The following is a 45563-nucleotide window of genomic DNA, read 5'->3' as shown; positions in this document are numbered from 1 at the left end:
GCCGAGGACATCCAGTGGGCCCGGGAGCACCTGGCGCCGTGGATCGTGCGCCGGCTGCGCGGGCGCTCCAGCGGGGACGGTCGCGGGCCGAAGCGGCCGTCGCTGGAGCTCGTGTGCACCGCGGGCGCCCAGTCCGGCAAGTCCGCCTCGGCGACCGAGGAGCGCGGCGCGTGCTGACCCGGGGCTGATCAGGGGTGGGAAGACGAAGTGCGGACCTCCGAGTGCCCCCCGCTCAAAGGCCCGCACCCACCCCCACGCCCTCCCGGATCGCTCCGAGCACCCCGTTCCGGAGTGTCCGCCCCGACCCGCCCGCTCGCGCGGGCTCGGCCGGGACGGCCGGGCGGCAATCCCCCCTCGGATTTCCCCCAGTGCCGCCCGGTGCGGGTCTCGTCTGGTGCCGACCCGCACGCAAGACACTCTCGCAGCGGGGACTAGACATCCGCTAAACGCCGGCTAAACGTCCCGGCGGGACGCCTGCGACCTGGGTCAATCCTCGTCGAGGGCGGCCAGCCGGGTCCGCGCCTGGGCGGCGCGCGGCGAACCACCGGTCTCGAAGATCGACAGCGCGGTCTCCCACCGGGTGCGGGCCACCGACCGGTCACCGCGGGCCACCGCGACATCGCCGAGCCCCTGGTAGGCCGAGGCCTGGTGCATCGCGGAACCGCAGCGCTGCGCCACGTCGAGCGCCTCGTGGTGGTAGCCCTCACCGTCGTCGAGCCTGCCCAGCTCGATGCTGACCTCGCCGCAGTTGTTCAGCACCATGGCGAGCGTCTCGAGGTCGTCCGCCTCGCGGTACATCACCTCGGCTTCGAGCAGGTGCTCCAGCGCCTCGGCCAGCCGCCCGTTGGCCTGCTCGACCTGGGCGAGGTTGTTCAGCGCACCCGCCTCGCGGTACCGGTCGCCGAGCGTGCGGTAGGCGCGCAGCGCGTCCCGGCAGTGCACTTGCGCTTCCGCGTAGCGCTTCATCCGGAACAGCACCGCACCCATGTTGACCTGGGCCATCGCCAGCCAACCCGGGCTCCCGGTGGCGACGGCGCAGCGGTAGGAGTCGGCGTAGTGCGCGAGCGCCTCGTCGTGCTCGCCGGTGCGCGCGTACGCCACGCCGAGGCCCGCGGGCATCAGCACCTGCCCCACCGGGTCCGCGGCGAGCCGCGCCGATTCCAGGCCCACCGTGTAGATCTGGATCCAGTCCTCCCACGGGCAGCGCACCACCAGGTAGTTGAACTGGCAGCGCACCAGCCGCCACGCGTACTCGTGCAGGCCGTGGGCGTGCGCGGCGCGCACCGCGGCGACCAGGTTGGGCCATTCCGAGTCGAACCAGGCCAGCGCCTCGGTCCGGTTCCGGATCTCGGGCTGTTCGATGGTGGAGTCGCCGGACAGGTCGAGGTCGTCGCGGGCGGGGCGCAGGAAGCGCCGGGCGTGGTCGGCGACCACCAGGTAGTAGTGCAGCAGCCGGGTGAAGGCCTTCTCGTCGCGGTCGGCGTAGCCCTGCTCGGCCCGCGCGGAGGTCCCGTCGGCGGCGGTGAGCAGTTCCCGCGCGTAGAGCCGCAGCAGGTCGTGCATCCCGAACCGGTCCGGTTCCGGCTCGGTGACCAGGTGCGCGAGCGCGAGCGCCCGCAACCGCCGGTAGGCGGCGGGCGGATCGGTCTCGCAGACGGCGGCCACCGCGTGCGCCGTGAAGGTGTGCCCCGGCACCAGGCCGAGCTGCCGGAAGGTGGCGGCGTGCACCGGGTGCAGGTTCCGGTAGGAGATGTCGAAGGCGCGGCGCACGCTGGTGTCGGCGTCGTCGATGTCCAGCGCGTGCAGCCGGTTGCCTTCGTCGGTGAGCTCGCGGACCAGGCTCGCGACGCCGCGCGCGGGGTTGGCGGCGAGCCGGGCGGCGGCGATGCGCAGCGCCAGCGGCAGCCCGCCGCAGAGTTCGGCGAGCTCGCGGGTGGCTTCGGGTTCCGCTGCGGAACCGTCGATGCCGCCCGCCCGGTCGAGCAGCGCGACGGCGGATTCGGTGGGCAGCGTCTCCAGCGGCAGCACCCGCGCACCGCTGCGCACGACGAGCCCGTCGAGCCTGCGCCTGCTGGTGACCAGCACCAGCGAGCGGGAGCTGGAGGGCACCAGCGGCCGCACCTGCTCGGAGTCGCGGGCGTTGTCCAGCAGCACCAGCACCCGCCGGTCGGCGAGCAGCGACCGGTACAGCGCGGCCCGGTCGTCGAGGTCGACGGGGATCGCGTCGGCGGCGACGCCGAGCGTCTTCAACATGCTGGTGAGCGCCTCACCGGGGGACAGCGGCGCGCGTTCGGAGTCGAAGCCGCGCAGCGAGGCGTAGAGCTGCCCGTCCGGGAAGGCGCCCGCGACGCGGTGCGCCCAGGTGATGGCGACGGCGCTCTTGCCGACGCCCGCGGTGCCGGTGAGCACGGCGAGCAGCGTGGTGTCCCCGCGATCGCGTTCGATCATGCGGTCCAGCACGCCCATCTCGCGTTCCCGGCCGACGAATCCGGCGACGGCGGGCGGGAGTTCGGCGGGCACCGGGCCGACGGGCGCGACTTCCCGGTCGGCCTGCCGCTGGGTGCCGCTGAGCAGGGCTTCGTCGTCGCGCAGCAGCCGTTCGTAGAGGGTGCGCACTTCGGGCCCCGGGTCGATGCCCAGTTCGTGCGAGAGCCGTCCGCGCAGCGCGTGGTAGCGGGCCTGGGCTTCGGCGCGGTTGCCGGACCGGTAGCCGGCGAGCATCAGCAGGTAGGTGAGGCGTTCGCGCAGCGGGTACTGGTCGACGAGCGCGGACAGCTCGATGACGAGCCGGTGGTGCCTGCCGAGTTCGAGTTCGGAGGCGATGCGCTCTTCGAGGGCGAGCAGCCGCAGCTCGTCCAGGTTGGTCCCGACGCTCTGGTGCAGCCGTTCGGCGGCGATGCCGGAGAGCACCGGTCCGCGCCACAGCTGCAGCGCTTCGGTGAGCAGCGCGGCGCGGGCCGCGGCGTCCTTGCCGTGCGCCTCGTTGATCAGGGTGCGGGCGCGGTGCGCGTCGATGCGCTCGGGGTCGATGCGCAGCAGGTAGCCGGGCGAGCGGGTGAGCACTTCGGGCCGCCCCGGCGCGTCCGGGCGGCCGTGGCCGTGCAGCAGCCTGCGGATGCGCGAGATGTAGCCGTGCACGATGGTCCGGGCGGTGGCGGGTGGCTCGTCACCCCACAGGGTGTCGATCATCCGGTCGATCGAGACCAGCTGGTTCGGTTCCAGCAGCAGGCAGGCGAACGCGCCGCGCACGGAGGCGGAGCCGAGCCGCAGCGGCTCGTCGTCCAGCCGCACCTCCAGCGGGCCGAGCACCCGGAAGGTGAACCCGGGCGGGCCGGCGCCGACGACCTGGTCGGCGCCCGTTCCGCCGGGCACGGCGTCCCTGCCCTGCATGCCCCTCGACACCTGCCGTTCGCTGCGTGTTCGATCCTCGCCAGTTTCGGTCACCCGGGCTCGCGGAGTCCACTCTCGGCGAAGCGGACACACGGTAGCGATCTTCGGGTCGGCACCCGGTGACACCGGGCCGGGCGTCACCCGATCGGCCCAAGGCCGTGTTCCTCGCCGGTTCGGCGGGCGACCGCGCCGAAAGTTGATCATTCATCGAACCCGAGGTCAGCCGCGGGGTGCCGCACCGCACGCGGCGCAGATGCTCGCGGTGGACGGATCGGCGCCGGGCCCGCGGTATCGCCCAGTAGAGTCGGCCCCGATCGATCATCGTTCGACAGCGCCGCCCGAGAAGGAGCCCGCCGCGTGCCCACCCCGTCCACAGTGGTCGATCGCGCCGTGGGCTGCCTGCTCGGCGGGGCTCTCGGCGACGCGCTCGGCGCGCCGGTCGAGTTCCAGCAGCTCGACGGGATACGAGCCGAGCACGGCGAGCAGGGCATCACCGAACCGCCCGCGCAGGCCCTGCTCGGCGACGCCACCCAGATGACGCTGTTCACCGGCGAGGGCTACCTCAGCGCGTGGACCCAGGGCAACAACGGCGGCCAGTGGCGCCCGGTGGAGACCGTCACCGCGGCGTACCGCCGGTGGCTGATCACCCAGCAGGAGTCGAAGCCGCCACCCGGTGCGACCGGTCTGCTCGCCGAGGGCGAGCTGTACGCCAGCCGCGCCCCCGGGCTCACCAGCCTGCGCGCCCTCGGCGAACCGGAGCTCGGCAGCCCGGATCGGCCGCGGAACAGTTCCAAGGGCTGCGGCGGCGTGGACCGCAGCACCCCGATCGGCTTCGCGCCGAGCGCGACCATCGCCTACGGACTCGGCTGCCGGCTCGCCGCGCTCACCCACGGCGGCGCGGGCGGCTGGGCGTCCGCGGGCACCCTGGCGCTGATCGTGCACCTGGTCGCCGTGCAGGGCAGGCGGCTGCCGGACGCGGTGGACCAGGCGACCGGGCGGGTGCTGCGCGACGACGGCGAGACCGCCGGGTTGCTCGCGGAGGCGGCGAGCCTGTCCCGGATGGGCGCCTCCGTCGCGCACGTGGAACGGCTCGGCCAGGGCTGGATCGGCCCGGAGGCGCTGGCGATCGGCGTGTACTGCGCGCTGGCGCTGCCCCGGCCGGAGCAGTTCCCGGCGGCGCTGCGGCTCGCGGCGAACCACTCCGGGCACAGCGACAGCACCGCGGCGATCACCGGCGCCCTGCTCGGGGCGCGGCACGGCACGGCGGCGCTGCCGCGGCCGTGGCTGTCCCGGCTGGAGCTGGCGGACGTGGTGGAGCGGATCGGCCACGACATCGGCGCGTCCTGCGCGGGCGAGAAGTTCAACGAACGCCGTTACCTGGGCCTGGACCCGCAGCTGTCCACGCCCTGATCAGGCCTTGCGGGCGACCCCGGCGAGCATCCGGGAGCGCTCCGGGTCCCCGGTGAACTCCTCGTGGCCGTCGGGCCGCCAGCTCGGCGCGTACACCAGGCCCGGCTCCAGCATCTCGAAGTCGCCGAAGAACGCCTGGACCTCCGCCTTGGAGCGCAGCTGCCCGGGGTGGGTGGACTGCTCGTAGGCCTCCACCAGCCGCTCGTTCGCCACCTGCTCCTCCGCGGTCGCGTCCGAGGTGGTCCAGTGCGACACGGCCAGCAGCGATCCGGCGGGCAGCCGTTCCCGCAGCGCGGCGACCGACTCGTGCGGGTGCTCGGAGTCCTTGGAGAAGTGCAGCATCGAGACCATCAGCAGGCAGGTCGGCTCGTCGAGGTCGAACACCCCGGTGCGGTCCAGCAGCGGCCACAACCCGTCCGGGTCGGCGATCGGGTCGGCGCGCAACGCGTGGTGCCGCCGCGGATCGCCCTCACGGGCGAGGATGAGCCCGCCCAGCGACTGCACGACCGGGTCGTTGTCCACGTAGACGACCCGCGCCCGGTCCTCGTCGGCGCCGGGAGCGGAGCTCCAGTGCAGTTCGGCGACCTCGTGCACGTTGCCCACGGTGGGCAGCCCGGAGCCGATGTCGAGGAACTGGCGGAATCCGGCGTCCAGCGCGTGGCGCACCACCCGGTTCAGGAAGCGGCGGTTCTCGCGGGTGTAGGACTTGATGTCCGGGATGATGTCCACGACCCGCTGGCCGAAGTCGCGGTCGATCTCCCAGTTGTGCGCCCCGCCGAGGAACCAGTCGTAGACCCGCGCGGCGCTCGGCGTGGTGACGCTGTCCCGCATCTCCACGGGCACCGCTGCGATCGGGTGATGCAGTGTACTCATCCGCTCTCCTGGACCGCCCCGTTCACGGGTGTCGTCGTGAACCGGCTCCACCTTCGCCCATTGGGATCAAGATTCCAACCCTTCTGGGGCCTCAAGTGTGACGCCTGCAACGAGCGTGCCACTCGTGCGGGTGGCGCGCGCCTCGGCCCGGCGCGCACGCGGCGCACCGGGCCGAGCAGTGGTGATCAGCGGGTGATCGGCGCGGCGTCCCGCGCCGCGACGAACTCCGGCCGCGGCCGCCGCGCGGCGAACGGCGCCACCGGGGCGTTCTGCACGCTGTTGAACACGATGAAGATGTTCGACCGCGGGAACGGCGTGATGTTGTTGCCGGACCCGTGCATCGTGTTCGAGTCGAACCACAGCGCCGAGCCCGCCGGACCGGTGAACTGCTCGATGCCGTGCTCGTAGCCGAGCCGGGTGATGTCGTCCTCGCCGGGCACCCCCACCTTCTGCTCCTTCAGCGAGGACTTGTAGTTGTCCCCCGGCGTGCGCCCGGCGCAGGACACGTAGGTGCGGTGCGCGCCCGGCATGACCATCAGGCCCCCGTTGAACGGGTAGTTGTCGGTGAGCGCCACCGACATGCTCACCGCCCGCGGCGCCGGGAGGCCGTCCTCGGCGTGCCAGGTCTCGAAATCGGAGTGCCAGTAGAACCCGCTGCCCTTGAACCCCGGCATGTAGTTGATCCGGCTCTGGTGCACGTACACGTCGGAGCCCAGGATCTGCCGCGCGCGGTCGAGCACCCGCGGGTCGCGCACCAGCGCCGCGACCAGCTCGCTGGTGCGGTGCACTTCGAACAGCGAGCGCACCTGCCCGGAGTCCTTCTCCACGACGGTGCGCTCGTCGGCGCGCACCTCGGGATCGTCGGTGAGCCGGTCCAGCTCCTGCCAGTACTCCTGCACCTCCGCCGGGGACAGCAGGTCCGGCACGGTGTGGAACCCCTTCGCGTCGTGCGCGGCGAGGTCCTCGGCCGAGGCCGGGCCGGTGCGGACCCCGCGCCACACGACGGGATCGGTGCGATCGATGAATGCGGACTCGGCTCCGCGCCGAGTCGGATAACGGTCCTGAGTCGTCACGTCCGCGACGGTCATCAGTTGCGCCTCCTTCGCGAATTACCGCCGGAGCGGCCGACTCCAGAATCGGCCGCCATTTCTCGGTTCCTCGTTCGGTGGCAATTCCCGGATATCCGGGATGCGTCGCGCACCGCGGCAGGCAACCAGACGCTCCTCGGCTACCCGACCCCTGCGGTCATTACGCATCCGGAATCCGGCGCGAAAAAACCGCCCACGGCCGCGGGGGCGGCACGTGGGCGGTTCGAGGCGGACCGCTACCGGATCAGTCCTCCACGATCAGCGGGTACACGCCGTTCTCGTCGTGCACCTCGCGACCGGTCACCGGCGGGTTGAAGACGCAGACCGTGCGGATGTCGGTCTTGGGGCGGACCTGGTGCTTGTCGTGCTCGTTGAGCATGTACAGCGTGCCCGGCTTGAGCTGGAAGACCTCACCGGTCGACTTGTTCTCCAGCTCGCCCTCGCCCTCGTACACGAAGACGGCTTCGATGTGGTTGGCGTACCAGAAGTCGTTCACGGTACCGGCGTAGAGGGTGGTCTCGTGCACCGAGAAACCGACCTTCTCCCGCGCCAGCACGATGCGCTTGCTGCGCCAGTTCTCGGTCTGGATGTCGTCGTCGGTGTTCTCGACCTCGTCGAGCCTGCGAACGAACACAATGCCCTCCTTCGGGGTGCCGGGGATACCGGGGATGCCGAACGCGACGGCCGGCCCGGACTGCGGGCCGGCCGTTCGCGTACGTCTTTGTCAGGCAAGCACAGCTTGCACGGAATCGACGATGATCTGAAGACCCTGTTCGAGTTCCTCGTCGGTCACGGTCAGCGGCGGCATGATCTTGATCACTTCGCTCTGCGGACCGGAGGTCTCCAGGATCAGCTTCCGGTCGAAGGCCGCCTTGGAGATCTTGCCCGCGACCTCCGGGTCCTCGAAGCCGAGGCCGCGCGCGAGGCCGCGGCCCTTCGCGAGCGCGCCCTCGTACTTGTCGGCGATCTCGCCGATGACCTGGCCGACGCGCTCGCCCTTGGCGATGGTGCTGCGCTGCAGCTGGTCGTCGCTCCAGTACAGCTTCAGCGCCTCGGAGGCGGTGACGAACGCCGGGTTGTTGCCGCGGAAGGTCCCGTTGTGCTCGCCGGGCTCCCACACGTCGTGCTCGGACTTGATCAGCGTCAGCGCCATCGGGAGGCCGTAGCCGCCGATGGACTTCGACAGGCAGACGATGTCCGGGGTGATGCCCGCTTCCTCGAAGCTGAAGAACGGTCCGGTGCGCCCGCAGCCCATCTGCACGTCGTCGACGATGAGCAGCATGCCGTGCTTGTCGCACAGCTCGCGCAGGCCGCGCAGCCACTCCGGACGGGACGAGTTGATGCCGCCCTCGCCCTGCAGCGTCTCCACGATCACCGCGGCGGGCTCGTTCAGGCCGGAACCGCTGTCCTCCAGCAGCCGCTCGAAGTACAGGAAGTCCGGGTACTGCCCGTCGAAGTAGTTGTCGTAGGGCATCGGCGTGGAGTGCACCAGCGGGATGCCCGCGCCGCCGCGCTTCATCGAGTTGCCGGTGACCGACAGCGAGCCCAGCGTCATGCCGTGGAACGCGTTGGTGAAGCTGATGATCGACTCGCGGCCGGTGATCTTCCGGACCAGCTTCAGCGCGGACTCCACCGAGTTCGTGCCCGTCGGCCCGGGGAACTGGACCTTGTAGTCCAGCCCGCGCGGTTTCAGCAGCTTCTCGTCGATGGTCTCGAGGAACTCGCGCTTGGCCACGGTGGCCTGGTCCAGGCCGTGCGTGACGCCGTCGCGCTCGATGTACTCGATCAGCTTGCGCTTCAGCAGGGGGTTGTTGTGCCCGTAGTTCAGCGCGCCGGCGCCGGCGAAGAAGTCCAGGTAGGGCGTGCCGTCCTCGCCGTAGAGCCAGCTGCCACCCGCCTTGTCGAACGTCGTCGGCCAGGTGCGGCTGTAACTGCGGACCTCGGATTCGAGGCTTGCGAAGATGTCGTTCACGATCCTCCGTTCGCGGCGGCCGGAGCGGCCACCGGCTGCAAGTCGGTCATGGTCCCCACCCGGAGACCTGCCGTCGGAACTCGTTCGTCTCTGCGGCGCGGCGCGGTCCGCGCCCGCACGTCCCGCATCCCCGGCTCCCACCGGGTCGGCGCGGCGCGCTCGCGGTCAGTCCGCCGGACGCGGTGCCGCGACGGCTTCACCCGTCGCGACGCCGGGGGCCGCGAACGGGCCGATCCGGTAGAGGTCCTCGCCCAAGTGCGCGTCCGGGAACAGCTCGGCGCCGAACAGCTCGCTGCGAGCGAGCTCGGTGCCGCGGTCCCTGGCCAGCGCGGAGAACAGCTTGATCGAGGCGGTGTTGTCCGCGGTGATCGTCGTTTCCAGGTAGCGCACGCCTTCCGGCTCCAGCCGGTCGACCAGGTGGCCGAGCAGCTGCCCCGCCACCCCGCGACCGCGCTGCGACGCGTCCACCGCCACCTGCCACACCATCAGCACGTCCGGGGCGTCCGGACGCCGGTAGCCGGTGACGAAGCCGACCACTTCGCCGCCCTCGCGCGCCACCGCCGTGGTGTGCGCGAAGTCCCGGCACCACAACAGGTACGCGTAGGACGAGTTCACATCGAGCACTCGCGAATCACGGGTGATCCGATAGAGTGCGGGACCGTCCGCGACGACCGGAATGCCGATCTCGACCGGAGCGGAAGAGCCGCTCCCCGCATTCCGTCCGCCATTCGGTCCGTCGCCGTTATGGCTGGGTTTGTCGCCGGTCATGCTTTGCCAACTTAACAGAACATCCGTAACGCGTCAGGTACTCAGCCGTTTCCTGACGCCGCTACCAGGCGATACTCGATTTTCCACGTGATGAGCACTACAGGATCGTTGCATCTCGCGTGAGCGCGGTGATAACGATCTATCACGCATACTGATCGAATATGCGAACAGCGGACGTGACCTGCGGAAACGTCCGCCGCAGGGCCGTGCCCAGGGACGCCTCGATTGCGTCGGAGAATTTTCGCCACGTTCACCGGAATTGCGATCTTCGGCCGCGATCCGGGACCGCGGGTGAGCCGAGCCTCACTTTCGGCCACCGGAAACCTCCGGAAACGCGGACGTCCGGGGCCGCCGTGGCGACCCCGGACGTCGTGCTGCCGGGTCTTGCTGGGTGTCGCGGCGATCAGACGCCGGCGACCTCCTTGATCCAGTCCCGGTACTCGGTGATGTTGTTGTACGCGGTCGAGGTCGCGCGGTCGCTGGTGGAGGCCACGCCGACCTGCTTGCCGTTGGAGAACATCGGGCCGCCCGAGTCGCCACCGGCGGTGATGCCGTTGATGCGGTCCGCGCAGACCGCGGTGCCGCCGCGGTAGTCGGTGCAGGCGATGTCGGTGACCTTGACGTCCGCCACCTTCAGGTTGTCCGCCTGACACTGGGCCTCGGGCTGGTCGGTGCAGGTGGCACCCCAGCCGTAGACCTGCACGGTGTCGCCGTTGTTCACGTCGCCGGTGGTGCCCAGCGGCGAGAACTCGACGTTCATCGGGCGGTCCACGTTGACCAGGGCGAGGTCCACGCTGTCGTGGATGTGCACGCCGCCGGACTTGGCCTTGAACTCCTCACCGTCGTGCTGGTTGAGGCTGCCCACGTGGAAGCTGATCGCGTCGCCCGCGCCCTCGACGCAGTGCTGCGCGGTGAGCACCCACTCCGGCGCGATGGCGGTGGCGGAGCAGGCTTCCTGACCGTTGTTGAACTGCCGCACGGCCCAGGGAGCGTCGGTGGCGTTCTCGCCATCGATGATCATCGGCTGCATGTCGGTGGGGGCGGCCGCGGGGGCGGCCTGGGCGGGAACGGCGAAGGCGGCGGCGGCGAAGGCCACGCCGGCGACGCCGGTCAGCACTCGTGCGAGGGACACGCTGATCTCCTCTGGGTAGCAGCGGCAACGCTGTGGGGACGGACAAGTCCCCCTATGACCTCACCCATACGTGTAATGGGTCAACCAATTGGTCACTATTCGCCACCACACTGGCCGATCGGGACCTGATCGAGATGCGCCGTTCGAAGGACCCTCCCAGCATTTCGAGTGCCCACTATGGGCCTCGGCCGCACCAGGACGTCAAGGGTCGTGCGACCGCAGCGCGCGGAACGGGGACCACCGATGGAGATCACGTCGTACGCGCCGGGCACGCCGTGCTGGGTCGACCTCAACACCGCCGACCCCGGCACCACCGCGGAGTTCTACGCCGAGCTGTTCGGCTGGACCGTGCGCGACACCGGCCCTGCGAGCGGCGGCTACCTGATGCTCCTGCTCGGGGGCGAACCCGTCGCGGGCATCGGCCCGCAGTTCGAACCGGCACCGGGCCCCACGTTCTGGACCACTTACCTGTCCACCGACGACGTGGACGCCAGCGCCGCCGCCTTCCAGCGCGCGGGCGGCCAGGTGCACGTGGCCCCGATGGACGTGCTCGACGCCGGCCGGATCGCGGTCGGTTCCGACCCCACCGGCGCCGCCGTCGCGCTCTGGCAACCCCGCCGCACGGTCGGCTCCGCGCGCGTCGACGAGCCCGGGGCGCCGTGCTGGCACGAGCTCGCGACCCGCGAACCGGAACGCGCCACCGCGTTCTACCGGGAGCTGTTCGGCTGGGAGGTGGTCCCGCAGCAGGTCGCGGGTGCCGACTACCGGCTGCTGCGGCTCGGCGGCCGCGAGATCGGCGGCATGATCCGGATCGGGGCCGACTGGCCCGCCGAGGTACCGCCGCACTGGCAGGTGTACTTCGCGGTACCCGACGCGGACCGGGCCCTCCAGCGGCTGACCGCGCTCGGCGGCACCGTCCGCACCGGACCCGTCGAGATCGAACCCGGCCGGTTCGCCGTCGTCCAGGACCCGGCGGGCGGCGTCTTCGGCATCATCGCCCTGCGCGCCTGACCGCCGCGCCCGACCCGCGGGCCCGCCGGATTCCCCGCCGCACGGCCGGAATCGACGAGGCTAGGCCGGCAGCGGGTGGTCATCGCCCGGTCGGGTAGTACAGATTCGACCGCGGATCACGGATCATCAGAGGGCGAATCCAGCGGGTCGTGCCCCGGTCGCACCGGTCGGCCCCGCCGCACCCGATGCCCGCCGGGCTCCCCCACCCGGAATCGCCGGCGGCGGCGAACTCCGCGATGCCCGTCCCTGCCGGACGTCCCCGCTCGCGGATCCCCCGACCGCCGCGGGACGGAGCCGCTGAGGGGACTCGAACCCCTGACCGTCCGCTTACAAGGCGGGTGCTCTACCAACTGAGCTACAGCGGCGCGCACGGCCACGCCGTGCGCGCACATCGTAATCGGCGGTGGTCGCCCGCGGTGAAGCGGCCGGGCCGGTGGCCCCCTCGCCCGCGGGCGCGCGGGCCGGGTGTCAGGCTCGTGACGGAGGACACGAAGCGGACGTGCAACGGCCACGGCGTGCGGGCCGATGGCCGAGGGGACGAGCAACGCGGTCACCTCGAGGTGACGAGCAGGAAGGTAGGTCTGCGGTGGGAATCACGCAGCGCGCCCGTGGTGTGCTGCGGCGGCGCGACCCGGCCGAGCCGGTGGGGACACGCAACGCCGTTTACGGGCCGGCACTGCCCGAGGAATCAACGGTCCACCTGGTGATGGACCTGGGGCTGCGCATCGGCGAGGTCCAGATGGCCAGCGGTGCGGGCGCATCCGACGTCACCGCGACGATCATCGGTGTGGTCAGCGCCTACGGCCTGCCGCACTGCGAGGTCGACGTCATCTACACGTCGATCACCGTCTCCTGCTACCGGGGCACCGAGGAGGTGCCCATCACCTCGCTGCGCGTGGTGCGGAACCGGTCCATCGACTACACGCGGCTCGCCGACGTGGAGGACCTGGTCCGGAAGATCACCGCCGGTGAGATGTCCGCGTCGGACGCCTACTCCGAGCTGGACAAGATCACGTCGGCGCCGCACCCCTTCCCGCGCTGGGTCGCGACCCTCGCGTGGGCGGGCATGGCGGCCTCGCTGTCGGTGCTGCTCGGCGGCGGGGATCCGATGCTGCCCCTCGTCGCCGCGGTGGTGACGGCGCTGGTGGACCGGATCGGGCGGTACCTGAACAAACGCGCGCTGCCGTTCTTCTTCCAGCAGGCGGTCGGCGGCGCGGTGGCGACGAGCATCGCGCTGGCCTGCTCCCGGTTCGGAGTGCTGGACACCGCTGCGCTGGCCGTGGCGGCGAGCATCATCGTGCTGCTGTCCGGGATGACCGTCGTCGGGTCGATGCAGGACGCGATCACCGGCTACAACGTGACCGCCGCGGGGCGGATCGCCGAGCTCGCGCTGATGTCGGCCGGGCTGATCGCCGGCGTGGTCCTCTCGCTCTACGTCGGGGTGCAGATCTTCGCCGAGTTCGGCGGGAGCACCGACGACCTGCTGCGCAACGTCGGGGCCGCGCAGGTCTCGTCGGGGGTCCTGCTGATCCCGGTGCAGGCGCTCGCGGGCGCCTCGACCTCGGCCTGCTTCGCGCTGGCCAGCTACGCCCCGCCCCGGCCGCTCATCATCGCCGCGCTCGGCGGGGCGGTCGCCGCAGGGGTGTCAGGCGCGCTGACGAACGTGGGCGGGCTGAACACGGTCCTCGCCGGCGCGATCGCCACGACGATCGTCGGTTTCACCGGCGGCCTGGTGGCCAGGCGGCTCCGGATCCCCGCGCTGGTGATCGCGGTGTCCGGCGTGGCGCCGCTGCTGCCCGGGCTGGCGACCTACCGCGGGCTGTACCAGATCGCGGTGGTCAGCGACCCCGCCGGCATGTCGACGCTGATGCTGGCGGCCGCGACCGGTCTGGCGCTGGGCGCCGGGGTGGTGCTGGGCGAGTACCTGGCGCAGCCGGTGCGCACCCGGCTGGGCGGGTTGGAGCGGAAGCTCGCCGGCCCGCGCCTGTCCGGGCCGCTGCGGCCCACCCGGCGCCGCCTGGAATGAGGTCCGGGCGCGGTCCGGCGGGCTTCCCGCCGGACCGCCGTCCCCCGCACGGGGAGTGAGCAAGGACTCGGGGCGCGTTGGCCCACACGAACGACGCGGGCGATGGATAGATTGACTAGCCTCGCCTGCGGGTAGTGAGTGATCCGGGACGGACCGCGACGGCGGTCCAGCCGCTGGAGAGCACGATGCCGCCGGCGCAGCCCATCCCGCCCGAGACAGCAGCGGTCTCCCGAGGAGGCAACACCGGTGAGTAGGGGCAGCACGCCCGCCCGTGCGGATTTCGTCGTCGTCGCCAACAGGCTCCCCGTCGACCTGGAGAAGCTCCCGGACGGCACCGAGCGCTGGAAGCACAGCCCCGGTGGCCTGGTGACCGCGCTGGAGCCGTTCCTGCGCGCCCGCCGCGGCGCCTGGGTCGGCTGGCCGGGCGTGGCCGACGTCGACGTCGAACCGTTCACCGACGAGGACCTGCACCTGCACCCGGTGCGGCTGTCCTCCGACGAGTTCCAGGACTACTACGAAGGTTTCTCGAACGCGACGCTGTGGCCGCTCTACCACGACGTGGTGGTCCCGCCGGTGTTCGACCGGTCCTGGTGGGAGGCGTTCCGCCGGGTGAACCGCCGGTTCGCGGAGGCCGCCGCCGAGGTCAGCGCCGAGGGCGCGACCGTGTGGGTGCAGGACTACCAGCTGCAGCTGGTGCCCGCGATGCTGCGGGAGCTGCGGCCGGACCTGCGCATCGGCTTCTTCCTGCACATCCCGTTCCCGCCGGTGGAGCTGTTCATGCAGCTGCCGTGGCGCACCGAGATCGTGCGCGGGCTGCTCGGCGCGGACCTCGTCGGGTTCCACCGGCCGGGCGGGGCGCAGAACTTCCTGTGGCTGGCGCGGCGGCTCGCCGGGTTCGAACCGAGCCGCGGTCAGGTCGGGGTGCGGTCCCGGCCGGGCGTGGTGCAGGTCGGCGACCGCGCGGTGCGGGTCGGCGCGTTCCCCATCTCCATCGCCTCCTCCGAGCTGGACCAGATGGCGCGCAGCAAGGAGATCCAGCAGCGCGCCAAGGAGATCCGCGCCGAACTGGGCAATCCGCGCCGCATCATGCTCGGCGTCGACCGGCTGGACTACACCAAGGGCATCGACGTGCGGCTGCACGCGATGCACGAGCTGCTCGCCGACGGCCAGATCCGCGCCGAGGACGTGGCGATGATCCAGATCGCCACGCCGAGCCGGGAACGCGTCGAGCACTACAAGCAGATGCGCGAAGGGATCGAGCGCGAAGTCGGCCGGATCAACGGCGAATTCGGCCGGGTGGGTCACCCGGCAGTGCACTATTTGCACACGTCGGTGGACAAGAAGGACCTGGTGGCGTTCTACTGCGCGGCCGACGTCATGGTCGTCACGCCGGTCCGCGACGGCATGAACCTGGTGTGCAAGGAGTACGTCGCCTGCAGGCACGACCTGGGCGGCACGCTCGTGCTCAGCGAGTTCGCCGGAGCGGCCGCGGAACTCACCAGCGCCTTCCTGGTCAACCCGCACAACTTGGACGGCGTGAAGGAGGCCTTGCTCTCCGCCCTCGACATCGAGCAGGCCGACGGCCGCCGTAGGATGCGAGCATTGCGTAGGCAGGTGCTCACGCACGACGTCGACCGCTGGGCCCGTTCGTTCCTCGAAGCGCTCGGGACTCCCTGACGGGGCTCGACGTCGAAGAGCCCGCCGCGCGAGGTAACTGGTCGATCACCGGACGGGACGTGCGGCGGGAACCGGCAGCGGACCCGACCTGCACACCCGGCACCGAATCGATCATGCAGACCCATCCGACCGCCCAGAGGAGTATGGCGTTGACCGCCGAAGCTCTCCCCGCCGAGCTGCGCCGCACGATCGTCCAGCTCGCGCGCACCCCTCGACTGCTGGTCGCCTGCGACTATGACGGCACTCTCGCCCCGATCGTGGCCGACCCGAACGCGGCCAAGCCGCTCCCCGAATCGGTGCACGCGCTGCGTTCGCTGGCGTCCCTGCCTGCGACGACCACCGCGGTGATCTCCGGCCGCGCGCTGCGCGACCTGGCCACCCTGTCCCGCCTCCCCTCCGAGGTCCACCTCGTCGGCAGCCACGGCTCCGAGTTCGACGTGGGCTTCGTGCACGAACTCGAACCGCAGGCCACCGAGCTGCGCACCCGGCTGCAGCGCGGCCTGCAGGACATCGTCGCCGGCAAGGAGGGCGTCACCCTCGAGGCGAAGCCGGCCAGCGTCGCGGTGCACGTGCGCCGCGCCGCGGACGACGTCGCCGAGAGCGTGCTCGACGAAGTCCGCTCCGGACCCGCCACCTGGGACGGCGTGCAGGTCACCGACGGCAAGGCCGTGATCGAGCTGGCCGTGGTGCAGACCGACAAGGGCAACGCCCTCGACGCGCTGCGCCACCAGGTCGCCGCCACCGCCGCGATCTTCCTCGGCGACGACGTCACCGACGAGAAGGCGTTCGCCCGGCTGCACGGCCCCGACCTGGGGCTGAAGGTCGGCGACGGCGACACGCTCGCCGAGTTCCGCGTCGCCGACACCACGCAGGTCGCGACCGCGCTCGCCTTCCTGATGGAAGAACGGCGCACCTGGCTCTACGGCGAGCAGGCCCCGCCGATCGAGCGGCTCACCATGCTGTCCAACGAGCGCACCGTCGCCCTGCTCACCCCGGACGCGCGGCTGACCTGGATGTGCCACCCGGGCCCGGACTCGGCGGCCGTGTTCGCCGACCTGCTCGGCGGCCCCGGCGCAGGCCACTTCTCCATCCGCCCGCACGGCGGGGACGGCGCGCCGCGCAGCCCGCTGCCGCTGGGCCAGCGCTACGTGCCGGGCACCATGACGGTCGAGACCCGCTGGTCGAGGCTGCTGGTCACCGACTACCTGGAGCACGGGGTCGACGGGCACCGCACCGACCTCATCCGGGTGATCAGCGGCGAGACGAAGGCCGCCATCGAGTTCGCGCCGCGCCCCGAGTTCGGCCAGGTCCCGGTGCGGCTCGTCGCCGAACGGGACGGGCTGCGGGTGATGGGCACCGCGGAGCCGATGGTGCTGCACGCCCCCGGCATCACCTGGGAGATCTCCTCCGACGGGATGCACGAATCGGCGCGGGCCGTGGTGTCCGCCCCCGACGAGGCACCGGTCGTGCTGGAGCTGCGCTGCGGCACCGAGGACCTGGCCCCGTCCGAGCGCACCGAGCAGCAGCGCCGCGCCGCCGCCGACGTGTACTGGTCGGACTGGCTGGAGACGCTGACGCTGCCCGCCGTGGAGACCGACCTGGTCGGCCGGTCCGCGCTGACGCTGCGCGGCCTGTGCAACACCGACACCGGCGGGATCATGGCGGCCGCGACGACCTCGCTGCCGGAGGAGATCGGCGGCGTCCGCAACTGGGACTACCGCTACTGCTGGCTGCGGGACGGCTCGATGACCGCGCAGGCGCTGGTCACGCTGGGTTCCACCGCCGAGGCGGAAGGTTTCCTGGACTGGCTGCACCGCGTGCTGGAGACGCTGCCCGGACCGGAGCGCCTGCACCCGCTGTACAGCCTGCAGGGCACCAGCCTCGGGCCGGAGGCCGTGATCGACAGCCTGCCCGGTTACGCCGGTTCGCGGCCGGTGCGCGTCGGCAACCTCGCCGACCAGCAGGTCCAGCTGGACGTGTTCGGGCCGGTCGTGGAGCTCGTCTGGCACCTCGCCGAGGTGACCGGCGGCGTGCGGGACCGCGACTGGCAGCTGGTGAAGGCGATGGCCGAGGCCGTCTCGCACCGCTGGTTCGAACCGGACCACGGCATCTGGGAGGAGCGCGACCAGCCGCGCCACCACGTGTACTCGAAGGTGATGTGCTGGGTCACGCTGGACCGCGCCGTCAAGATCGCCGAGCGGTACGACCGGGAGGCCGAGCCCGCCTGGGGCCCGCTGCGCGACGAGATCGCGCAGGACGTCATCAAGAACGGCTGGCAGCCGGACGTGCAGGCGTTCACCACCGCCTACGAGGGTTCCGACCTGGACGCGGCCTCGCTGCACGTGGGCCTGTCCGGCCTGATCGACCCGTCCGACGAGCGGTTCCGCGCCACGGTGAACGCGATCGAGTCGGAGCTGCGCAGCGGCTCCACCGTGTACCGCTACCGCCGGGACGACGGGCTGCCGGGCGACGAGGGCGGCTTCCACCTGTGCGCGGCCTGGCTGATCGAGGCGTACCTGCTGATCGGCCGCCGCACCGAGGCCGAGGAGTTGTTCCAGCAGATCGTGGACACCGCGGGACCGACCGGGCTGCTCGCCGAGGAGTACGACCCGATCGCGGAGCGCTCGCTGGGCAACCACCCGCAGGCGTACTCCCACCTGGGCCTGATCCGCTGCGCGCAGCTGCTCTCCCGGTGACCGCGCGCTGACCGCACGCTCCACGGCACGGGCCGTTCACCCACCGGGTGGACGGCCCGTGCCGCGTTCGGCTCCGGATTTCAGATCACGTTTCGCGGCGAAACCGCCGTTCGGGTCGACCACGGCCGTTACGCTCCGCCGCGGGATGACGCACTCGCGCGGTGACGCGCGGACTTCTGGGGGGACCACGTGACGGGATTGACGATCGCGATCGTGCTCATCGGCATCGCCGTCGCGGTGTCGAGCCTGGTGCTGCTGTACCGCCGCACCCGGGCCGCGCCGCAGGCGGCGAGCGGGCCGACCGACCCGTTCCACACCGGCGACGAGGACTCGCTGCGCGGTGATCCGCGGCGGCTCAAGGCGGGCGACATCGTGGAGGTGCGCGGGCTGAGCTACACGGTGCGCGGCTCGCTGCGGCTCGTCGAAGGCGGCTGGGGCTGGGCGGAGCACCTGCTCGACGACGCGAAGGGCACCCAGGTGTGGCTCGGCGTCGAAGAGGACCCGGACCTGGAGCTGACGCTGTGGACGCCGGCCGACGACGCCGGTGAGCCCGGCGGGAAGCACGTCGAGTTCGGCGGCCGCCGCTACGCGCGCGAGGAATCCGGCTCGGCGACGTTCCGCAGCGAGGCCACCACCGGCCTCGACGAGCAGGGCACCGTCCGCTACCAGGACTACGCCGCCGACGACGGCGCGCTGCTGGGCTTCGAGTCCTACGGCGACTCCGGCTGGGAGGCGAGCACCGGCGAACGGCTCAGCCGGTACGACGTGCGCATCTACCCGACCGCGGACTGAGGCGCACCGCCATGGGACGAGGGATCTGGATCGCGCTGGCGAGCGTCGGTGCGGTCGTGGCGCTGCTCATCGCGGTGATCGCGGTGTTCAGCGGCGGCTCCGGGCCGCGCGGCTACGTGCCCGCGCACTACCAGCGCGCCCCCGCGCTGGACATCGCGGACGCCAGGGACGAGGCCTACACCAGCCCGAAACCGGTGCCGGTGGTGGCGCGGGAGATCACCTCCCGGCGGAAGCCGCAGTCGCAGCACACCGACAGCAGCGGCGTCTACCTGCGCTATTCCGACGACGCGGTGATCGTCCAGCCGCACGGCGCGGGTTCGGTGATCCACCTGATGGACGCCGATCGGGCCTACCGCCACTACCACTCGCACCTCGGCGGGGTGTGGGGCTGGGGCGGTCACCGCGGCGAGACGTTCCGCGGTGGCGGGCCGGGCTCCGGCAAGTGAGCGCTCCTCGGGCCGCGGTGCGCGGCCCCCGCAGACGAAGAAGGGCACGACCTTGTACCAGAACCTGCTCTCCGGCCTGATCGCCGCGGTCGCCTACGGGGTGATCGGCACGATGATGATGGGGCTCGGCTACCTGCTGGTGGACCTCGCCACGCCCGGCAAGCTGCGCGACCTGATCTGGGTGCGGCGCAACCCGAACGCGGCGCTGCTGCTGGTGTCCGGGCTGATCGGCGTCGGCATCGTCCTCACCACCGCCATCGCCGCCAGCTCCGACGACCTGGTCGCCGGGCTGCTCGGCACCGTCGTGTACGGGCTGGTCGGATTGGTGCTGATGAGCCTGTCCTTCCTGCTCATCGACGCGCTCACCCCCGGCAGGCTGGGCGAGGAGCTGTCCGCGGAGACCATGCACCCCGGCACCTGGGTGTCGGCGGCGGCGCACCTGGTGATCGCGGCGCTGATGGCCGCCGCCATCTGGTGACGGTGACCCCGTGACCACCGGTGCCGACCTGGACGCCCGCGCCGACGCGCCTGCGGAGCCCGCTCCGCGCGGCCGCGCCGCCCGCACCGCGGTGCTGGTGGCGGTGTTCCTGTGCGCCGCGTGCGGTCTGGTGTACGAGCTGGCGCTGGTCGCGCTCGGCAGCTACCTGATCGGCGACACCGTCGGGCAGGCGTCGATCGTGCTGTCGCTGATGGTGTTCGCGATGGGCGTGGGCGCGCTCGCCGCGAAACCGCTGCAGCGCCGGGCCGCGGCCGCGTTCGCCGCGGTGGAGGTGCTGCTCGCGCTCATCGGCGGGCTCAGCGTGCTGCTGCTGTACGCCGCGTTCGCCTGGCTGAGCCTGTACACCCCGGCGCTGGTGGTGACCTCCCTGGCGCTGGGGCTGCTGATCGGCGCCGAGATCCCGCTGCTGATGGTGCTGCTGCAGCGCATCCGGAAGCAGGACGCGGGATCGGCGGTGGCCGACCTGTTCGCCGCCGACTACGTCGGCGGGCTGCTCGGCGGGCTGGCGTTCCCGTTCGTGCTGCTCCCGGTGTTCGGGCAGCTGCAGGGCGCGCTGCTGGTGGGGATGCTCAACGCGGCGGCCGGGCTCGGCCTGGTGCTCGTCGTGTTCCGCCGGGAGCTGTCGAAGCGGGCGCTGCTGCTGCTCGTGTCCGGAACGGTGCTGGTCGCGGGCGTGCTCGGCACGGCGTGGCTGCTCTCCGACGAGTTCGAGGTGACCGCCCGGCAGGCGCTGTACCGGGACCCGGTGGTGCAGTCGCTGCGCACCCCGTACCAGGAGATCGTGCTGACCGAGTCGTTCCCGCTGGACGGCGACCCGGACACCCGGCTCTACCTGAACGGCGACCTGCAGTTCAGCTCGGTCGACGAGTACCGGTACCACGAGGCGCTGGTGCACCCGGTGCTCGACGGCCCCCGTTCGCACGTGCTGATCCTCGGCGGCGGCGACGGGCTGGCGCTGCGCGAAGTGCTGCGCTACCCGGACGTGCGGGACGTGACCCTGGTGGAGCTGGATCCGGCGGTGCCGCGGCTCGCCCGCACCGACCCGCGGGTGACGGCGCTGAACGGGGGCGCGTTCGAGGACCCGCGGGTGCACCTGGTGTCCGCGGACGCGTTCGGCTGGCTGCGCGACGACCGGGCGCGGTTCGACGCGGTGGTCGTGGACATGCCGGACCCGGACTCGACGGCGACCGCGAAGCTGTACTCCACCGAGTTCTACGGGCTGGTGCGGCGCGCGATGACCGACGACGCGCGGGTCGTCGTGCAGGCGGGCTCGCCGTACTTCGCGCCGAAGGCGTTCTGGGCGATCGAGGCGACGATGCGGGAGGCCGGGCTGGGCACCACGCCCTACCAGGCCTCGGTGCCGAGCTTCGGCGAGTGGGGCTTCCACCTGGGCGCCGCCGGACCGGCCCGCGAGCTGCGGCTGCCCGCGGACGCCCCGCCGCTGCGCTCGCTGGACCCGCGGACGCTGGCCGCCGCCGCGGCGTTCCCGCCGGACCGCGCCCGGATCAGCGGGCTGACCCCGTCGACGCTGCTGCACCCCACGATCCTGAGCTACGTCCAGGACGAGTGGCGGAACTACTGAACCGCCGGCGCCCGGGTTCGCGCTCGGATCACGGACCGAACCAGCGCTCTTCGGCGGAGCGGGGCGGGGCGGCGGTGGTGCCGGTGATCAGCCGGGTTTCGAGCAGCACGTCGCGCGGCCTGCCGGGTTCGCTGGTGTCCAGCAGCAGGCGGCCCGCGGCCCGGCCCTTCTCCAGCACCGGCTGGCGGACCGTCGTGAGGCCGGCCCGGTCGGCGTCGTCGATGCCGTCGAAGCCGGTGATGGTGAGGTCTTCGGGCACCCGCACGCCGCGGCGCCGCGCCTCTTCCAGCGCGCCGAGGGCCAGTATGTCGGAGGTGCAGATGATCGCGGTGATCTCCGGGTCGATCTCCAGCAGCTGGGCCGCGGCGGAGGCGCCGGACTCGGTGCTGTGGTCGAAGCGCTCCACCACCGGGACCTGCGCCCAGTCGACGCCGGCTTCGCTGAACGCGGCGGCGAGCGCGGTGAGCCGGGAGCGCTGCACGTGGAAGCTGGCGTTCGCCTGCCGGTGCACGGAGGCGACGCCGTCGTTGCGGCCGCGCGCCAGGCGCATGCAGGACACGCCGATGCGGCGGTGGCCGAGGCCGATCAGGTGCTCGGCGAGGACGCGCACCGCGCCTTCGTCGTCGGGCCCGACCCAGTCCAGCTGGTCGATGCGCGGCTGGTCGCAGATGACGACCGGCACCGGGCGTTCGAGCACGGCGGCCAGGTGCGGGTCGTCGTCGGGCACCGAGTACACGACGAACCCGTCGACACCGGCGCGGTGCACCGAGGCGACGTCTTCGCGCTCCGGGCTGGCCGGGATGAGCAGCAGGCCGTGCCCGGCGTCTTCGCAGGCCAGCGCGAGCCCTTCGAGGAACTGGATCGCGGCCGGGTCGCGGAAGGCGTAGGAGAGGTTCTCGGTGAGCAGCAGCCCGACCGCCCCGGCCTTCCGGGTGCGGAGCGAGCGCGCGACCGGATCGGGGCCCGGGTAGCCGAGCCTGCGCGCGGTGTCGAGCACCCGCTTCCGGAGCTCCGGCGAGAGCTGATCCGGGCGGTTGTACGCGTTCGACACCGTGGTCCTGGAGACCCCGAGCTCCGCCGCCAGCGAAGCCAGCGTCGCAGGCCGTCGGGCATTCGTTGACCGAGCCATGGAGGAACCGTAACGGTTCAGTACCCGGCGGTGAAGCCGCCGAGATGCAGATCCCATTGCCGATCGGCAACGATCACCACGAGTAGTCGGATGATCACTTTCCGAACCGGTTCGAGGAAAGGGATGACCTTAACTCGGTTAAGCGCTACGTTGTGCTTAACCCGAGTCAGCGAAAGGTGCGTCCCAGATGTCCGAGGTTGCATACGTCCAGGCATCCCGCCTCTACCCGGGTAACCCACCGGTGCGAGCCGTCAACGCACTCGATCTGCAGGTCGACGACGGAGAGTTCCTGGTCCTGGTCGGACCGTCCGGCTCGGGCAAGTCGACCGCGCTGCGCATGCTCGCCGGCCTGGAGGACGTCGACGAAGGCGCCATCACCATCGGCGGCCAGGACGTCACCAACACCCCGCCGAAGGCGCGCGACATCGCGATGGTCTTCCAGTCCTACGCGCTGTACCCGCACATGACGGTCGCCGACAACATGGGCTTCGCGCTGAAGCTGCGCAAGACCCCCAAGGACGAGATCCGGGCCAAGGTCACCGAGGCCGCCAAGATGCTCGACCTGGAGAAGTACCTGGACCGCAAGCCCAAGGCGCTCTCCGGCGGCCAGCGCCAGCGCGTCGCGATGGGCCGCGCCATCGTCCGCGAGCCCAGCGTCTTCCTGATGGACGAACCGCTGTCCAACCTGGACGCGAAGCTGCGCGTGGAGACCCGCGCCAACATCGCCGCGCTGCAGAAGCGGCTGGCCACCACCACGATCTACGTCACGCACGACCAGGTGGAGGCCATGACCATGGGCCACCGGGTCGCGGTGCTCAAGGACGGACTGCTCCAGCAGGTCGCCAGCCCGCGCGAGCTGTACGAGAACCCGCGCAACGCGTTCGTCGCCGGCTTCATCGGCTCGCCCGCGATGAACCTCAAGACGGTGCCGCTGTCCGCGGGGGGCGCCGAGCTCGACGGGCAGACCATCCCGCTGACCCGCGCCGCGCTGGCCGCGGCCGACGGGCTGCAGGAGGTGACCTTCGGCGTGCGCCCGGAGGCGCTGAGCCTGGTCTCCGGCGAGGACGAGAAGGCCATGACGATGACCGTCGAGCTCGTCGAGGAGCTCGGCGCGGACGCCCTGGTGCACGGCAGCATCCAGGTCGCCGGGCAGCCGCAGCGGTTCGTGGTCCGCACCGACGGCCGGACCCCGCCCGCGCTGGGCCAGCAGGTGAAGGTGGCGCTGCGCGACTCCGGCGAGGTGCACCTGTTCCGCCCGGACGACGGCACCCGCCTGACCAGCTGATCCACCCGCACGCCCGCGATGCCCCCGCCCGCCCGGCGGGGGCATCGTGCTGTCCGCCCCCGCGGGATGCCGGTCGGGCGGGCGGTCCGCCCGGCACCGCGAGGCCGGGTGAACGGACCGCCCGTCCGATCTACCGGGACGAACGGTCCGCTCACCAGCCACGCGGGGTCGACGTGAACGGGCCGCCTGACCGATGCCGTCGGGCGGGCGGTCCGCCACGCGCGATCGGGGTGAACGGACCGCCTGACCGGCGCCTCGGTCTGACCGCCCGTCCGGTGCGGTCGGGCCGGCCGCCCGTCCGGTGCGGCAGAGCGGGCGGGCGCACTCCGGCGCGATAATGCGAAACGTTGTCATGTTCACAACGAACGGCCCGCCCGCTGGGGCACTTCCCCGCACCTCGCGGCGTACGCTGCACATGACAACGGTTTCCGTTTGCGGTCGTCGCCGAACTCGGCTCCCGGCCGCCCACCACCACGGTGCGTTCCCCGAGGAGTGCGTTCATGACCGTCTTCACCCGACGTGCCCGCCGCAGCGGCGCGGCGCTGACCGGGCTCGCCGTAGTCGCGCTGACCGCAGGTGCCTGCGGCGGCGGTTCCGGCCAGAGCGCCGACGACGGCAAGCTCAAGGTCGTCGCCACCACCAACGTCTGGGCCTCGGTGGCCAGGGCCGTCGGCGGCCAGGACGTCGACGTCGAATCGATCATCGACGACCCCGCGGCCGACCCGCACTCCTACGAGAGCAGCCCGCAGGACGCGGCGAAGATCAGCGAGGCCGACCTGGTGCTGCTCAACGGCGGCGGCTACGACGAGTTCGCCGAGAAGATCCTCGGCACGAGCGGCGACAAGCCGACCGTGCAGGCCTTCGAAGGCGAGCACGAGCACGGCGACCACGCGGATGACCACGCGGGCGAACCCGCCGCGGACCACGACGAGCACGCGGGCGAACCCGCCGACGAGCACGGCGCCGAGCACGCGGGCGACGCGCACGAGGGGCACGACCACGACCACTCGGTGAACGAGCACGTCTGGTACGACCTGCACGTGGTGCGCGAGACCGCCGACCAGGTCGCCGACCGGCTCGGCGAGCTCCAGCCGGAGAAGTCGCAGGCGTTCCACGACGGCGCCGCCCGCTTCGGCGAGCAGATCGGCGGCCTGGAGGGCCGGGTGCAGCAGATCTCGGCCACCGAGCACGGCAAGAAGGTCATCGTCACCGAACCCGTCGCGCAGTACCTCGTCGAGGCGGCCGGGCTCACCGACATCACCCCGCAGTCCTTCGTGAACTCCGTCGAGGACGGCAACGACCCGTCCGCCGCCTCCGTCGCGGAGATCCAGAACGCGGTGAACTCCAAGCAGGCCGCCGCCGTCATCTACAACCCGCAGACCGAATCGCCGGTCACCGAATCCGTCCGCAAGGACGCGGAGCAGAATCAGACCCCGGTCGTCGAGATGACCGAGACGCTGCCGCAGCAGAACCAGGACTACGTGCGGTGGATGGACGGCCAGATCTCGGCGCTGCAGAACGCGCTGACCGGCCGGGCCTGACCCGGCGGGCGCCTTCGCCGGGGCGGTGGACCGCCCGTCCACCGGCCCGGCGCCCGAACCGACCCCACCACTGATCCGAGAGCCACGTGGAACCCAGCACCGACACCGAAGCACCGGACCGCACCGAACCGGATACCACCGGGCGGGATCCCGCGGTCCGGTTGCGCGGCGCCCGCCTCTCCTACGGCCCGCGCGTCCTGTGGGACGGGCTGGACCTGGACGTGCACCCCGGCGAGTTCCTCGCGGTGCTCGGCCCCAACGGTTCGGGGAAGACGAGCCTGCTGCGGGTGCTGCTCGGGTTGCAGCCGCTCAGCGGCGGCAAGGTGCGGATCGCGGGCGAGGCGGCGCGGCGCGGGAGCTCCCGCATCGGCTACATCCCGCAGCAGCGCTCGGTGGATCCGACGCTCACGGTCCGCGGCAGCGACCTCGTCGGCCTCGGCTTGGACGGCCACCACTGGGGGGTGGGCTTCCGCGGCCGCAAGGACCGCAGGCAGCGGGTCGAGCGGGCGCTGCGCGCCGTGGAGGCCACCGAGTACGCGCGGATGCCGCTGGGCCTGCTCTCCGGCGGTGAGCAGCAGCGGCTGCGGGTCGCGCAGGCCCTGGTCGGCGATCCGCACGTGCTGCTGTGCGACGAGCCGCTGCTGTCGCTGGACATCGCGCACCAGCGCAACGTGAGCAGGCTGATCGCCCGGCAGGCGCGGGAGACCGGCTCGGCGGTGCTGTTCGTGACGCACGAGATCAACCCTGTGCTGCCGCTGGTGGACCGGATCCTGTACCTGGTCGACGGCCGGTTCCGGATCGGCACGCCGGACGAGGTGATGACCTCGGCGACGCTGTCCGAGCTGTACCGGTCGGACGTCGAGGTGGCCCGGGTCGGCGGCAGGCTCGTCGTCACCGGCACCGACGAAGTCGATCACCACCACGTCGACGCGGAGACCACCTCATGAACACCCTGCTGGACGCCCTGAGCCGGTTCTTCGACTTCGAGCTCACCGGGAACCTGCTCGGCTACCCGTTCGTGCAGCAGGCGCTGCTGGCCGCGGCCGCGCTCGGCCTGGTGTCGGGGGCGCTGGCACCGCTGGTGGTGGCGCGGAAGATGTCGTTCGCGGTGCACGGCACCGCGGAGCTCGCGTTCACCGGCGCGGCCGCCGCCCTGCTGTTCGGCGCGAGCGTCGGGGCCGGGGCGCTCGGCGGCGCGGTGGTGGCGGCGCTGCTGCTCGGGTTCCTCGGGCAGCGCGGCGGGGAGCGGGACTCGGTGATCGGCGCGATCCTGTCGTTCGGCCTCGGCCTCGGGGTGCTGCTGCTGTGGATGAACCCGGAGCGCACCTCGAACAAGTTCAGCCTGCTCATCGGCCAGATCGTCGGCGTGGACTCGGCCGACGTGGCGCTGCTGGCCGGGAGCGCCGCGGTGGTGCTGGTCGTGCTGGCCGTGGTGTACCGGCCGCTGCTGTTCGCCAGCGTCGACCCCGACGTGGCGGCGGCGCGCGGCGTGCCGGCCCGGCTGCTCAGCCCGCTGTTCGCGGTGCTGGTGGGCGTGGCGACCGCGCTCGGCGTGTACACGGTGGGTGCGCTGCTGGTGCTGGCGCTGATGGTGACGCCGGGCGCGGCGGCGGCGCGGGTGACCGCGAGCCCGCTGCTGTCCACGGTGCTGGCCGTGGTGTTCGCCGAGGTCGCGGTGCTGGGCGGCATCGTGCTGTCGCTGGCGCCGGGGGCGCCGGTGAGCGCCTTCGTGACGATCCTGTCGTTCGCGATCTACCTGGTGTGCCGCGCGGTCGGCAACGTGCGGCTGCGCCGCGTCTCGCGCGCTCCCGCGGCCGCCTGAGCCGCGATCCGGGCCCGCTGATCGCCGTCCGATCGTCCGGCGGTGACCGCCCGGGGCACGCACGCTGAGCGGGTGTTCTCCTCGGAGCGGGGCCTGCTGCGCCGGACGGCGGTGACCGCGCTGGCCGTCGCCGCGAGCACCGCGGTGTACTTCGCGCTGCCGCTGGGCGTGTTCGACGTGCGCGGCACGTGGGCGTTCGTCGGCGCGTTCGCGGCGGGCCTGGTCGTGGTGGCCGTGGTGATCGTGCGCCAGGTCCGCCGGTTCCGTTCCGGGGGCGTGGCGCTGACCGGGGTGCTGATCTCGCTGTACCTGGCGGTGCTGTTCTTCGCGGCGGTGTACTGCGCGTTGAACGCGCACTGGCCGGGGTCGATCGCCTCGCTGCGCACCAAGGTGGATGCGCTGTACTTCGCGCTGTCGATCACCAGCACGGTCGGGTTCGGGGACGTGCACGCCTCCTCGCAGGCGGCGCGGGTGCTGGTGGGCGTGCACCTGGTGTTCAACCTGGGGTTCCTCGGCGCGGCGGTCACGGCCGTCCGCAACGCCACCCGGTGAGCACGGGGCCCGCCCTCGGACCCGCGCCCCGTCAGCGGCGGAGCCGACGAGCACCCGGGGCACCGGTGCCGCCGCGGGTTCCCGCGCGGACGGCGAGGTCGCGGGCGTACCTCAGGAATCGCGCCCGCACCGGGAGCGCGGCCGGCGACGCGCCACCCGAGCACTCCGCAGCACGGGCCGGCAGCAGGAGCCCGCGAGCCGGGGAACCGCCGGTCAGCGCGGGTCGGCGGCGAGCACGGCGCCCACCTGGTCGGCGACGGCCGGGTCGAGCAGGTCGTAGCGGCCGCCGGAGACGAACCGCTCGGACAGCTCGAAGGTCACCACGTCGCCCTCGGCGAGCAGCCCCGCCGTCTCCCGCGGCCGCTTCGCGATCTCCTCCGGGTGCACGATGCTGATGTCGGCGAACGTCGCGGCCAGGTACGGGCTGGCGAACTGGGTGAACGAGTCGCCCACCATCCGCGTCGGCTCGGCGATCATGCCGGTCCGCGGCATCGACTTCAGGTGCAGCGGCTCGTGGAAGTCGCTGGGTTCGAAGCGGGTGTGGTCGGAGCCGCCGTCCGGCGCCAGCGAGTACGCCTGGATCGGCACGGTGCGGCGCTGCCCGAGCAGGTCCGGGATGTCCGCGGAGTGCGGGTACTGCCTGCCGGGCTGCAGCTTCCAGGTGGCGGTGCTGCCCGGGGCCAGCCGCTCGGCCAGCTGGTACACCATCGTGATGCCGCCTTCGTGCGTCCAGTGCGTGTCGATGTCGTGGTAGATCGCGCGCCCGTTGCGGTCGGCGGATTCGAGCAGCGGTTCCCGCAGGTCGATCGCGCCTGTCGCGGTGGGCAGCCGCCGCCAGAACTCCGCCCTGGCCTGCGAGGAGCAGTCCTTGCCCGCGTAGTCCGGCGGCAGGTTCGCCGGGTACATCGTCGACTTGTCCGGCGCGATGACCAGCTGGAACTTCCGCCCGGAGGCCTCCACGACGCGGCGCCAGCGTTGCAGTCCGGTGATCACCTCGTCGAGGCTGCGCTTCGGCGTGCACGGGTAGGCGACGTCGTGGCCGAGGTACAGCCAGCCCGCGCGGCCCTCGATGACCTTCGGGAACACGTTCTCGTCCAGCGGCTGCCGGGGCTGCTGCTGGTCGCTGCCGGTGCCGGTGGGCGAGCTGTGCGTCCCCGATTCGAGCCGCGCCTGCTCGCCGAACACGCCCTGGCTGATCGAGTGCACGGACCGGACGGCGGTCCCGCGGAACGGCAGGTTCTCCGCGGCCCACGGCGACAGCCCGGTGAGGAAGCCCCAGCCGTCGGTGATGCTCGGGAACTCCGCCAGCGGCCGGTTCTCCAGCTGTTCGGCCCGCGCGCCGAACACCCAGGTGGTCGCGGGCGCGGTGAGGAACAGCAGCGCGCACACCAGGGCGGTCAGCTGGCGCTTGCCGTGCCGCGGCCGGTGCATCGGGTGTTCGCGCGGCAGCCACGACTCGTGGACCGCGGGTAACTCGGTGGGTTCCGTCCTCGACACGTCGCTACGTTAGCCCGACCGGGCGGTCCACGTGCCCGGTTCCCCCGCACCGGTCCCGCTATGCCGGTGCCCGGTCGTTCCGCAGGTACCGGGGTGGCGCGGGTTCGCGGTCCGCGTGCAGTTCGGCCAGCTGCGCCGCGATCGGCGGGTGCAGGTCGAGCCGGTGCAGCTCGGCGACCGGGACCAGGTCGGGCCGCAGCCCGTCCTCCCGGAACCGCGGTTGCCCGGCGGGCCGCCCCGGCGAGCGGAACACGACGTCGACCAGCCGCTCGGCGTAGGGCCGCACGGTTTCGACGATGAGCGCGCAGCTGCCCGGGTCGATCAGCATGTCGGTCTCCTCGCGCAGCTCGCGCCGCACGCAGGCGTGGAAGTCCTCCCCCGGCCGCGGGGTGCCGCCGGGCAGCACCCAGTCGTCGTGCTCCCGGCGGCGCACCAGCAGCACGCGGTCGCCGAAGAACACGGCGGCGGAGCAGCGCAGCAGGACGTGGATGTGCGACATGGCGAGCCTCCTCGCGATCCGAAGAGGCCATCAGCGGCGTGTTCCGCACTTCCGGCGAGCCTCATCGCCACCGCCCAGTCTCCGCCCACCCCACCCCCACCACAACGGCCCAACGACCCGAACCCGGCATCCGAACGAGCACAGGGCCATGCCTTCGTCCTGTCAGCGGCGAAGCCGCTGAGCGGAGACCACGCACGTAGCAGGACCACCCGCGGGTACTCAGCGCTTTCCTCGCGAGGACAGCGATTTCTCCTGTGGCGGAGCCACCTGTGAAAACGATCCCGCAGCGAGGAAAGCGCTGAGGTTCCGCCACCCCACCCCAACGCGAAAAGCGCCGGGCAAGCCCTCAGAACTGGTAGTACAAGAACGGGCTGAAGGAGCCGGTGGCTACCAGCAGCCCGGAGTACAGCAGCCCGACCGTCATCACCGCCGCCCGCAGCGCGTTCGCCTGCCGGGACCGCACCGATTCCAGGAACGCCCCGGTCCCGGTGGAGGCGGGCAGCAGCACCACGACCAGCGCCACCAGCAGGAAGAACACCCGCTGGTGGGTCACCGAGGCGGCGACGATGTCGGTGAGCCCGGACAGGTCCGGCAGCAGCATGTGACCGATCATCGTGAACGCGGTGCCCAGGTCGGGCGCCCGGAAGAACACCCAGCCCAGCACGACCAGCAGCAGCGTCAGCGCCCGCCTGCCCAGCCGCGCCCAGCGGTCCGCGGGCGCCGAGTCGTGCCCGGTGGCGCGTTCGACGACCAGCAGCGCCCCGTGGAACAGGCCCCACACCAGGTAGGTCCAGGCCGCGCCGTGCCAGAACCCGGTGAGCACGAAGATGATCGTCAGGTTCAGGTAGGTGCGCCCGGTGCCGCGCCGGTTGCCGCCGAGCGGGATGTAGACGTAGTCGCGGAACCAGCGGGACAGCGACATGTGCCAGCGCCGCCAGAACTCGGTGACGGTCACCGAGGAGTAGGGGCGGGCGAAGTTCTCCGGCAGCCGGAACCCGAGCATCCGCCCCAGCCCGATCGCCATGTCGGAGTAGCCGGAGAAGTCGAAGTACAGCTGCACGGTGTAGCCGATGGCGCCGAGCCAGGCGACGGCGAAGCTCATGTCCTCGGCGGGCGTCGCGAAGCAGGCGTCGACCATCGGGGCGAGCGTGTCGGCGACGACGACCTTCTTCGTCAGCCCCCACGCGAACCGCGGGAAGCCTGCGGCGACGTCGTCGAGCCGGTGGGTGCGCTGCTGCGGGAGCTGGTCGGCGATCTCCCGGTAGCGCACGATCGGGCCGGCGACCAGCTGCGGGAACATCGCGATGTAGGTGACGAAGCCGACCGGGTTGCGCAGCGCGGGCCGTTCGCCGCGGTACACGTCGACCACGTAGGAGATGTGGTGGAACGTGTAGAAGGAGATGCCGATCGGCAGCGCCAGCTGCAGCACCGGGAAGTCGCCGCCGAACCACCGGGTCAGCGTCGCCAGCTGCTCGGTGGCGAAGCCGGCGTACTTCCACACCACCAGCACCAGCAGGTCGAACGAGACGGCGCCGATGAGCAGGGCGCGGCGCTGCGGGTGCTCCGCTTCGGGTTCGAGGGCCTTGCCCGCGAGGAAGTTGACGACGATGCACGCCAGCAGCAGCAGGGTGGTGCCGCCCGCGCCGCTGGCGTAGAACACCAGGCTCGCGACGGCCACGATGGCGTTGCGCGCGGATCGCGGCGCGATGAGCACCGCCGCCAGCACGACCGGCAGGAAGTACCAGAGGAACAGCGGAGTGGAGAAGTACATCGGTGTGGGGCCTCGCGGTGCTGGGAGACCCTGGCCTCCCGATCGACTCGGCTTCGGAGCCTAGCCGAGCGCCCACCCGCACCGACGTCGAATGCCCGAGCTCACCACGACGCACCGCGGTGGGCGGCCCATCCGCCCGATGGGACGGGACGGACGGGCCGCTCCCCGGCGGTCAGTAGGTGACGGGCTTGATCCGGCGGCGCCGCGCCACCTCGGCCAGCACCACGCCGGCCGCGACGGAGGCGTTCAGCGACTCCACCTGCCCGGCCATCGGGATCGACACCGTCTGGTCGCAGGTGTCCCGCACCAGCCGGGACAGCCCGCGGCCTTCGGAACCGACGACGACCACCAGCGGTCCGCTGGCCAGTTCCAGCTCGTCGGAGGTGATGTCGGAGTCCGCGTCGAGCCCCACGACCATCAGGCCCTCGTTCTTGAGGTCCTTGAGCGTGCGGGTGAGGTTCACGGCCATCGCCACCGGCAGCTGCGCCGCGGTGCCCGCGCTGGTGCGCCACGCGACGGCGGTCATCCCGGCGCTGCGGCGCTGCGGGAGGATCACGCCGTGCGCGCCGAAGGCGGCGGCCGAGCGGATCACCGCCCCCAGGTTCCGCGGGTCGGTGACGCCGTCCAGCGCCACCAGCAGCGGCGGCAGGCCGGAGTCGGCGGCGTGCTCGAGCACCTCGTCCGGGTGCGCGTACTTGAACGGCGGCACCTGCAGCGCGAGGCCCTGGTGCATCGCCCCGCCGGTGATCCGGTCCAGTTCGGTGCGCGGCACGTCGATCACCGAGATGCCCTTGTCGGACGCGGTGCGCACCGCGTCCCTGACCCGGTCGTCGGTGTCGATGCCCTGCGCCACGTACAGCCCGGTGGCGGGCACGCCCGCGCGGAGGCACTCGGCGACCGGGTTGCGGCCGGCCACCATCTCGGGCAGGTCGCGCTGTTCGCGCTGCCTGCGGTTCTGCTGCTCGGTGCGGGCCTTGGCCGCGTCCGCGCGCTTCTTGGCCGGGTGCGGGACCCGGTCCTTGGCCTTGGGGGTGGGGCCCTTGCCTTCGAGGCCCTTGCGGCGCTGGCCGCCGGAGCCCTTCACCATCCCCTTCTTGGTGCCCGGCTTGCGGGTCGCCCCACGGCGCTTGTCGTTGCCTGCCAACGTTCGTTCACCCGTCCTTGAGTGTCCACAACGGACCGTCGGGTGTGTCCTCGACGGCGACGCCGGAAGCCAGCAGCCGGTCCCGCAGCAGGTCGGCGGTGGCGAAGTCGCGCTCCGCCCGAGCCTTCTGCCGCTGCTCCAGCAGGCCGTCGACCAGCTCTGCGAGTGCTCGGCGCGCGGCGTCGTCCGCGCCGGACTCCTCGGCCCACTGCGGGGCGAGGGGGTCCAGGCCGAGCACATCGGTCATGGTGCGCACCGAGGCCGCCGCGGCGCGCGCGGCCTCGTCGTCACCGGTGTCGAGCGCGGCGTTGCCCTCCCGGATCGTGGTGTGCACCGCGGCCACCGCCTGCGGCGTGGACAGGTCGTCGTCCATCGCCGCGGCGAATTCGGCGCGCACCTCCCCGTGCCCCACCCCGCCGGTGCGCTGCGCGACGCGGTGCACGAAGGATTCGATGCGCCGGTAGGTGGCGACCGCTTCCTGCAGCGCCTCCTCGGAGAACTCCAGGGTCGAGCGGTAGTGCGGGGCCACCAGGTAGTAGCGCAGCTCGCAGGCGCGAGCGCGTTCCAGCACGGCCGGGATGCTCATGGTGTTGCCGAGCGACTTCGACATCTTCTCGCCGCTCATCGTCACCCAGGCGTTGTGCAGCCAGTAGCGCGCGAACGGGTCGCCCGCCGCGTTCGACTGGGCGAGTTCGTTCTCGTGGTGCGGGAACACCAGGTCCAGGCCGCCGCCGTGGATGTCGAACTCGGCGCCGAGGTAGTAGGTGGCCATCGCCGAGCACTCCAGGTGCCAGCCGGGGCGGCCGTCGCCCCACGGCGTGGGCCAGCTCGGTTCGCCGGGCTTGGCGCCCTTCCACAGCGTGAAGTCGCGGGGGTCGCGCTTGCCGGACGCCGCGCTCTCGCCCTGCTGCACCTCGTCGAGGCGCTGGCCGGACAACCGTCCGTACTCCGCGGCGAAGGAGCCGACGGAGAAGTACACGTCGCCGCCCGACGGGTAGGCGTGGTCCTTGTCGATCAGCCGCTGGATCAGGTCGACCATCTGCCCGATGTGCCCGGTGGCGCGGGGCAGCGCGGACGGCGGGAGGCAGCCGAGCCGGTCGTAGGCGCTCTCGAAGGCGCGCTCGTGGGTGGCGGCCCACTCCCACCAGGGGCGGCCGGCCTCCCCCGCCTTCGCGATGATCTTGTCGTCGATGTCGGTGACGTTGCGGACCAGCCGCACGTCGTACCCGGTGTGCAGCAGCCAGCGGCGCAGCACGTCGAAGTCGAGCCCGCTGCGCACGTGCCCGATGTGCGGCACGCCCTGCACCGTCGCCCCACAGACGTAGATCGACGCCACTCCGTCGCAGCGCGGGTGGAATTCGCGCGTCGTGCGGGTCGCGGTGTCATGCAGGTGCAGGCTCACGCCTCGATGGTACGGGGGTCCTCCGATCGTGAACCACGACAGGGGCCTGCTCGTCAAGGCTTCGCGATGTGCGCTCCGCCGGAGATCCGGTCGGTGATCACACCCCCGCGGGCGAGGCGGGCAGCACGCCGTGCTCCGCGACCGCCGCGAGCAGGGCGTCCGGGCGCTGCGCGGTGGGCAGCGGTTCCACGATGGACACCGCGCAGCCGATCTCGGCCGCGGCCCCGTCGGCCTCCGCGCTGTCGCCGATCATGAGCGCTTCCGCCGGTTCGACGCCGAGGCGCTCGCAGGCGCGCAGGAACAGCTTCGGGTCCGGCTTGACCACGCCTTCGACGTAGGACATCAGGTACTCGTCGACCAGGTCGAACACGCCGAGCTCGTCGAACGCCGGGCGGATGTCGAAGGCGATGTTGCTGATCACGCCGATGCGCACGCCCGCGTCCCGCAGCCTGCGCAGCACTTCGGCGGTGTCCGGGTACGGCGTCCAGGACATCGGGTCGACGAGCCGGCCGTAGAGCGCTTCGCCCTGCTCGGCGGTGCTGACGCCGGACAGCCGCAGCACCTCGATGTTGGCCTTGCGGTGCATCTCCGGGTCGAGGTCGCGCCGCTCCCAGGCCTCCTGGAACTCCGGCGCGAGATCGGCGACGCGGCCGGTGGGGGCGGTGAGCCTGCGCAGCAGCTCGGTCTGGGCCTCCAGGCTCAGCGGATCACCGCTGCCGTCGGTGAGGCCGGCGAGCCAGGACGCGTCCTGCTCCAGCCGGAACAACGTGCCCGAGTAGTCGAAGAACACCGCGCGCAAGCTCACCCGGCCCACCCTACGGCCCGAGCCGCGCCCACCCCCGCCGCTGCGGCCGATCTCACCACGCCACCGCGCGATTCCCGGCGTGGTCCACCGCGGCGGTCCGCTGCTGGACGCGTCGGCCGTCCTCGATGACTTCCCACGCGCGGCGGTGGACGGGCCCGCGGCGACGCGCGTGGGCTGCTCGACCGCGCTGGACGAACTCGCCCGCGGGCCGCACCGCCTGGACGTGTTCGAGAACGGCGCGCGGCAGGAGCGCCGCCTTCCGGGTCCCGTGCCCCTCCCCCGCGGAGCGCGGCGCGGGCGCGCGAGATCGACCCGCGACCGCCGGATCCGATGATCCGAACCGGCTCCCGCTGATCACTCGCGCCCCGGCGGACGTGACCGGCGTGGCGACGGCGGCCGGAATCCGCTCGGGCTCAGGGCGCGCCGGAGGTGAGGCGGTCGGCGGAGATCGGGTCGTCGTGGTGCAGCGGCGCGAGGATGCCGAACACGCAGGAGGCGGTGCTGATCCACAGGATGGCGGCGGCGAGGACGAGCGCGGCGGCGCCACCGGCCGCCCACAGCAGCAGCGAACAGGGCCAAGCGATCACGGGCTGGCCGACCACGGCCCTGCGCACCCAGCGGTTGCGTTCGATCACCATGCGTCGAGCATGACCCGCGGCGGGCGGCGCGGCCAGGGTGCGAACCCGGACCTTTCCCCGACTTATCCCCCAGGTGGGCGAGATTTAACCGGACGTGCTGGTCAAGCCACCGAGAAGAGCAATGCGGTGGCGACGGCGGCGATGCCTTCACCGCGGCCGGTGAGACCGAGCCCGTCGCTGGTCGTGCCGGACACCGACACCGGCGCGCCGAGCACCTCGGAGAGCACCTGCTGCGCCTCCTCGCGGCGCTTGCCGATGCGGGGCGCGTTGCCGATGACCTGCACGGTGGCGTTGCCGACCTGGAACCCGGCCGCGGTGGTCCGGGCCAGCACCTCGGTGAGCAGTTCCGCCCCGTGCGCCCCGGCCCAGCGATCGCCGCCGGTGCCGAACACGGCGCCCAGGTCGCCGAGCCCCGCGGCGGACAGCAGCGCGTCGCACAGCGCGTGCGCCGCGACGTCCCCGTCGGAGTGACCGCTGCACCCGTCGACGCCGGGCCACCGCAGTCCGGCGATCCAGCACTCCCGCCCGGCTTCCACGGGGTGCACGTCGACGCCTTGGCCGATCCTCGGCAGCGGTCCGGTCACCGGGGTTCTCCGATCGGTTCGGCGGCGAGCACCGACTCGGCGACCGCCAGGTCGAAAGCGGTGGTGATCTTCAGGGCGTTCGGGTGACCGGGCACGGTGCGCACGTCGCCGCCGACTCGTTCCACGAGTCCGGCGTCGTCGGTGGCGGCGTCCCCGGCCGCGGCGTACGCGGCGCGCAGCACGTCGGGCCGGAAGCCCTGCGGGGTCTGCACGCTGCGGAGCAGGGACCGGTCGACGGTCGCGGTGACCGCGCCGTCCTGGTCGACCTGCTTGATGGTGTCGGCGACGGGCAGCACCGGAATCACAGCGGGTGCCCCGGCGAGCACGGCATCCACCACGTCACCGATCACGTCGGGCGGGGTGAACGCACGGGCCGCGTCGTGCACCAGCACCACGTCGGCGTCGGGCACGGCCCGTTCGGTGACGGCGAGCGCGAGGCGGACGGATTCGGTGCGGTCGGCACCTCCGGCCACCACGTGCACGGCGGCCGCGTCGAACTCACCGAGCTCGCGTTCGACCACGTCGACCTGGTCCGGCGGTGCGGCGACGATCACGTGGTGCACGCGCCCGGAGGCCAGGAGACCACCGACCGCGCGCACCAGCAGAGATCGGCCCGCGACCTGGACCAGTGCTTTCGGCATCCCGGCACCGAGGCGCACACCGCGCCCGGCGGCCGGAACGAGGGCCACCACCGTCACGTTGAGCAGAACCCGCCGATCACACGGCCGTGGCGAGAACTTCGTCCAACAGGGACTCGGCCTTGCCTTCGTCGGTCCCCTCGGCCAGCGCCAATTCGCTGACCAGTATTTGCCTGGCCTTGGCCAACATGCGCTTTTCACCCGCGGACAGGCCACGGTCCTTCTCGCGCCGCCAGAGGTCGCGCACCACTTCGGCCACCTTGTTCACATCGCCGGAGGCGAGCTTCTCCACGTTGGCCTTGTACCGCCGGGACCAGTTAGTCGGTTCCTCGGTGTGCGGGGCGCGCAGCACGTCGAAGACGCGGTCCAGACCCTCTTGACCGACGACGTCCCGAACACCGACGATCTCGGCGTTGTCAGCGGGAACTCGAACGGTCAAGTCACCTTGCGCGACCTTGAGGACGAGGTATTGCTTCTCCTCGCCCTTGATCACACGGGTCTCGATTGCTTCGATGAGCGCGGCGCCGTGATGCGGGTAGACGACGGTCTCTCCGACCTTGAAAACCATGTGTCCTCTGCCCCTTTCGCTGCGCCCAGCTTAGCATGCGCGGCAACCGAGCCTCGACCGGCTCCCGTCTGTCGTCGCAGGTCAGGACGCGATCGGGGGTTGACAAACAGGCTCCGGACATGCATCCGGAGGCCCCCGAAAGGGGCCGTTTGATCCACTGTGGACACCTTCCGAACACGGTTCTCGACCCTGGACCGGGGGCCGATGTGGGGTCTGCCTACTGGTCCCCGGGAGCCGACCATTAAGCTCCATCGCGGTCGTCCGGCTATCAGGAAGGACACTGCCACCGTGAGCCGCCTTCAGCACCACACCTTCCGCGTGCGGTTGACCTCGGCCGCCCTCGGCCTGGGCGCCGTTCTGGCGCTCGCCGGATGCAGCGCCGGGCAGGTCACCGAGACCGACACGCAGGTCGCCGCCGTCGCGGGCGGCAGCGGAGACGCCGGCGGCATCGGCGTCCGGAACGCGACGCTGGCCTTCCCGGAGACCGGGAGCCGCTACCCCCAGGGCGCATCGGCCCCGCTGGCCGCCGTGCTGATCAACGACGGCGCGGAGGCGGACCGCCTGGTCCAGGTGTCCTCCACCTACGCGGCCTCGGTCGACGTCGGCCAGACCCGCGTCCTGCCGTCGCGGGCCGCGCTGCACGCCTACGCCGAGCCGACCACCCCGGCCGCCGGGCAGCAGCCCGGGCAGGGCCCCGGCGCCGACCAGCAGCAGGTCTCGATCACGCTGAAGGGCCTCACCCAGGACATCACGCCCGGCGTGACCATCCCGGTGACCTTCGTGTTCGAGAAGGCGGGCCCGCTCACCGTGCAGGTCCCGATCGGCGAGGACTCCACGCCGCGCCCGGACACCGGTGGCGAGGAATCGCACCACTGACAGCCAGCTCGAACAGCAGCCGGAGGCCGTCCCGTCGGGGGCGGCCTCCGCTGCGTCCGGGGCCTGCTCGCCGAGCGGGCGCCGACACGCGGGCGTGTGTCGGCACGGGCCCCGTCGGGGTCGGCTTATAGCCTCGCCCCGTGCCTACCAAGAACGCCCGTCCCGCCTACCGCTGCGCCGAATGCGGTCACGAGGTCGCGAAGTGGGTCGGCCGCTGCCCGAAGTGCCACGAGTGGAACACCGTGGAGGAAGCGGCCCCGGCGCGGCCCGCGCTGGCGAAGCTGTCCGCGGCCGCGCCGTCCAGCACGGCCCGACCGATCGGCGAAGTGGACCTGGACTCGGCGCGGGCCGTCCCGACCGGCATCGCCGAGCTGGACCGGGTGCTCGGCGGCGGCATCGTGCCGGGCGCGGTGATGCTGCTGGCCGGTGAGCCCGGGGTCGGCAAGTCGACGCTGCTGCTGGAGGTCGCGCACCGCTGGGCCGCGGCCCGCTCCGGCGGACCCTCGCTGTACATCACGGGCGAGGAATCGGCCGGTCAGGTGCGGCTGCGCGCGGAACGGACGAACTCGCTGGACCCGGAGCTGTTCCTGGGCTCGGAGAACGACCTGTCCGCGGTGCTCGGGCACGTGGAGGCGGTCAAGCCGGGGCTGCTGATCGTGGACTCGGTGCAGACGGTGCAGTCCCCGGACGTGGACGGCACCCCCGGCGGCGTGACGCAGGTGCGGGCGGTGACCTCGGGCCTGGTGGCGCTGGCGAAGGAGCGCGGGCTGCCGGTGGTGCTGGTCGGGCACGTGACGAAGGACGGCGCCGTCGCGGGCCCGCGCGCCCTGGAGCACCTGGTGGACGTGGTGCTCAACTTCGAGGGAGACCGGCATTCGGCGCTGCGGATGCTGCGCGGCATCAAGAACCGGTTCGGCCCGGCCGACGAGGTCGGCTGCTTCGAGCAGCGCGACGACGGCATCGCCGAGGTCACCGACCCGTCCGGGCTGTTCCTGAACCGGCAGGAGGCGGCGGTGCCGGGCACCGCGGTCACCGTGATGGTGGAGGGCAAGCGGCCGCTGCTGGCGGAGGTGCAGGCGCTGGTCGCCCCCACCCAGATGCAGATCCCGCGGCGGGCGGTGAGCGGCCTGGACTCGGCCCGGGTGTCGATGACGCTGGCGGTGCTGGACAAGCGCGGCCGGATCCGCACCGGGGAGAAGGAGGTGTTCGCGGCGACGGTCGGCGGCATGAAGGTCACCGAGCCCGCTGCGGACCTGGCGGTGGCGCTGGCGGTGGCCTCCTCGGCGCTGGACGTGCCGCTGCCGCCGAACATCGTGGTGATCGGCGAGGTCGGGCTGGCCGGGGAGATCCGCCGGGTGAGCGGGGTCGGCAGGCGGCTCGCGGAGGCCGCGCGGCTCGGCTTCGACCGGGCGCTGGTGCCGCCGGACTCGGGCCGGCTGCCACCGGGCATCCGGGCCACCGAGGTACCGGACATCAAGACGGCGCTGAAGTCCCTGCGCTCGCGCTGATCTCCTGTCGTCGAACTCGTCGCGCGCCGGTCTGGGGGTAGCGGTGGTGGAGGGTCATCCCGAGTCGTTGCGGACGACGCTGGCGTGGCTGGCGCCCGGGACGGCGCTGCGGGACGCGCTGGAGCGCATCCTGCGGGGCCGCACCGGGGCGCTGATCGTGCTGGGCCACGACGCGACCGTGGAGTCGATCTGCGACGGCGGTTTCCGGCTGGACGTGGCGTTCAGCGCCACCCGGCTCCGCGAGCTGTCCAAGATGGACGGTGCGGTGGTGCTGTCCACGGACGCGACCCGCATCCTGCGGGCGAACGTGCAGCTGGTGCCGGACCCGACGATCCCCACCGACGAATCGGGGACCCGGCACCGCACGGCGGAGCGCACCGCCATCCACACCGGTCATCCGGTCGTGTCGGTGAGCCAGTCGATGAGCCTGGTCAGCGTCTACATCCACGGCTACCGGCACGTGCTGTCGGGCTCGCCGGAGATCTTGTCCCGGGCGAACCAGGCGCTGGCCACGCTGGAGCGCTACACGGCCCGGCTGGCCGAGGTGACGCACACGCTGACCGCGCTGGAGGTCGCGGACGCGGTGACGCTGCGGGACGCGATGACCGTGGTGCAGCGCCTGGAGATGGTGCGCCGCATCTCGGACGAGATCGGCGGCGCGGTCGTCGAGCTGGGCAGCGACGGCCGGTTGATCGAACTGCAGCTGGACGAGCTGGTCGGCGGCATCGACGTGGACCGGGAACTGGTGGTGCAGGAGTACCTGCCGACCGCGGACGGGCTGGCGACGACGGAGCAGGTGGACGCGGCGCTGGCGGAGCTGGACGCGACGGCGCTGCTCGACCTGACCGCGGTGGCGCGGGCGTTCGGCTACTCCGGCCGGGCGGAGGACCTGGAGGAGCCGCTGCGGCCGCGCGGCTACCGGCTGCTGGCCAGGGTGCCGCGGCTGCCGCCCGCGGTGCGCAGGCAGCTGGTGGCGCACTTCGGGTCGCTGCAGGCGATGCTGGCAGCGGACGTCCCGCAGCTGTGCGAGGTGGAGTTCGTCGGCGAGGCCCGCGCCCGCTCCCTCCGCGACGCGCTGGCCCGGCTCGCCGAAGCGGGCCGCCACCTCTGATCCGCCCAGCTGATCCGCGCCTCCGCTCCGCCCAGCCGACCGACGCCCCTGATCGGCATCGCTGATCGACGCCCGTGGTCGACGCCGCTGCTCCGCACCGCTGACCGACGCATCTGATCGACGCCCCTGATCCGCACCGCTGACCGGCGCCCGTCGTCGGCGCCCCTGATCGACGCGGCGGACGGCGGCGGGCGGTGTCAGCCGGTGATGCGGAAGGGCACGGGTTCGCTGACCATCCGGTCCAGCCGGGCGCCGACCACGTACGCGCCCGCGGGCGCGGTGTCGCGTTCGGCGGCGCACTGGGCGGGGCTCGCGTCGCGGGTGGAGGCGACGCCGGTCCACCGGATCTCGTTGCGCACGGATTTCCCGGGTTCGAGCAGGGGCTTCTCGTTGGTGGACTCGACCTGGCAGTCGTTGCTGGACCAGAACCTGGTGCCGTCCTCGGTGGACACGACGACCTCGCGGAGCATCCGGTCGGTGTTCCGGACGCAGGGCTGGGAGCTGGCGTTGGTGATGATCATCCGCAGTTCGACGGGCTCGCCCGCCGGGAAGCTCGGGCGGGCCGGTTCGGCGGCGATCCGGAGGTCCTGGTCGGCGCAGGCGGGCGGTGGCGGCGGGGTAGCCGGTGCGGGCGGTGGTGGCGGTGCCGCTGCCGCGCGCGGGTCGGCCGGAGGTGGCGCGGCCTGCGGGGCGGGCTCGGATGCGCGGGGGAGCAGGACTCCGGCGAGGACGACGATCCCCCACAGCGCCAGGGCCATGACCAGCAGGAACACGCCTACTGCCAGTGCACGGCGACGCCAGTACACCTCGCGGGGAAGCGGTCCGATGGGATCCAGCACGCTCCGACGGTAACCCGGCGATACCGCCGAACGGCCCTATGCACTTGACCCCGATCAGGTGTATTGGCTCGGTTGATCAGTTGCGTTCTGCAACCCCTTCGGGCGACTCACTCACGAGCGCGGGGCGGGCGCGGGTGACCCGGACGAGTGGTGGCAGGATCGAATCCGAGATGACGACGATCACCTGGGAACCCACCGAACTCATCGACTGGTTCGCCGCCGAAGCCCGTCCGCTGCCGTGGCGCGCGCCGGGCGTCACCGGCTGGGGCGTGCTGGTCAGCGAGACCATGCTGCAGCAGACGCCGGTGAACCGGGTCGCCCCGATCTGGCAGGAGTGGATGGAGCGCTGGCCGCGCCCGTCCGACCTGGCCGCGGCCACCCAGGCCGAACTGCTGCGCGCCTGGGGCAAGCTCGGCTACCCGCGCCGGGCGCTGCGGCTGCACCAGGCGGCGGCCGCCATCGCCGCCGATCACGGCGACGTCGTTCCGTCCGATGTGGACACGTTGTTGGCGCTGCCGGGCATCGGCGCGTACACGGCGCGCGCGGTGGCCGCGTTCGCCTACGGCAAGCGGGCTCCGGTGGTGGACACCAACGTGCGCCGGGTGGTGGCGCGCGCGGTGCACGGCGCGGGCGACGCCGGACCGCCGTCGACGAAGCGGGACCTGGCGGACGTGGACGTGCTGCTGCCGTCCGACGACGCGAACGCGGCCCGGCTCTCGGCGGCGCTGATGGAGCTGGGGCAGGTCGTGTGCACGGTCCGCTCCCCCGCCTGCGAGCGCTGCCCGATCGCGGCGGACTGCGCGTGGCAGCACGCCGGCCGTCCCGCCTACGCGGGACCGCCGAAGAAGGTGCAGAAGTTCGCGGGCACCGACCGGCAGGTGCGCGGCAAGCTGCTGGACGTGCTGCGCGGAGCGGAGGGCCCGGTGCCGCGCGCCGCGCTCGACGCGGTGTGGCAGGACGCGGGGCAGCGGGACCGCTGCCTGGATTCCCTGCTGGTGGACGGATTGCTGGAGCAGACCGAGGACGGCCGCTTCGCCCTCCCCGGCGAGCACTGAGCCGACGACGGCCCGGAGGGCGGAACCGATGGCGCAGGCGCTGACCGTGTTCTTCGACGACGCGACCGAACGCCGGTTGCGGGAGCTGCGGGACACCGCGGCCGCGGCGGGGGTTCCGGTGCTGGCCGGCAGGCCCGGCGTGACGCTGGCTTCGGCGAGCGCGATCCCCGCCGCCGCCCGGTCGGCGCTGCGCGCGGAGCTGCGGGCGCTGTTCCTGCCGGACCTGTGGTTCTACACGCTCGGCACGTTCCCGGGCGAGGACGCGGTGCTGCTGCTGACGGCGGTGGTGGACGCGGAGCTGCTGGCGGTGCACTCGGCGGTGCACGACGCGCTCGCGGGCAAGGTGTCGAACCCGTCGGCGTACCACTTCCCCGGGGCCTGGATCCCGCACTGCGCGCTGACGCCGGTGCTGGGCGGTGCGGAGCTCACCGCGGGGTTCGCCGCGCTGCGCGCGGTGGAGCCGGTGCGGGCGGCGGTCGCGGAGGTGGCGGTGCTGGACTCCCGCGACGACAGCGCGGACGTGCTCGTCGAACGGTGATCGCCGGAGCTGCGGGCTCCGCGACCTGACGCGGTTCCGCCGCCGATATCCGGCGGCGCTGCTCGCTCGACGGGGACCACCGGCTCCTGATCACCGGGTGTTGCGCGCTGATCCCCGACCACAGCACTGATCTCCGGACGCCGCGGGACGTTCAGCCGACCCCAGGACACCGACCACGGGACGTTCAGCTGCTCCCAGGACGCCGAGCCCAGCCGCCGCGCCCCGATCCCCCGACGCTGGTCCCAGCCGCCGCATGCCGACCCCGGACGCCGAACCCAGCCATCACGGCGCTGCTCCCCGGACGCCGACCACCGGGCGCCGCACGCTGATCCTCGGAAGCCGATCGCCCACCACCGCCCGCCGCTCCCCGGCCGCCGAGCGCGGCCGACCGACCCCGAACCGCCCGTCCGCGCCCGTCCGCGCCCGTCCGCGCGCGGCCGCGCGCGGCCGCCGCAGCGCCGCCCGAGCCCGCGGAGCAGGCCCCGGAACGGGTGATCCGCAGTCGCCCGAACATCCGCCGCCGGGCGCGCGGAACCCCGCCCACCAGCGAAGTCGATCCCTCCTTTGTGGACTACCACCGGTGCTCGCCCGAGTTGCTCCCGCCCAGGTGAGGGGCCACTTTGGACCGGCATCCTGTCACGCGGCGTGAGGAGCGAGATGGACGTCGAGGGCGTGAGCATCGTGGCGCGCGGGATCACGGCAACCGGGCCGGAAGGCATCGTCTTCGAGAACGTCGACGCGCGCGTGTACCCGGGGGAGCTCGCGGTCGTCCTCGGCGAGGGCGGCACCGGCCGCACCTCCCTGCTGCTCGCGCTGTCCGGCAGGCTGCGCATCGTCGCCGGGCGCATCGAGATCGACGAGGCACCGCGCCGCGCGGGCCTGGTGCGCCGCGTCGTCGTCCCCGCTCGTCTCTCCCCCGGTTTCGAACTGGACGGCAGGCTCCGGGTCCGCGAGGCCATCCGGGAACGCCGCCTCACCGCCCGCGTCTCCGCGCCGGACGTGGACCGGGCGCTGGCGCTGGTCGGGGTGGACGTGGACCGGGCCGCGCTGATCGACGAGTTGTACCCGGACGACCGGCTGCTGCTCGCGATCGCGCTCGCCACCGCGGGCGGCCCGCCGGGGATCGTGGTGGACGACGTGACCGCCGGGCTGCTGCCGTCCGGGCGCAACCGGGTGTGGTCGGCGCTGCGGGTCGTCGCCGACACCGGGACGACCGTGCTGGCCAGCGCCACCGAACCCGGGTCGGAGGCGGACGTGCTGATCCGGTTGCCGTACAACGTCGTCGACTTCGGCGACGACACCGGCGGGTTGCCGCTGTTCAGCTCCACCGCGGGCGAGGACCTCCGGTGAAGGCGCTGTACCTGGCGTGGCTGGAGCTGCGGCGCTTCCGCGGGCCGTGGCGCCGGTTCGCGCCCGCCGTGCTGATCCTCGTCCCGCTGCTGTACGGGGCGCTGTTCCTGTGGTCCAACTGGGACCCGTACGGGCGGACCGCGCAGGTGCCGGTGGCGGTGGTCAACTCCGACCGGCCCGCCGACCACAACGGGGAGCAGATCAACGCCGGCGAGCAGTTCGTGCAGCAGCTGCGCACCACCGACTCGTTCCAGTGGCACTTCGTCGACGCGAACACCGCGCGCCGCGGCCTGGAGGACGGCCGCTACTACTTCACGATCCGCGTCCCGGAGGACTTCAGCACCCGGCTGGCGCACTCCACGCGCAGCGCCCCGCAACGTCCCGCAGTGCTGCTGACCAGGAACGACGCGAACGGCCACCTGGCGGGGATCATGGCGGACACGGCGCGCTACGAGCTGCAGAACCAGATCAACGCGGCCGCGTACGCCGCCTACGCGCGCGGGCTGTACGGCGACCTGGGCGAGGTGCGCGGCAAGCTCGGCACCGCATCGGAGGTCTCCGAGCAGCTGGTGCAGGGCACCCAGCTGAGCAAGCAGAGCACGGGGGCGCTGGCCCGCGGCCTCACCGGGGTGCGGGACGGCGCGGGACGGGTCTCCGGCGGGGCGCGGGACGTCGCCGACGCGTCCGCGGAGCTCGACGACAAGCTGTCCTCGATCACCGACTTCACCGGGCAGCGGCTGCCCGCCGCCACCGATGCGCTGCTGGACGCGAGCTCCTCCGCGGTCGCCGACCTCAACTCGATCTCCGGCGGGGCCGCGGCGGCGCAGCGGCAGGCGAGCGGATCGGCGGGTGCCCTGGAGCAGCTGGCGCAGCGGCACCCGGACCTGGCGGGCGACCCGCTGTACCGGTCCGCGCTGGCCGACGCGCGGCGGCTCGCCGCCACCACCTCGGCGCTCGACGGCACGGCGCGGGACGCGCAGGGCACCGCCGCCGACGCCCAGGACCGGGCGCTGGCGCTGCGCGACGAGCTCGCGCCGATGCAGGAGGCG

At 72.5% G+C, this 45563-nt stretch carries 40 protein-coding genes, 1 tRNA gene and 1 riboswitch (1 of these 42 cut by a window edge); of the genes, 21 read left to right on the top strand and 20 right to left on the bottom strand.

Translation table 11 applies throughout. The annotated features are described in order from the left end of the window. Window positions 1–486 precede the first annotated feature (486 nt). Window positions 487–3390 carry a BTAD domain-containing putative transcriptional regulator gene (locus tag ABZ805_RS06115; RefSeq protein ID WP_358435076.1) on the bottom strand — a complete coding sequence of 968 codons (2904 nt, stop codon included), beginning with the start codon at window positions 3388–3390 and terminating at the stop codon, window positions 487–489. A 357-nt stretch (window positions 3391–3747) separates the two neighbouring features. Here ABZ805_RS06115 and ABZ805_RS06110 point away from each other — a divergent pair, with 357 nt between their 5' ends. Further along, on the top strand, window positions 3748–4800 hold the full coding sequence (locus ABZ805_RS06110; RefSeq protein ID WP_358435074.1) for an ADP-ribosylglycohydrolase family protein: 1053 nt from the start codon (window positions 3748–3750) through the stop codon (window positions 4798–4800). Here ABZ805_RS06110 and ABZ805_RS06105 read toward each other — a convergent pair whose 3' ends face one another. The 6 genes from ABZ805_RS06105 to ABZ805_RS06080 all read right to left on the bottom strand — a co-directional run bounded on the left by ABZ805_RS06105 (window position 4801) and on the right by ABZ805_RS06080 (window position 10633). Then, window positions 4801–5673: an SAM-dependent methyltransferase gene (locus tag ABZ805_RS06105; RefSeq protein ID WP_358435071.1), complete on the bottom strand. Its 873-nt coding sequence runs from the start codon at window positions 5671–5673 to the stop codon at window positions 4801–4803. A 185-nt stretch (window positions 5674–5858) separates the two neighbouring features. Next, window positions 5859–6761 (bottom strand): ectoine hydroxylase, encoded by a 903-nt coding sequence (gene thpD, locus ABZ805_RS06100; protein WP_358435068.1) that lies wholly within the window; start codon window positions 6759–6761, stop codon window positions 5859–5861. 244 nt (window positions 6762–7005) lie between these two features. Next, complete coding sequence (locus ABZ805_RS06095; protein WP_224960833.1) at window positions 7006–7395, bottom strand: ectoine synthase; 390 nt, start codon at window positions 7393–7395, stop codon at window positions 7006–7008. 90 nt (window positions 7396–7485) lie between these two features. Beyond that, entirely contained in the window at window positions 7486–8733 is a 1248-nt protein-coding gene (ectB, locus tag ABZ805_RS06090; RefSeq protein ID WP_358435064.1) for a diaminobutyrate--2-oxoglutarate transaminase, read from the bottom strand. Window positions 8734–8898: 165 nt separating this feature from the next. Continuing rightward, window positions 8899–9501: a diaminobutyrate acetyltransferase gene (gene ectA, locus ABZ805_RS06085; RefSeq protein ID WP_358435061.1), complete on the bottom strand. Its 603-nt coding sequence runs from the start codon at window positions 9499–9501 to the stop codon at window positions 8899–8901. Window positions 9502–9904: 403 nt separating this feature from the next. After that, the gene (locus ABZ805_RS06080; RefSeq protein ID WP_358435058.1) at window positions 9905–10633 is read right to left on the bottom strand and encodes a trypsin-like serine protease; all 729 of its coding nucleotides are present in this window, start codon (window positions 10631–10633) and stop codon (window positions 9905–9907) included. A gap of 243 nt (window positions 10634–10876) precedes the next feature. Here ABZ805_RS06080 and ABZ805_RS06075 point away from each other — a divergent pair, with 243 nt between their 5' ends. Further along, entirely contained in the window at window positions 10877–11644 is a 768-nt protein-coding gene (locus ABZ805_RS06075) for a VOC family protein (protein WP_358435055.1), read from the top strand. Between the two features lie 292 nt (window positions 11645–11936). Here ABZ805_RS06075 and ABZ805_RS06070 read toward each other — a convergent pair. Further along, a tRNA-Thr gene (locus ABZ805_RS06070) sits at window positions 11937–12009 on the bottom strand. 221 nt (window positions 12010–12230) lie between these two features. Here ABZ805_RS06070 and ABZ805_RS06065 point away from each other — a divergent pair. The 7 genes from ABZ805_RS06065 (at window position 12231) to ABZ805_RS06035 (ending at window position 21362) form a co-directional block, all read left to right on the top strand. Next, a complete protein-coding gene (locus tag ABZ805_RS06065; protein WP_358435052.1) occupies window positions 12231–13670 on the top strand; it encodes a threonine/serine exporter family protein in 1440 nt (479 codons plus the stop codon). A gap of 246 nt (window positions 13671–13916) precedes the next feature. Further along, entirely contained in the window at window positions 13917–15347 is a 1431-nt protein-coding gene (locus tag ABZ805_RS06060) for a trehalose-6-phosphate synthase (RefSeq protein WP_358435049.1), read from the top strand. Window positions 15348–15490: 143 nt separating this feature from the next. Then, the gene (gene otsB, locus ABZ805_RS06055) at window positions 15491–18043 is read left to right on the top strand and encodes a trehalose-phosphatase (RefSeq protein WP_358435046.1); all 2553 of its coding nucleotides are present in this window, start codon (window positions 15491–15493) and stop codon (window positions 18041–18043) included. A gap of 189 nt (window positions 18044–18232) precedes the next feature. Continuing rightward, a complete protein-coding gene (locus ABZ805_RS06050; protein ID WP_358435043.1) occupies window positions 18233–18835 on the top strand; it encodes a DUF4178 domain-containing protein in 603 nt (200 codons plus the stop codon). A gap of 11 nt (window positions 18836–18846) precedes the next feature. After that, window positions 18847–19281, top strand: a complete 435-nt coding sequence (locus ABZ805_RS06045) for a DUF4247 domain-containing protein (protein ID WP_358435041.1) — start codon at window positions 18847–18849, stop codon at window positions 19279–19281. Between the two features lie 52 nt (window positions 19282–19333). After that, window positions 19334–19759 carry a DUF350 domain-containing protein gene (locus ABZ805_RS06040; protein ID WP_358435038.1) on the top strand — a complete coding sequence of 142 codons (426 nt, stop codon included), beginning with the start codon at window positions 19334–19336 and terminating at the stop codon, window positions 19757–19759. Between the two features lie 10 nt (window positions 19760–19769). Next, window positions 19770–21362 (top strand): polyamine aminopropyltransferase, encoded by a 1593-nt coding sequence (locus tag ABZ805_RS06035; RefSeq protein WP_358435036.1) that lies wholly within the window; start codon window positions 19770–19772, stop codon window positions 21360–21362. Window positions 21363–21390: 28 nt separating this feature from the next. Here the strand turns inward: ABZ805_RS06035 and ABZ805_RS06030 are convergent, their stop codons facing one another. After that, on the bottom strand, window positions 21391–22491 hold the full coding sequence (locus ABZ805_RS06030) for a LacI family DNA-binding transcriptional regulator (RefSeq protein WP_358435033.1): 1101 nt from the start codon (window positions 22489–22491) through the stop codon (window positions 21391–21393). A gap of 187 nt (window positions 22492–22678) precedes the next feature. Between ABZ805_RS06030 and ugpC the strand changes: the two genes are divergently transcribed. The 5 genes from ugpC (at window position 22679) to ABZ805_RS06005 (ending at window position 27691) form a co-directional block, all read left to right on the top strand. Next, window positions 22679–23776 carry a sn-glycerol-3-phosphate ABC transporter ATP-binding protein UgpC gene (gene ugpC, locus ABZ805_RS06025; RefSeq protein ID WP_358435031.1) on the top strand — a complete coding sequence of 366 codons (1098 nt, stop codon included), beginning with the start codon at window positions 22679–22681 and terminating at the stop codon, window positions 23774–23776. A gap of 500 nt (window positions 23777–24276) precedes the next feature. Then, complete coding sequence (locus tag ABZ805_RS06020; RefSeq protein WP_358435028.1) at window positions 24277–25317, top strand: zinc ABC transporter substrate-binding protein; 1041 nt, start codon at window positions 24277–24279, stop codon at window positions 25315–25317. Between the two features lie 161 nt (window positions 25318–25478). Then, entirely contained in the window at window positions 25479–26264 is a 786-nt protein-coding gene (locus ABZ805_RS06015; protein ID WP_358435097.1) for an ATP-binding cassette domain-containing protein, read from the top strand. Continuing rightward, window positions 26261–27139: a metal ABC transporter permease gene (locus ABZ805_RS06010; RefSeq protein WP_358435025.1), complete on the top strand. Its 879-nt coding sequence runs from the start codon at window positions 26261–26263 to the stop codon at window positions 27137–27139. The genes ABZ805_RS06015 and ABZ805_RS06010 overlap by 4 nt, the downstream gene beginning before the upstream one ends. A 42-nt stretch (window positions 27140–27181) precedes the next feature. Beyond that, on the top strand, window positions 27182–27691 hold the full coding sequence (locus ABZ805_RS06005) for an ion channel (protein ID WP_358435022.1): 510 nt from the start codon (window positions 27182–27184) through the stop codon (window positions 27689–27691). A 213-nt stretch (window positions 27692–27904) separates the two neighbouring features. Here the strand turns inward: ABZ805_RS06005 and ABZ805_RS06000 are convergent, their stop codons facing one another. The 10 genes from ABZ805_RS06000 to ABZ805_RS05955 all read right to left on the bottom strand — a co-directional run bounded on the left by ABZ805_RS06000 (window position 27905) and on the right by ABZ805_RS05955 (window position 37237). Beyond that, window positions 27905–29188, bottom strand: a complete 1284-nt coding sequence (locus ABZ805_RS06000; RefSeq protein WP_358435019.1) for a hypothetical protein — start codon at window positions 29186–29188, stop codon at window positions 27905–27907. Window positions 29189–29246: 58 nt separating this feature from the next. Continuing rightward, on the bottom strand, window positions 29247–29687 hold the full coding sequence (locus ABZ805_RS05995) for an NUDIX hydrolase (protein ID WP_358435016.1): 441 nt from the start codon (window positions 29685–29687) through the stop codon (window positions 29247–29249). Between the two features lie 14 nt (window positions 29688–29701). Further along, a riboswitch (Fluoride riboswitch) is annotated at window positions 29702–29765 on the bottom strand. Window positions 29766–30033: 268 nt separating this feature from the next. After that, window positions 30034–31458 carry an MBOAT family protein gene (locus ABZ805_RS05990; RefSeq protein WP_358435014.1) on the bottom strand — a complete coding sequence of 475 codons (1425 nt, stop codon included), beginning with the start codon at window positions 31456–31458 and terminating at the stop codon, window positions 30034–30036. Between the two features lie 172 nt (window positions 31459–31630). After that, complete coding sequence (gene rlmB, locus ABZ805_RS05985; RefSeq protein WP_358435011.1) at window positions 31631–32602, bottom strand: 23S rRNA (guanosine(2251)-2'-O)-methyltransferase RlmB; 972 nt, start codon at window positions 32600–32602, stop codon at window positions 31631–31633. Between the two features lie 7 nt (window positions 32603–32609). Next, window positions 32610–34004: a cysteine--tRNA ligase gene (cysS, locus tag ABZ805_RS05980; RefSeq protein ID WP_358435008.1), complete on the bottom strand. Its 1395-nt coding sequence runs from the start codon at window positions 34002–34004 to the stop codon at window positions 32610–32612. Between the two features lie 97 nt (window positions 34005–34101). Further along, window positions 34102–34809: an HAD-IA family hydrolase gene (locus ABZ805_RS05975; protein ID WP_358435005.1), complete on the bottom strand. Its 708-nt coding sequence runs from the start codon at window positions 34807–34809 to the stop codon at window positions 34102–34104. A gap of 413 nt (window positions 34810–35222) precedes the next feature. Continuing rightward, window positions 35223–35447 (bottom strand): hypothetical protein, encoded by a 225-nt coding sequence (locus ABZ805_RS05970; RefSeq protein ID WP_358435002.1) that lies wholly within the window; start codon window positions 35445–35447, stop codon window positions 35223–35225. Between the two features lie 101 nt (window positions 35448–35548). Next, window positions 35549–36031: a 2-C-methyl-D-erythritol 2,4-cyclodiphosphate synthase gene (ispF, locus tag ABZ805_RS05965; protein ID WP_358434999.1), complete on the bottom strand. Its 483-nt coding sequence runs from the start codon at window positions 36029–36031 to the stop codon at window positions 35549–35551. After that, window positions 36028–36729, bottom strand: a complete 702-nt coding sequence (ispD, locus tag ABZ805_RS05960) for a 2-C-methyl-D-erythritol 4-phosphate cytidylyltransferase (RefSeq protein WP_358434996.1) — start codon at window positions 36727–36729, stop codon at window positions 36028–36030. Before ispD ends, ispF begins: the two co-directional genes overlap by 4 nt. A gap of 19 nt (window positions 36730–36748) precedes the next feature. Then, window positions 36749–37237 carry a CarD family transcriptional regulator gene (locus ABZ805_RS05955; protein ID WP_184483481.1) on the bottom strand — a complete coding sequence of 163 codons (489 nt, stop codon included), beginning with the start codon at window positions 37235–37237 and terminating at the stop codon, window positions 36749–36751. Window positions 37238–37525: 288 nt separating this feature from the next. Between ABZ805_RS05955 and ABZ805_RS05950 the strand changes: the two genes are divergently transcribed. The 3 genes from ABZ805_RS05950 (at window position 37526) to disA (ending at window position 40732) form a co-directional block, all read left to right on the top strand. Then, window positions 37526–38113, top strand: a complete 588-nt coding sequence (locus tag ABZ805_RS05950; protein WP_358434993.1) for a copper chaperone PCu(A)C — start codon at window positions 37526–37528, stop codon at window positions 38111–38113. A 140-nt stretch (window positions 38114–38253) separates the two neighbouring features. After that, entirely contained in the window at window positions 38254–39621 is a 1368-nt protein-coding gene (gene radA, locus ABZ805_RS05945; RefSeq protein ID WP_358434990.1) for a DNA repair protein RadA, read from the top strand. Window positions 39622–39667: 46 nt separating this feature from the next. After that, a complete protein-coding gene (gene disA / locus ABZ805_RS05940) occupies window positions 39668–40732 on the top strand; it encodes a DNA integrity scanning diadenylate cyclase DisA (RefSeq protein WP_358434988.1) in 1065 nt (354 codons plus the stop codon). Window positions 40733–40929: 197 nt separating this feature from the next. Here disA and ABZ805_RS05935 read toward each other — a convergent pair whose 3' ends face one another. Beyond that, on the bottom strand, window positions 40930–41571 hold the full coding sequence (locus ABZ805_RS05935) for a hypothetical protein (RefSeq protein ID WP_358434985.1): 642 nt from the start codon (window positions 41569–41571) through the stop codon (window positions 40930–40932). 170 nt (window positions 41572–41741) lie between these two features. Here ABZ805_RS05935 and ABZ805_RS05930 point away from each other — a divergent pair, with 170 nt between their 5' ends. From ABZ805_RS05930 to ABZ805_RS05915, 4 genes are all read left to right on the top strand, one after another. Beyond that, entirely contained in the window at window positions 41742–42626 is an 885-nt protein-coding gene (locus tag ABZ805_RS05930) for an A/G-specific adenine glycosylase (RefSeq protein ID WP_358434982.1), read from the top strand. Between the two features lie 28 nt (window positions 42627–42654). Next, window positions 42655–43164 (top strand): 2'-5' RNA ligase family protein, encoded by a 510-nt coding sequence (locus tag ABZ805_RS05925; protein WP_358434979.1) that lies wholly within the window; start codon window positions 42655–42657, stop codon window positions 43162–43164. A gap of 657 nt (window positions 43165–43821) precedes the next feature. Beyond that, the gene (locus ABZ805_RS05920; RefSeq protein ID WP_358434977.1) at window positions 43822–44514 is read left to right on the top strand and encodes an ATP-binding cassette domain-containing protein; all 693 of its coding nucleotides are present in this window, start codon (window positions 43822–43824) and stop codon (window positions 44512–44514) included. Further along, window positions 44511–45563: the 5' portion of a YhgE/Pip domain-containing protein gene (locus tag ABZ805_RS05915; protein WP_358434975.1), read on the top strand. The gene runs 888 nt beyond the window's last position; only the first 1053 of its 1941 coding nucleotides appear in the window; the start codon lies at window positions 44511–44513; the stop codon falls past the right edge of the window. The genes ABZ805_RS05920 and ABZ805_RS05915 overlap by 4 nt, the downstream gene beginning before the upstream one ends.

The sequence above is a fragment of the Saccharopolyspora sp. NPDC047091 genome, assembly GCF_040643635.1.
Classification (GTDB): Bacteria; Actinomycetota; Actinomycetes; order Mycobacteriales; family Pseudonocardiaceae; genus Saccharopolyspora_C.
Note: the sequence above shows the minus strand (reverse complement) of the source record. Positions and strands in the feature narration are given on the sequence as shown.

Bases quoted from the DNA above. Each gene is read 5' to 3' on its own strand.
- ABZ805_RS06115 (WP_358435076.1), bottom strand. From the start codon at position 3,390: ATGCAGGGCAGGGACGCCGTGCCCGGCGGAACGGGCGCCGACCAGGTC.
- ABZ805_RS06105 (WP_358435071.1), bottom strand. From the start codon at position 5,673: ATGAGTACACTGCATCACCCGATCGCAGCGGTGCCCGTGGAGATGCGG.
- thpD (WP_358435068.1), bottom strand. From the start codon at position 6,761: ATGACCGTCGCGGACGTGACGACTCAGGACCGTTATCCGACTCGGCGC.
- ectA (WP_358435061.1), bottom strand. From the start codon at position 9,501: ATGACCGGCGACAAACCCAGCCATAACGGCGACGGACCGAATGGCGGA.
- ABZ805_RS06075 (WP_358435055.1), top strand. From the start codon at position 10,877: ATGGAGATCACGTCGTACGCGCCGGGCACGCCGTGCTGGGTCGACCTC.
- otsB (WP_358435046.1), top strand. From the start codon at position 15,491: ATGGCGTTGACCGCCGAAGCTCTCCCCGCCGAGCTGCGCCGCACGATC.
- ABZ805_RS06045 (WP_358435041.1), top strand. From the start codon at position 18,847: ATGGGACGAGGGATCTGGATCGCGCTGGCGAGCGTCGGTGCGGTCGTG.
- ABZ805_RS06030 (WP_358435033.1), bottom strand. From the start codon at position 22,491: ATGGCTCGGTCAACGAATGCCCGACGGCCTGCGACGCTGGCTTCGCTG.
- ugpC (WP_358435031.1), top strand. From the start codon at position 22,679: ATGTCCGAGGTTGCATACGTCCAGGCATCCCGCCTCTACCCGGGTAAC.
- ABZ805_RS06020 (WP_358435028.1), top strand. From the start codon at position 24,277: ATGACCGTCTTCACCCGACGTGCCCGCCGCAGCGGCGCGGCGCTGACC.
- ABZ805_RS06010 (WP_358435025.1), top strand. From the start codon at position 26,261: ATGAACACCCTGCTGGACGCCCTGAGCCGGTTCTTCGACTTCGAGCTC.
- ABZ805_RS05995 (WP_358435016.1), bottom strand. From the start codon at position 29,687: ATGTCGCACATCCACGTCCTGCTGCGCTGCTCCGCCGCCGTGTTCTTC.
- ABZ805_RS05990 (WP_358435014.1), bottom strand. From the start codon at position 31,458: ATGTACTTCTCCACTCCGCTGTTCCTCTGGTACTTCCTGCCGGTCGTG.
- ABZ805_RS05970 (WP_358435002.1), bottom strand. From the start codon at position 35,447: ATGGTGATCGAACGCAACCGCTGGGTGCGCAGGGCCGTGGTCGGCCAG.
- ABZ805_RS05955 (WP_184483481.1), bottom strand. From the start codon at position 37,237: ATGGTTTTCAAGGTCGGAGAGACCGTCGTCTACCCGCATCACGGCGCC.
- ABZ805_RS05930 (WP_358434982.1), top strand. From the start codon at position 41,742: ATGACGACGATCACCTGGGAACCCACCGAACTCATCGACTGGTTCGCC.
- ABZ805_RS05925 (WP_358434979.1), top strand. From the start codon at position 42,655: ATGGCGCAGGCGCTGACCGTGTTCTTCGACGACGCGACCGAACGCCGG.
- ABZ805_RS05920 (WP_358434977.1), top strand. From the start codon at position 43,822: ATGGACGTCGAGGGCGTGAGCATCGTGGCGCGCGGGATCACGGCAACC.